Source organism: Gorillibacterium sp. CAU 1737 (assembly GCF_039888655.1).
Taxonomy (GTDB): Bacteria; Bacillota; Bacilli; order Paenibacillales; family NBRC-103111; genus Gorillibacterium.
On record NZ_JBDQQO010000007.1, the window covers coordinates 171121 to 228791 of the forward strand.

Consider the following 57671-nt stretch of genomic DNA (forward strand, 5'->3'; position numbering starts at 1 on the left):
TCGAAGGGGCAGGAGCTTTTTGCCTATATGCTGCATCATCGGGAGCGCTTCGTATCCAAGGAGGGGCTCATTGAACTGCTGTGGCCCGAATCCGATCTGAAGCGCGCATCCGCTCAACTGTACACGACCATTTATCAGGTTCGGCAAAGTTTGCGGCAAGCGCACCTCCCGTTGGAAATTCGCAACGTCAGCCGGGAAGAAGGGTATTGCCTCGCCTTGAACGGGATGGCAGTCGATGCTGAGGGCTGGGAGCGAGACATTGAGCAGTTGGATGAACCCAAGGAGAGCAACTGGCGAGAGATGCTGCGCTTGATTCATGCTTACGAAGGGGACTACTTGAGCAGTGCCGGGTACCTTTGGGCGGCGAGCGAACGCGAGCGGTTAAGCCTGTTATGGAAGGAAAAGGCGCTGCAGATCGGTGATTATTTGCGGAAGCAGGGACAAGAGGCCCAGGCGGTCATGGTCTACGGAAGATTGCTGGAGCTGCAGCCCTATTCCGAGGAAGCGGAGCTCGGGCTCCTGCGGGCTTATGCCGAGATGGGCGAGCGGGCGCTGGTCACCGCTCATTATACCGATTTCGGTAAACGAATCCGGGATGAGCTCGGTTTGGAGGTCAAGGGCAAGCTTTCCGAGTGGTATGAAAGCTGGATTCATAGTAAAGTGTAGGCAAGAATGGAGAAGCAGGCTCTTCAGCCTCGCTCTGGTTATAGGATCGAAGCTCCGGCAAGAGGAGGGAAGGCGGATGTGGAAAAAGGCGGCGTATGTGCTTATCTTTGCGGGAATCCTCTTACTCCTTTGGCCGCAGGCGAGGGAATGGGTGGACGATTACCGGCAGGAACAGCTGCTCAAGGAGGCGAGAGCAGCTTTAAGCAGCCCGGTCTCGGGTGATGCTTTGCGGGAGTACGAGGACCTGACCCATCTGTTTCAACAAGAAGCGGACGCCTCTGACCATGAGCCTGCCGCGAGCGGCGGAGCGGTGTCACCCTCCCCATCTCCTGCCGCAATGGCCGAAGGGGTTATCGCCATCCTGCGGATTGCTAAGATTGACCTGGAGCTCCCGGTGCTGGAAGGAGCAAGTCAGGCGAACATGAAGGTAGGCGCTGCCCACATGGCGGAGACTTCCTCGTTTGGCGAGGTGGGAAATGCAGCGATTGCTGCTCATCGGGCTCGTACCTACGGCAGGCTGTTCAATCGTCTCAATGAAATCGAGGTGGGGGACGACTTGGAAATGGACTACAAGGGAGCCCACGAGCGGTATACGGTGTTCCGGGTTGTGCGCGTGCTTCCGACGGACCTTTCGGTACTGGACGGTAACGGAAAGGACGAGATCATTACGTTGATCACCTGCGATCCGATCGACACCGCCACCCATCGCATCATTGTACAAGCGAAGAAAGAACCTGCAACACCCTCATGAAGCTCGAATAGCAGACCTCCTTCGAAACCGTAACCGATCGGTTTCGAAGGAGGTCTTTTTTCGTTTGTTCAGTTTTTGTTTAGTTAGAATGATTATTATGTTCGATATAATGTTCATCCACTATCCATTTCTAAAGCTATTGGAGGAAGCAAGAACATGTCGAGCCTAAAAAAGAAAACCAGCTACCTGCTGGCGTTTGTCGTCCTGTTCATGCAGTGCATAGCGGGCGGAGGATGGCTGAACGTCGCATCTGCGACGGAGATTTCACCCAGCCTGAATCTGATCACGAGCGTGAATCTAGCCGTCTATGACGGCAAGGGGAATGCCGTAACTGACGTTGTGTATGAACAAGGTGCCAAAGTCACCGTCGATTACAACTGGTCTCTACCCGATGGGCATGGCTATGAAGGGGGAGATACCTTTACCTTCCACCTGCCGAATGAATTCAAGCTGTTTAGTGATGTTCGGGGCGATCTTATCAGTCCTGAGGGAGAGCCCATGGGGTCATTCCATGCCAGCAAAGATACGCACGATGTCGTGATGACCTTCAACGAATACATCAATTCGGGAGAAGTCGGGATCCACGGAACGATTCGCTTCGAGACGCAGTTTGACAAGGAAATCATCAAAGGCGATACCACGCAGTACATTTCCATTCCGGTTCAGGGCGGCACTCAGACCGTGGTTCTCACATTCAAGCCGAATGTCAGCCAATCGGTGAGCAAGTCGGGACAGGCCTATCCGGCTTACAACACGAGGGATATTACATGGGCGGTCGACGTTAACAAGGATTTGCGGACCCTCTCCAACGCCGTGTTGACGGATGATCTTCCGGCTGGGCTTAACGCTCCGCTTACAGCAACCGTCTATGAGCTCCGTGTACAGCTGGACGGAAGCGTGATTCAAGGGGCGCCTCTTCAGGCTAGCCAGTATACCGTGGACACTACGGGGCAACAGGTAAAAGTTACGTTTACCGAAAACCCGATCAAGGGAGCTTATCGCGTCGTCTACACGACTCCGCTGACGGCAGCCTCTCTTGACAAGAGCAGTGCGAGCTTTACCAATAAAGCTGCGCTTACGGGGGAAGAGAACGGAACCGCTGTTGTGCTGTCGGCACAAGCGACCGTTCAGACCAAGCAGGGGGAAGCGCTGAACAAGACTTCAACCAGCTACGACAGCAAGACCCAAACGATCGGCTGGGCCGTTCAGTACAATTACAACGGCAAGTTAATTCCACAAGGCGATGCTGTGCTGGATGATTATTACGATCTTTCGCAGGACTTAGTAGCTGGCTCGGTTCATGTCTACACGGTCAGCCTGGACGCGAATGGCAACGAGACAAAAGGAGCGGAGCTCCCTGGCTCTGCTTATACGGTCACCTCCAATCCTAAAAAGGATGGGAATGATGTTGTCATCCAAAACGGCTTCAAACTGCAATTTGCATCGGATGTGAATGCGCCGCTTCGCATCGAGTACAAGACGCAAGCCAACAAGCAAGTGATCACGGATTCGACAGTTACCAACACCGTCAACTGGAAGGCCGAGTCCAAAACGGCCACAAAAGATATTGAGCAAATGGTTGTCCATAAAGCCGTTTACGGTGCGAATTACCAAAGCAAGACCGTCAACTGGAAAATCTCCTTAAATGAAGATAGCCAAACGATGAAGAACGTCACGGTCACGGATACTTTTCCAAGAAAGGGCTTGAAGCTGGTTCCTGGCTCCTGGAGTGTCCTGTATGCGGACGGCAGCGCGGTTCCGACGGGCTCTTATTCCTTTACGCCTGATGCAGCAGACAATGGGTTTGTCCTGACCTTCCCGGGCACCATTCAAGAGCCGATCTATGTAACCTATCAAACGCAGTTTAACAATGATTGGCTCTCGGAGGACTGGGTAACAAATGCGGTCAACTTCCCCAACAAAGCGAAGGTGACCTGGACAGACGAGGACGACCAACCCCGAACCCAAGAGGGGAGTGCAACGTTTACTCCCGTGAAGGCTTCGCAGGATAACGGGTTTAAATCGGGGAGCTACAACGCCGTAACCAAGGAAATCACTTGGACGGTCGGGCTGAATTTCAACAGCAAGCCGCTGACCCAGGCCACCCTCGTGGATGAGCTCAAGCAAGAGCAGGAACTGGTTGCGGGCTCACTCAAGGTGTATAACCTGACGGTGAAAACGGATGGAACCTATGCGAACGGAACCGAGCTGGGAAGCGGCGCTTACACCGTGTCCTATGTAAATGACAAGCTTACGGTTACGTTTGCCAATCCGATCACGACTCCTTATTCCGTTGTCTTTAAGACAACCCTGAAGGATAAGCTGATCGGCTCGACGACGATCAACAACACGGCTAATCTGCTGGATGGAGCGACGAAGGTCTCCAAGGATTTGAAGGGGACGGCTTCTGTTCTACAGGGCGGTGAATATGTGGCCAAGGTAGGAACCCAGAACGGGGAAATCCTGAATTGGACCGTCTATATCAACCGCGGACAATCGACGGTTGATAAAGCCAAGATCGTCGATACGCCTACCTCCAATCAGCTGCTGATGCCGGATTCCTTCAAGCTTTATGCCACCACGGTTCAAACCAACGGGACCGTGTCCAAAACCGGATCGCCGCTTGAGCCGGGAAAAGACTACACCCTGACGATCAACACCGATGCGAGCGGACAGCAAACGTTTGAGCTTGGCTTCCTCCAGCTCATTACGAAGCCTTACATCCTGGAGTACCAATCGGCGATTCTTGCCGGCAACGGTGAGAAAGTCGGTAATACCGTTTCCTTCTCCGGTGAAAACACGGTGCAGGTGACCAAGAGCAACACGCAGGAGGTGATCGTTGCGTTCTCGAGCGGATCCGGCACCATCACGGGATTGCGTGGAGACTTGACGGTCAAAAAGGTAGACTTGGCTGACTCAACCTCGCTCCTGCCTGGAGCGAAGTATGAACTGTCTCGTGTAGTCGGTGCCACCCGCGTAGTGGTCAATACGCTCACCACCGATGCAAGCGGAGTTCTGAAATTCGAAAATCTTCGCAGCGGGAACTATGAATTGAAGGAAGTGGAGGCCCCAGCTGGATACGTTCTGGATTCCACGGTGCGTTCGTTCCAGGTGAACTCGGCCCAAGCGACTTGGAGCTGGACCTTGACCAACGCGAAGGTCATTGTTCCGACGCCTACGCCGAAGGCAACACCGACCGCAACGCCAACGGCAACCGTAGCCCCAACGGCCACGCCAACGGTAACGCCGACGGCAACGCCGACCGCGACACCAACGGCTACCGTAACGCCGACCGCGACGCCTACCGTGACTCCTACGGTAACGCCGACGGCTACTCCTACCGGAACTCCGACAGCTACGCCTGCTGTAACGCCGAGTGAAACGCCGTCGGAAAGCCCGACGGCAACACCGACAACGCCTGTTGTGATTGTGCCGACCGCGACACCTACACCTAGCTCAACCGTCACACCTAGCACGGAACCTACGACGACGCCAAGCCCGTCGCCAAGTGCTTCGCCGTCTACAACGCCAACGGCGACACCTACGGCGGCACCGACCTCTACGCCTACCCCTGCGCCTACCAAGCAGCAGGAAGAGACGGACAAAGACAAACCGGTGAGCGGTGAAGTCTCCGTTCCACCGGGGGGTTCGACTACAGTTGGCAAAGACCCGAGCAATGGGACGGTAACGGTTGACGAGAATGGGAAATGGACCTACACTCCGAAGCCTGGCTACACCGGCAAAGATGATTTTGTCATCATAATACGCGATCAGGATGGCAACGAGACCGAAGTGATCGTGGAGATCGACGTGGATGAGATTCCGTTCGGCGGAACGGATCCCAGCGGCTCGGGCTCCGGTTCGGGATCGGGAAGCACCCCGCCTGCCACCCTTCCGCAAACGGGAGAGGCCAGCAGCCGCGGTTTGCAGGTCATCGGTCTTGGGCTCATCCTATTGGGTGCAGGACTTCGCCTCCGTTTGAAAAAGAACTAATCTGACTGTTTATGGACGCCTGCTGAAAGGTTCACCTTCGGCAGGCGTTTTCCTATTCACCACCCTTGTTTCGGGTGCCCGGCCTCTCTTTGCGGAGAATCAAAGAAGATTGTTGTTGCATCCTGTTGCTGATCGTGATATGATGTAAAAGTTGACGCGGGGTGGAGCAGCCCGGTAGCTCGTCGGGCTCATAACCCGAAGGCCGCAGGTTCAAATCCTGCCCCCGCAATTAGAATGATACCCCTTCCGTTTCGGCGGAAGGGGTGTTTTGTTGCCCAGGGTTGCCAGATGCGGAGATCAAGGGTACAATAATTGGTAGCGCTTAATTTCCGGACCATTCGTCCGGAGAGCGGGGGAACCAAGTCTTTGGGGCGAATCGCCGCATTTGTTGCGGCATAGGGAACCATCCTTCCCGAGCCCGTCAGCTAACCTCGTCGGCAGAAGATGGGTCCGTCTTTTTCCTCATGAGCAGAACGCGACAAGACCCTTTCCGGGTCTTTTTTTGCATCCATCGACCCTTCTGTCTGAACGTCTGCTGGCTGTTTCTTGTTCCTGACAGCCCATTCCAGCAAGGAGAGGAGGTCCGACCCGGCGGATGGCACTTTTTCCGCCCTGCGGGTGCAGCAAGCGCATATCTGCCCATAAGGATAAGGAGGAACGATCCATGATGACACCGGCAAGCTTCGCCACTATGGCCAGACTGGATACGTATCTGAATGAAGAGGAGCGAAAGAAGATTCGCTCCGTTGCCGAGCGATATGCTTTGCGCGTGAATGACTATTACTTAAACTTGATCGACTGGAACGACCCGCACGATCCCATTCGCAGGCTGGTCATTCCGGGGGAAGGTGAGTTGGCTGAATACGGCCGCTTGGACGCCTCGGATGAAGAAGCCAATTACGTTGTTCCCGGCTGCCAGCACAAGTATGGCGCAACCGCCTTGCTCGTCGTATCGGAGGTGTGCGCCTCCTATTGCCGATATTGCTTCCGCAAGCGACTCTTCCAACAGGAAGTCCAAGAGGCAACCGCGAATCCGGAACCGGGAATTGCCTACATAGCCCAGCATCCCGAGATCAGCAACGTCTTGCTTACCGGAGGAGACAGCCTCATGCTCTCGACCGGGAAGCTCACGGCCATCCTCAGCAAGCTTCGAGAGATTCCGCATGTCCAAATCATCCGACTTGGGACGAAGATGCCTGCCTTCCAGCCGATGCGAATCTATGAGGATGAAGCCTTACTGGAGGCCGTTCGGCAATACTCCACACCGGAGAAGAGAATCTACATCATGGCGCACATGGACCATCCAAGGGAGCTGACACCCGAGGCCTGCCGCGCTTTCCGCGCCTTGCAGGATGCGGGAGCCATCGTCATGAACCAGACGCCGATCCTGAAGGGCATTAATGATGATGCGGGTGTCCTCGGGGAGCTTCTGGACCGCCTGTCTTGGATGGGGGTCGCGCCTTATTACTTTTTTGTTAACCGCCCGGTAGCCGGGAACATCAGGTTCGTCCTTCCGCTGGAGAGGGTCTACCGGCTTGTAGAGGAAGCGAAGGCACGGACCTCCGGCCTTGGAAAACGGGTTCGTCTCGTGATGAGCCACTCCTCCGGCAAAATCGAGATTCTGGGCATTGAGAAAGGAAAAGCCTATTTGAAATATCACCAGTCCCGGGAGGGACGCTACGGCAAGCTGATGCTGCTGGACTGCCCGCCTCACGCGGCTTGGTTTGACGATCTTCCGGGACACGAACGCTATTGGAGCGCTCCCGGAAGCAAGCAGCGGTTCGTCATGACCGTCCCGGCCTCTCCCAAAGCTTCCAGCACAAGCTGTCACCCCTAATTGCCACCCTGGTTTGGAAAGGAGTCGCCATGGCCTTTCGACGTCTGTTGGAGCATGCACTCTACCCTCACACTTCGCTGAATTTCGATAAGCTTGCTCTTGCGCTGAAAGGCAAGACCATTCTGCTGACCGGGGCTACCTCCGGCATAGGCGAGCAGTTGGCAAGGCAGCTTGCGGAGGTTCCCGTCCGACTTCTGCTCACGGGCCGCCGAGAGGAGAAGCTTTATGCCCTCCAGCAGGAGCTGGCGGCGAAGCCCGCATCGGTCGAGGTGCTGGCCGCCGATCTCCGGCAAGAAAATGACCGCAAGAGGTTGATCGAGCTCATGCAGCGCGAGCCGCGGGGCATCGATCTTCTCCTGAGCAACGCCGGGCACTCCATCCGCCGGCCGATCCTGGAGTCACTCGGAAGGCTCCATGATTTCGAAAGAACGATGGCGATTCACTATACGGCACCCGTGGCTCTCATTCTGGCTGCTTTGCCTTATCTGCAGGCGAACGGCGGCCACATCGTCAATGTCTCCACGATCAATGTGCTTCTGCCGCCTTTTCCCCATTGGGCGGCGTACCAGGCCTCCAAAGCCGCCATGGATACGTGGCTGCGATCCGCAGCACCTGAGTTTAAGGCGGCGGGGGTTCGGACGTCTACCATCTATTTGCCGCTCGTTCGAACCCCGATGATCGAGCCAACGGCGGCTTATCGGAATGCTCCGACGATGGCTGCCGACCAGGCGGCCCGGCGCATCCTGCGCATGCTGTATACGCACAGGAAGCGAGTTCATCCGTGGTGGTTCCGCATTGTTTGCCCGATGGCTTGGCTCTTCCATCCCGCATGGGCAAGGTCGGCGGTGCGAAAGCAGAAGAGGTTCGGGGAGGAGCGGTCATGATCCCGAACCCGCGTACAAGGTCGGTTCGCCGCTACCCGCTCGCCCGCCTTCTCGGGACTTCATCCATGGCCGCGCTGGTTCGCTCGATTCATCGCCACGGCATCAACCTGCTGGCCCTTGTCGAGTATGCCGCCCGGTTGTATCCAGACCGTCCGGCGGTTGCCGATGAGCGGGAAGCATTAACCTATCGCGAGCTTGCGGCTTCCTCCGAACAACTGGCGAAACGGCTTCGCGATTCGAATGGGTTGACCCGCGGACAGCGGGTGGGGACGCTGTGTCGCAACAGCGCCGCGTTCATTCGGCTCATCATCGCCGTCTCCCGCACCGGAGCCGACCTCGTTCTGCTGAACCCGGAGCTATCCAACGAGCAGGTGGCCAGTCGCCTGCAGGAGCAGAGGCTGGATTGGCTCGTCCATGACGAGGATGCCGCTGAACGGCTGGAAGCGCGAGAGCGGCGGACCCGCCCGGAACAAGCTTATTCGTCAGGGGAGACCCTTGGTGTTCCTTTACCCCAAGGGTTGAAGCGGCTTCCGCTTTCCCTCTTGGCTGGCGAAGCTCTGGACGAAAGAGCCCCAGGCTCGCCTTTGGCACGCTCTGCATCCGGCGGGCTTGTTCTCTTGACGAGCGGCACGACCGGCAAGGCCAAGGAAGCGGAGCATAAGCCGTCTCTCTTTGCTTACTTGGGGCCTTTCTTCGCCTTGACGAATCGGCTGAAGCTCACCCAGGCGAACGCCGCCTACCTGGCAACTCCTCTATCTCACGGGTATGGGCTCGCGGTGCTGTTTGTCTTCCTTGCCCTCGGCCGGAAGACCGTGGTGCGCCCCCGCTTCGAGGCAGCAGAAGCCTGCCGAGCGGTACGCGAGCATCAGGTGGAGGTCATGACGGCGGTGCCGCTCATGGTTGAGAAGATGCTCGCCCAGGACCCCGAGGCGATGACAAGCCTTCGGTGCATCGCCGCCGGCGGCGCCGTGCTGAGCCCGCGTCTAGTCGAGGAGGTGACACGTACGCTCGGGCCTGTGCTGCACAACCTGTACGGCACGTCGGAAGCCGGCCTCACGTTGATCGCCGCCCCTGGGGACTTGTGCCAATCGGCCGTGACGATTGGCCGGCGCATCCCCGGGGTGCGCGTTCGTATCGAGGACGCCAGCGGACGAGAGGCTCCGCCGGACACCCTTGGCGTTCTCTCGGTGCGGAGCCGGAGCGCGATGGCCAGCCGCCGCCGAAAATGGACCGCCACCGGAGATATCGGGTATCGGGATCGGAACGGTCTTTACTACCTGGGAGGCCGCACGGATGATTTGGTCGTCTCTGCGGGAGAGAATGTCTACCCGCTGGAGGTCGAGCAGGTGCTGCGGCGGCATCCCCTCGTCGCGGATGCCGCCGTCATTGGCGTTCCCGACGAAGCCTTCGGTCAGCGGCTGAAGGGCTTCATCGTTCCGCTCCCAGGAGCTTCCCTTACCGCTGACGAGCTGCTCGCTTGGCTTCGGGCCGGTCGCCTGGCCCGTTACCAGATGCCGAGGGAGCTGGTGTTTCGCGAGGAGCTGCCCTACACGCCTCTGGGCAAGCCCGATAAGGCGAGCCTGAAGGCGGAAGGAGAGGCAGCTGCGGCCAAAGGCCGTCTCAACATTTGACGCCAAACGGAACCGCTCGCCAATAAAACAGCCCGCCAATTCGTCCCCGTGAGGACGGTTTGGCGGGCTGTTTGAGTTACAGCGGGACGTGCTGCATGATCTTTTGACGGAAGAAGACCCATTTGGTAAATCCGATCTCCCGCAGCTTCTGCTGCACCTGGTCGAATTCATCGCCCACCCGATCCGGGATGTGCGCATCGGACCCGAAGGTGATCGGGATTTGGTAATAGCAGGCGCGCTCGAGAATGTCGTCGGAGGGGTACCAGCCGCCGCTCAGCTTGGTCTTGCCGGAGGTGTTGACCTCGATGGCCACTCCGGTCTCCGCGATGGCGGCGAGGGTGCGGTCAACGGCCTTGGTCACGATGCCGGAGAAGGGCGGGTAGTTGCCTTTCATGGCATCGATGTGTCCGAGGATCTGGAACATGCCGCTCTCGGCAGACTTTCGGATGAGCTGGTAGTAGTCATCCTTGACCTGGACCTTATCGAAATCCGACAAATCTCTCCAGCGCGACTTGTTGAAGATGCTCACCCGATTCGTCGTCTGGTGGACCGAACCGATGATGTAATCGAACGGATAAGGAGCGAAGGCTTCCCGGTAGACATCGGCGTGCCACGGATAGTAATCGGATTCGATGCCGAGCAGCACCTCGATCCGGTCCTTGTACTCTTCTCTCAGCTTCAAAACTTCCGAGATATAAGCGGTGAACTGGCTCTTCGCCATCACGATATGAGGCTCGGGATGATCCTCCTCCCGGCCAAAATAAGGGGAGTGGTCCGAGATGCCGATGACGGAAAACCCTTTTTCGATGGCGGCTTCGATATAGTCGCGAATGGTGCCGTCTGCGTGTCCGCAGCGTTCGTGGTGGGTGTGCAAATCGAATTTCAAACGGGTTAACCCTCCTTATTCACTGCCGAGAAACTTCGTCTGGGGCATTCCCTTCAAGTCATTCAGGAATTGCAGCATCGCTGAGCTCAGGTAACGGCCCGTCTTGTACATGACGACGACCGGCTGACTCGTCTCGATCTCGTCGAGGTTGACGAGGCGGAGCGTGCCGAGCCGCAGCTCGTTCGCCACGCAGTTCTTGGGGATGATGGCGGCGCCGAGGTTCAATTCGACCACGCGCTTCACTTCTTCACTGCTCGACAGCTCCATCACCACCTGCGGGTTGATCTCCAGCTCTCGGAACAGCTTGTCGGTGAAGCGGCGGACGGCCGTTCCCGGCGTCATCAGGATGAGCGGCAGATGATGCAGATCGTTTGCGGTCGCATGGCCGACGGCGGCGAGCGGGTGATTCGGGGAAACGATCAGCTCAAAGGTGTCGTAATAGAGTACGGAGCTCTCGACGGTGGAGTTCTTGTCAAACAGGTAAGAGATGCCGATGTCCACGCTGCCGTTCTCCACCGAGCTCAGGATTTGCGAGGACGTCATCGAGTGAATGGACGGCTTGATGAGCGGATACTGGTTTTGAAAATACGACAGCACGCGCGGCAGAATTTGTACCGCGATCGAGGCGGTGGTGCCGACGCTAATGTTGCCCTGCGGGATGCTCTCCATGTCGGCGAGGCGCTGCTTCAGATCCTCGACGGTGTGCAGGATGCGATACGCATGCTCCAGAAACACGCGGCCGCTGTCTGTCAGCGTCACCGGCTGGTTGCGGTCGACCAGCACCGTTCCGAATTCGTCCTCCAGGCTCTTGATCTGGGCAGATACGGCGGGCTGGGTCAGATTAAGCAGCTCCCCTGCCTTGCGAAAGCTCATGGTTTTGGAGATGGTGATCAAGGTTTCCAACTGGTTGATGTTCAAAGGGGCGCCTCCTTTTGCCAATAATTATTGATTATTATGTTTTTGTCTTTCATAAATAATTCTTTTCGTACTACGTATTATAGGCGAGAAGCGGTCGGAGGGCAATGAGCGGAATTACAAATCGGGCCAGTCGAGCAAATGGCGCAAAATTCGCTCGGGCCGAATGCCGCTTGCGGCCATTTCGGCCTCGGGATCGACGCCGGAAGCGATCCCCGTGAGCACCCACGCGGTACGGCATCCCGCTGCCAATCCGCCGGCGATGTCCGTCCGCAGGTTGTCGCCGACCACCCAGATCTCGTCGGCGGGGAGTCCCAGCTTCTCCACCGCATAGGTCATGATGATGGGCGACGGCTTGCCGATCCAGACCGGTTCCTGCCCGGAAGCGGCGCGTATCGCGGCGGTGAGGGAGCCGGACCCCGGTGTAAGTCCGCGCTCGGTCGGGAGCTGAAGGTCGGGATTCGTGGCGATGAAGGCGGCTCCTGCCCGAATGGCCCGGCTGGCGGCAAAGAGCTTCTCATAGGTAAAGGAGCGGTCGATTCCCTGAACGACGGCATCCGGCTTTTCATCCGCATCATCGCAAAGGACGAGCCCTGCATCGACAAGCGCCTGCCGCAGTCCCTCCTCTCCGATGGCGTAGACGCGGCTTCCGGGAGCCGCTTCCGCTTGATAACGGGCGGCCGCCTGCGCGGAGGTGAGCACTTCTTCGGCTTCGGCGGGAATGCCTAGAATCTCGCGCAGATGGCGAGCGACTGCCTCAGGCGTGCGCGAGGAATTGTTGGTGACGAAGAGGCGGGGCGCGCCTTGCTCGCGCAAGTGGTTCAGGAAAGCCGCCGCCTCTGGAATCGGGTTCGTACCGGCGTACAAAGTACCGTCCAGATCAAGGATATAGCCGGGCATGGGGTTCACCTCTTTTTGGAAATCGGTTATCGTAAGGCTTAGGAGCTTATCCTACCTATATTATCAGAAGCGATACGGAGAAGCACCCTCGGAAGCAGGAGTCATTTTCGGGAATAAGGGTAAAAGAGAAGAGAAGGCATTTCAACAATCAAGCGTGTCTATAAAGGAGGCAGCGAAGATGGAAAAACGCCCTTTTGGCAAAACGGATATGAACGTGAGCGTGCTGGGCTTTGGAGGGGCCGAAATCGGATCGCTTGATCCTCGCCGTTCGGAGGATGTCCACACCGTGGAGAATCTGCTCCACAGCGCTTTGGATGCTGGCTTGAATGTCATTGATACGGCGGAATGCTACGGGAACAGCGAAGAATGGATCGGCCTCGTCGCCTCCAAGCGAAGGGACGACTTCTACCTGTTTTCAAAATGCGGACACGCCTCCGGGCTCGAAGGAGAGGATTGGGACCCGGTTCTCCTGGCCGAGTCCATCGACCGCAGCCTGAAACGGCTGAAGACGGATTACCTGGATCTGATCCAGCTCCACAGCTGCTCGGAGGAAACCCTCCGCCAAGGCGAGGTCATCGAGGTGCTGAAGCGGGCGAAGGAGGCCGGCAAGGTTCGGTACATCGGCTACAGCGGGGAGAACGAAGCGGCACTCTATGCCATTCGCACCGGAGCATTCGATTCGCTGCAAACCTCCGTCAACCTTGCCGACCAGCATGGCATCGATCGGATTCTGCCGGAGGCACGCGACCGGGAGATGGGGGTCATCGCCAAGCGGCCGATTGCGAACGTAGCATGGGCATCAGGCGACAAGCCGCCTGCGAATGAGTATGCCACGGAATACTGGCGCAGGCTGCGAGAGCTGAACTATGCCTTCCTGGAGGAGCATCCGCAAGATGCGGTGGCGACGGCGCTGCGGTTTACGCTCTCCATGAACGGCGTATCAACTGCCATCGTCGGAACGAGGAACCCGGAACGCTGGGTGCAGAATGCCCGCCTGCTAGAGAAAGGGGAGCTGTCCCCCGGCATCATCCGCGAGATTCGCGAGCGCTGGGCAACGGTTGCCTCGAATGATTGGGTCGGGCAAATCTGACCCCCGACCCCTCGCTGAAGCATAGGGTTCCATCCGCAAGCCTGTCCAAACCGTCCGTTTCTTGAGCCGCCTTATCGTGCAGAGGGCGCCCAAACGGGCGGTTTCTTCTCTGCACGCGCGGTTCATGCTATGATAGACCGAGAATCCCAGTACGATGAAACGACAAAAGGAGTTTTTACACGCAATGACAACGACCTTCGATCAATGGCCGCTTCCCGGGCGGTTTGTGCAAAACCTGCGCGAGGCAGGCATTGAGGAGCCTACTCCCGTTCAACAGGAGGCGATTCCGGTTATTCTCTCGGGCAAGGATGTCATCGCCCAATCGCAGACCGGAACGGGGAAGACGCTCGCTTACCTCTTGCCTGTGATGGCTCGCCTCGAGGAAGAGAAGCGCGCCGTTCAGGCCGTCATTCTCGTACCGACGCGTGAGCTCGGCATGCAGATCGTCCAGGAGGCCGAGAAGCTGGCGGCCGGATCCCAGCTGCGCGTGCAGCAGCTGATTGGCGGAGCTTCCGTGTCGCGCCAGGTGGAGAAGCTCAAGCTTCATCCTCAGCTCGTCGTAGGCACGCCAGGCCGGGTGCTGGAGCTGATCACCAAGCGCAAGCTTAGCCTGCATAACGTGAAGACGATCGTGGTGGACGAGGTGGATCAGGTCTTCGACCTCGGCTCGAAGAACGAGGTGGACAAAATTTTGAGCGGAGCGCTGCGCGACCGTCAAATCCTGTTCCTCTCGGCGACGATCACAGCAGGCATTCGCAGTCTGGCCAAAAAGTGGATGCAGGAGCCGGCGGAGCTTGCCATCAAGCCGGAGGAGAAGACGGCTTCCACTCTGGAGCATCTGTACCTGGTCGGCGAGGAACGGAATAAGATCGATTTGCTGCGCCGCATCGTGCGCCACTATAACCCGAAGATGGCCATCGTCTTCATTGGCGATACCGAAGACATCGCCGAAGTCGCCGCCAAGATTCGCTATACCGGCCTTTCCATCGAAGCGCTGTACGGCGATTCCTCCAAACAGGAGCGCGCGCGGGTGATGAGCGGATTCCGCGACGGCAAATTCCAGCTGCTGCTGGCGACGGATGTCGCAGCGCGCGGGCTGGATTTCCCCGGCGTCACGCACGTGATCAACTTCAACCTGCCGATCGATGCCGAGCACTACGTGCATCGCGCCGGGCGCACCGGCCGAATGGGCCGCTCCGGCACCGTGCTGAGCCTGCTTACCTCCCGCGAGCGCTTCATTCTGGACAAATACGCCAAGGCACTTGGCGTGACCTTCGAGGAGCGCAAGCTGTACGGAGGCGAGTCGCTCGCGCTGGACGAGCAGGGACGGTTCAAGGGCGGCCCGCGCTCGGGCGGCGGCCGTTCGGCTGCCCCGAGGACGGCAGCGGCAGGAGCGACGACAAGCGGAAGCAAGCAGCCGACGAAGCGCAACGGCGCACAGCCGGAGGCCTCTCAGCCGAAGCCCGGAGCAAGCGCGGCGGTTCCCGCGAAGCCGAAGCCGAAGGCCGGGGCGGACACGTCCCGCGCGCGTTCCAATCGCGAGCGGGATCGCAAGGCCAAGGGAGCGCCGAAGTGGCTGAAGGAAAAGCGGGAGCAGGACAAGGATAAGGGCAATCGTCCCTGACGAAGGCTCCACTCCCACGCTGAACAAACGCTAGAATACATGCTGAACAAGAGGGGGACCCCCATTCATGGATATGCCCGATTTGCGGGAAAAGCAGTTGGACCTTGCGCTCGTGCAGTTCATCTTCCCCTTTTCCATCGTCCCCCGGTCTCAAGCCGACTTCAAGAAGAAGCTGAGGGAGGATGGGTACGAGCCGTTCAGCCTGAAAAACCTGGAGCTGGAGGATCGATACTACGGTTCCTTTCGCGTTTCGCATCGGAGAATGGAGCGGTATTTTCTACCGTTTACGAACAACGTGCTTTTTCCCCATAAAGAGAATGAGGATGCCTTTCAGAGGTATTCCCGCGAGCTGGAGCTGGATTGCGTTCTGAAGAGTCAGCACAACCAGACGCCGTTCCGCATCCTGTCAGCGGACGTGATCCTCTGTCCGTTTTCGATCGGGTTTATCACGATTCGCACTCAGATTTCCCGGGAAAACGTAAGCTTTACCGAAGCGCTCGATTTCGTGAATCGCTTCCGCGTCCTGCAGGACATTACCGAATCCGATGATCTCACCTATGTGGAATGCGAGGGGCGGGATTATCGGGAGGTGGAGGATTTCATCTTCAAAAAGGTCGCGGACAGCATCCTTCCGTTCCTCGATAACTCTGAGCAGGCGGGGGAATATTTCGAAACGATGCCCTTTTTCGTTGATGAGCGAATGTACGTGCAGGCGTTCTACAATTTCCCGGAAGGGACCGAGATCCATCGCGAGGATTTGTATCGGGCCTCCCGGATCGACGGACTGACTCTCGACGGAAAGCCGCACATCAGCTCCAGCAACCTCGACTATATTGAGGCTTATCTCGACAAGCATGCCTACGCGCGTTGGGCGCCGCATACTCATTATGTCATGGACGAGAACTCCTTCTGCTGTCTGACGAGCCGGAGCGGGGAGATTCGGCGGATGCTCGCCAACCAGATCTATGGCGAGTATTATTATGGGCTTATCCTCAACCTGTTTCACAAGATCGTCCTGCTGAAGCTGAGCAATAGCTACTCGACGGTAAGGTATGACCGCAATCCCGATGACATCGAGGAGCTGATCGGGCAGATCACGAAGTTCTCGTCGAGGTACTTTTTCCTCGAGCTGGTCACCCAGTCGCAGGGGCGGGAGCTCTTCATCCAGCTTCGCCAGTTGTTTGGCAACATCGGCTTGTATGAGGAAGTGAAGCAGACGCTGAACGACCTGTACAAATTCCAGGCGGACACCACCGATCGCAAGACCAATCAGCTCATCATGATCTTTACGATTTATACCGTCATCAGCGGAATCTATGGCATGAACCAGGTCATCGAGGACCTGAAAGGCCCGACGATCGATTGGTCGGTCCTGAGGACGTATTCGTTGTTCCAGTACATCGCGCTCGGCGTGACGATCACGGGGATCGTCACCGGGCTGACCCTCGCTTTCCGCATGCTGCTGCTACGCATGCGAAGCTGGTTAAAGAAGCGAAGATCGAGCTCCTTCTGATTTAGCCGTCCGGAGCCCTCAAATGGAAAAGGCTCTCCACCCTTGCTGCAAGGGGGAGAGCCTTTTTGCTCGTCTTATAAGAAGGAACAGGCCGGAATCAGGTCGCGGCGTTCGCTGCTGCCAGCTCAAGCGCTCCTTGGTGGATCAAATCGTACAGTTCCTCCACCGCTTCCTCTTCAATGCACGAGAAAGCGACGCGCAGGTCGGTCTCGCCGAGGGCGATGGTGCCGACTCCGTACTTGGTGAGAAGGTGCTGCCGCAGCGCCTCAGCGGTGACGTGCTTCAGCTTCAAGCACATGAAATACCCGGAGTTGAACGGGTAGTAGCCCCAGGTTTCGTCATACTTGCCGCTGTCGAGAACCGCTTTGACGCGATTCGCCCGCTTCTTCATGATCTCGTACTTCTCGCGGCGCTGCTCATCGAAGCCGGGCGCAGTAAGGCCGCGCAGCACGAAGGTCTGCGACGGGTGCGGGCCGCTTGAGATCGTGGCGCGAATAATCCCCATCGTCTTCTGCTCCAGCGCGCCGAGCACGGCGGGGTCATCGCCGCCGTAGGTGATGAAGCCGACGCGGAAGCCCCAGACGTATTCCTCCTTGGTGGCTCCGTCTACCTTAACCGGAAGAATGCGGGGATGCAGGCTGCACAGCTGGCCGAAGATGGATTCGTGGAGCGAATCCTCGAAGAAGAGTCCGAAGTAGGCGTCGTCGGCTACCACCACGACGTTGATGCCAGCTTCGGCTCCGGCCTTCACCGCTTCGACGATGGCTTTGCCTTCCTCGGCTCCCGGTGTGTACCCGGTCGGGTTGTTCGGGAAGTTCAACACGACAACAGCCTTGCCTTCCGGCTTCGAGGCGAGAATAGCGGCCTTCAAGCCCTCAGCGTTAAAGCGGTTGTCATCATTGTACAGCGGGTATTCGACGATCTTTGCTCCTCGGCGCACACCGAAGGTAAGCTCGTAATTTTCCCAGTTTTTGTCGGGGATGATCACCGGGTCGCCGGGGCCGGCGAAGAGATCCGCCACGATGCTGAGCCCATGGGTCAATGCATTGGTCACGATCGGATGGCTGAATGACTTTCCTTCCATGGAGGGATTGTCGATGAGCATCTTTGCTTTCCAGGCACTTCGCAGCTCGGGCTTGCCGGGAGCCGGTGCATAATCGTACAGGTCCTTCGGCTCGTAGGCGGACAGGGTGTCTTGAATGACCCCCAGGTGCATGGCTTGGCCGCCTTCTAGGGCGGTTCCGATCGTAGCATTGTACCGGGTTGCCTTCGTCTTTGCTTCTGCGGATTGGCTCAAGATCCCCAGCTTGGGAAAATAAATCGCTCGACCCAGATCGGACAGCATGTCATAGACATGAGGATTGCCGTCGCGGATCGTCTCGTTCAACTGTGCGGCCTGCGGATTCATGGGAGGGCGTTCCTTCCTTCCAGATGGATTGAATACTCTCGGGTGATGAGTGTTGGGATTCATTATAGCATCTTCGAGGTAAAGCGTCACTTGAGGACATGGCGAAAAAGTGGACATTCCATCCGCAAACTTGCGCGTCATGCCTTGCGGAAATGGGCCATCAGCCGGGCTGCTTCTTCATCACCCGGGAGACCGCGCTCCTGCAGCTTTTGCCGAATGTGCTCGTGCTTCGCTTGATCGAGGTTTTGGCCGAATTTGAACTTGGCTGTCAGCTCGTGAACCGCGATCTCCACGACCGCCACCGCTTTGATGCGGGAGACATAGCCGGGATCCTCCAGGGAGAACGGGTCATAGCCGCCCTCCGGCTGCAGCTTCTTCATGAAGGCGCTGAGGACCTGGGCCTTGCGCTCCGGGTCTTCGAGCACGCGGGCTTCGCCCTTGATCAGCACCGATTTGAAGAAGGCGGTCGCCGGGCAAGCGAAGTGCGGGTCGGTAAAGTAGGAGGGAATGAGTGCAACCTCTTCGGCTACCGCAAAGCTCACGCGTTTCTCAGACCGGAGATTGGCCATCTTTTGCCCGACTTTGCTTCCATGGAAATAGAGATGGTCTTCGACATACACATAATTCAGAGGAGTGATCTCGGGAGCGCCGTCTTCCCCGACCGTACCCAGATAGCCGAAGCTTTGCTGTTCCAGAAAAGAGCGGATCTCCTCTTGTTCTTCGATCGAAAATTCATTCCTTCGCATGGACTGATTCCTCCTGAAGAGTAGTGAGAAACGTCCGTATGGCAAGGACGCATCATTTTTGTCCACTATAGCAAAAAAAGAACCGTCCGGGAACCGTTTCTTGTTCCGGGACGATCCAAATTGGGGAGAGGTTGCACGTTGCGGCGAACTTCCGACTTTGCTAAGCTTAATAACCGGGAAAGCGGCTTTTCATCGCCGGCCACCTGCCTTGCGCTTGTCGAACGGTGCCTGCATCAATTGGCCTGATGCCAATCCCATTGCTTGCAGGCGGGTGATGTATGGTAAGAACGCAGAGAGAGGGTGGCGGAATCTGCCTTGCTCCTTGCATTCTGCCTGGCATGGACGAGTTCATTGTACTGATTCAGGGCGGCCCTGTCCTCCGGATGAACACCCAGGTGAAGGGTAAGTTGCAGCATGGAGCAATCGGCGTTCTGCATGTCCTTGAGCAGCATGAGCGGCTTGGAATGAGTAGGCTTCATATCTCAGAACTCCTTTATCGATTGAGATGGGGTCCCCAGCCTTCGCTTGGGGCGGCTTGGCCGACTGCTGCCTGTGCGCCTTGCCTCGGGTCGCCTCCGTTTCATAGGGAGCTCGTTCGCGACGAATCGGGAACGGCGAAAGACCTGGGATCACGCTCTAGGCCCTATTCCTTTTCATACCCGGCGGTAGAAGGCTTGAAACGGTTTCTTTTCAAATTCTTTGTAAAGGCTGGAATCGAATCGATCTTCCCTCCGTAGGGTATGAAGAAGCAGAGGAGTAATTCGGCCCTATCATAGTTTCTGTACGGATATTAGGTAAGAAAGGGGGGCCACGCATGCGGCTCAAGGTTGCCACGTTTAACATCCAGCATGGAAGAGGAATGGACGGCAGAATCGTGCTCGACCGCATCGCGGCGGAGATTGCCCGCATGAAGGCGGATGTGGTGGCCCTTCAGGAAGTGGACCGCTTCCATCCTCGAAGCTACCTGCATGACCAGCTTCGTCGTTTGGGAAGAAGACTGGGGAGAAGAACAGCATTCGCGCCGAGCATCAATTTTGGGCTGGTTCAATACGGCAATGGCCTGCTCACTCGGTACCCGATCCTCTCCAAGCAGGTGATTTACCTGCAAGGAATTAACGAACGGCGCAGCATTCTGTCGGTGAAGGTGCAGACCCCGAGCGGCCCCTGTACGTTTGTGAATGTCCATCTGGGCCTTCTGGAGCGGGAGCGGGAGCTGCAGTTTCCCTACGTCCTGCAAGCGTTGGATTCCATCGACGGCAAGGGAGTGCTGCTCGGCGATTTCAATATGGAGGCCGATCATCCGCTGCTTGACAAGCTCAGCCCGAAGTGGGTGAAAGTCGCTGCGAACCCGCTGATGCCGACGGTTCGATCGGGGCGGGAAATCGATCATATCTACGTCAATGACTTGCCGAAGCACTCGAAGGTCTATGTCCAAACGACCGATGCCTCGGATCATCATGCCGTAGTCGCAGCCCTGGATTGGTAACAGCCGATTGAGGCTGTTACGGGAGGGGCGAGGGGCATCCGCTCGTTGACGGAACGGGCAGGAAGTGATATATTGTTAATACCAAGTAATCCAATAAGAATTATAATATAGAGGAATGAAATCTACTCACGAAGGGAGCGGATGGCGATGGAGACCACTTTTCGAATTCGTCAAGGGGAATGGGAGCTTGCGGCAACTCTGCATCGACCGGAAGGGGAGGGGCTTCCTCCCGCTCCTTTGGTGGTGATCTGCCATGGCTTTGTCGGGAGCCGGATCGGCGTCGATCGGCTGTTTGTGAAGACGAGCCGGCAACTGGCTGACGCCGGCCTAAACGTGCTGCGCTTCGATTATGCCGGCTGCGGGGAGAGCGAAGGGGACTATGGAGCCGGAGGGCTTGATTCCATGGTTCAGCAGACCCGGGCTGTGCTCGATCATGCCTTGGCCTTGCCGGGAGTGGCTGCAGAGGATGTAACCCTGCTTGGTCACAGCCTTGGCGGAGCGGTGGCCATCCTGACGGCAACCCTCGACAAGCGGGTTAAGAAGCTGGTGCTGTGGTCTCCGGTGGCCAACCCGTTCGGCGATATCGTCCGCATTGTCGGTCGGGAAGTCTACGAGCAGGCTCTGCAGGAAGGACATGCCGATTACCTCGGTTACCGCTTAAGCTCCGGGTACTTCCAATCATTAAGCGATCACCATCCTTTTCAGGAAGCACGCCGCTTTGCCGGTCCGATTCTGCTCGTTCACGGGACAGGGGACGATGTCATTCCCGTGGACTACAGCTTTCTCTACCATAAAATCTTTCGGATCCGCCGCGAGGGCTGCTGCGAGAAGGAACTGGTTCCGGGAGGGAATCATACCTTTTCCTCCGAAGACAGCGTGGCACGAGCCATCAATCGGACTCGCAGCTGGCTGATCGGTCAGAGCGGTTTGCAGAGCGGGATTATTTAAGGGTGTACAGGAGGGGGAAGGGCTATCGTGGCTAAATCGCTGGAAATCGACGACGAATGGAAGGAGCGAATCGCAGCAAGCTTGAACGGAATGGAGTACGGAACCGTTCAGGTCATTGTTCACGACGGACGAATCGTTCAAATCGAACGAACCGAGAGAAAGCGATTCGATCTTCCCCAAGAGAAGAAGCTCGACTCCGAGCCGAAGGGAAAATCCCGCGAACGAAAATAACGTCAACGTGAAAAGAAGCCCGTTTCGCTGGACTCCCCTCATCGGGGGTCAGGCGAAACGGGCTTTTCGATTGGCCAGTTCGGGTAGGAGAGCTTAGCGTCTCCAAAGGGTATTGCACGAAAGCGTGTTTGCAAACATGCTCTTAGTGGCTCACGGCCTTATGCAAAGTGCCCAACCGTTCGCCCATCTTGACGACCTTGCCGTTCATCAGATCGGAACGGGGCTCGAACATGCCGTTTTCCAGCAGCAGGACGACGGTGGAACCGAATTTGAAGGTAGCCAGTTCATCCCCTGCGTTCAATTGCTCCGCCAACGGACTGGCGTAGTGAATTCCGCTTACGTTCATGGCACCGACCTTGACGACCGCAACCTCACCGTAAACGGTATGGAGGTACGTGACGAGCCGCTCATTGCGGCTGAGCACGCGGGTCATGTAGCGCAGACCGAATTCATTGACCGGATAGACCTTGCCGGAGATCCGTTCCTTCTCGAGAATGCGTCCGGCAACCGGAGTGTGGATGCGATGGTAATCCGTAGGGCTCAAATAGAGCACCAGGTAGTACCCGTTCTTGTAGCTGACGGTACGCGGAGAGCCGTTCAAGAGCTCATCTACTGTGTAATCCTGCCCCTTGATCTGCAGCAGCTGACCTTCGGTAATCGGGCCCATCCCGGTTATCTTGGCATCCACCGGACTGACGAGGCTATCGAGCGTTGCATCGATCGGACGCAGGCCCGGCTTTAGCCTTCTCGTGAAAAAGTCGTTCAAGGACATGTATTCGGTCCAGTCCTTCTCCGCATCCTCCAAGGGAATGCGGTAGGTTCGGCTGAACCAGGGAATCAGCCGACGGCTTACCCCGGATTCGGCGAAGGCACCGGTTAAGCGGGAAATGCTCTTGCGCGAGGACAGCTCCGTTAAGAGTCGAAAAAAGCGTTTTGCCACCAGTCTCACCTGTTTTCTCGAATCAATCGTTAGTCGTTCCTGCTTATCTTGCCACAGTTCGCCTATCTTTCGCAACGCCTCGTTAACAAGAAAGGAACCCGTCAGCAACGGGCCGCGGGTTAAAGAGAAAGCTCTATCATGAAAAAGGGGGGTCAAGGTTTAGTATAGGGCCTCTACATTAAAGGGGCATTAAAGCGAGATTACGAAAGCATTACAAATTTCATAGCGGGATTTAGGGGCATTCCCCCCGGCATCTGCATAGGGTACAGGAGACTATCGATGCGGAAGGGGAACCAGCATGGACAAAGGCAAGCCGGTGCGTGGAAAAAGGAAGGAGAAAAAGGTTCGCGGGTATCGCTACGACTCCCGCATTCAGGAATTGGAATGGCTCGACAACGGCTCTAGCAACGTTTCCCGAGGGAAACCGCTTGAGGATGACACGGTGCAGGTACAGGTTTCAAGTGCAGTTCCGGTGGAGGAGGTCGTGCTCGAACGGCCGCAAGAGCCGGCAGAGGTAGAGGTCATTCGCGAACAGGAAGAGCCCGAACCGCCCCCGGAGCCGCCCAAGGCCAAGGAGAGGAAAGTGGCAGCGGCGCGAACCGGGAAAAACAATGCGCTCTTCACGGAACGCAAGACCGAGTTTGAACAAGAGCCTTTTGTGTATACAGACGATCTTGTCGACGGAAGCATTACGCGGGATAAGCTGGCTTACGGAGCGGTGGATGGTACGCGCCTGGCAGACGGAACGATTCGCGAATCCCATTTGTCGGACAGCTGTGTGACCAGCCGCAGCTTGCATGCGGAAGCCGTTACCTCCGCCAAGCTGGCGAAGGAAGCCGTACAAGAGAAGCATATCAGCGATGGAACCATCAGCGGGAGCAAGCTGCGCAATCGTTCCATCGGCAGCGAGAAGCTGGCGGACAACTCGGTGACGAGCGATAAACTGGCGGACGGCGTCATTGGAGCCGACAAGCTCGCTCCTCGCTCCATCGGCTCCCGTCACCTTCAGGAGGGCAGCATCACGAGTGATCTGCTTCAGGATCAGACGGTCACGTCCGACAAAATCCACAGCGGTTCGGTCAAGGCCGCTCATCTGAGCAATGGCTCCGTCAACTCCGCCAAGCTGTCCGCCGGCTCGATCACGACGGATAAGATTCGAGCCGGCGCCGTTACGGAAGAAAAGCTGGCAGAAGGCAGTGTAGGCTTTGATAAGCTGAAGCCTTCCTCGGTATACACCGAGCACATCGCTCCCGGATCGGTTGGACCGGATCAGTTGGCAAGCGGGTCGATTACGTCCGACAAGCTGATGAAGGGATCAATCGAAGGCCATCACCTGGTAGAGGAAGCCATCACTCGCTATCATCTGGCTGAATCCTCCGTGCAAGAAAGGCACTTGTCGGAGGGCAGCGTCACGGCTTCAAGGCTTGCTCCGCAATCCGTACAAGAACCTCATCTCGCCAGCGATTCGATCGCAAGCCGCCATCTCCGGCAGGAGATCGTGAGCGAGCGACATCTGGCTCCGAACAGCGTCAGCGGAGAAAAGCTCGCTTACGGGGCTGTCGATTCCCATCACCTGGCGCAGGGGGCCATCACTTCCTCCCATATTCGTCCCGGAGAAATTCACGGTGAGCTTTTGGCGGCGGAAGCGGTGGACGCCTCCAAGCTGGTGAACGGGGCGATCGGCTCCGACCACCTCCAGGAGAGCAGCGTGGACAGCCGTCATCTGGCAATGGAGGCGGTGAGGGGGCATCATCTGCCGACGGGCGTCATCAAATCGCTTCATCTCGCGGAGGGCTCCATCACGAGCGACAAGCTGGTGGATCGCGTCGTGGATCGAAGCAAGCTGGCACTCTCCTCGGTGACGAGTCATCATCTGGCGGAAGGCGCTATTACCGACAAGGCCATTCTGCCGGGTACCATCGGTCCCCATCATCTGGCAGCGGCGAGCATTGGATCGAATCAGCTTGCTCCGAATGCCATCGGAGCGGTTCATGTTCAAAATGGAAGCATCGGCACCGAAAAGCTGAGGGATTCCGCGATCACGACCGCCAAGCTTGCAACCGGTGCCGTTACAGGCGAAAAGCTGGAGCTGGAATCCGTCAGCTCCATCCATCTGAAGGCGGGCGTCGTCCAATCCCGCCATGTGAACCCCGGCAGCATCCATGCGGAGCATCTCGGGGAAGGGATCATTGAAGCCCGCCACTTCCGCGCAGACAGCGTGGGGAGTGAGCAGCTGCAGGCGAGTGCGGTGGAAACGCGTCACCTGGGTGCGGAAAGCGTCGGGAGCGAGCAGCTGCAGGCAAGTGCGGTGGAGACGCGTCACCTGAGCGCGGAAAGCGTAGGGGGCGAGCAGTTGCAAGCGAGTGCGGTGGAGGCACGGCACTTGAGTGCGGAAAGCGTCGGGAGCGAGCAGCTGCAGGCGAGTGCAGTGGAGACACGGCACCTGAGCGCGGGAAGCGTGGGCGGAGAACAGCTGCAAGCAAGCGCGGTGGAAGCGCACCATCTGGGCGCAGACAGCGTGGGGAGCGAGCAACTCCAAGCGAGCGCGGTAGAAGCGCGGCATCTGGGCGCAGACAGTGTGGGGAGCGAGCAATTGCAAGCGAGCGCGGTAGAAGCGCGACATCTGGGCGCAGGCAGCGTGGGAAGCGAGCAACTGCAAGTGAGCGCGGTGGAATCCCGCCATCTGGGCGCGAGCAGTGTGGGGAGCGAGCAACTGCAAGCGAGCGCGGTGGAAGCCGGCCATCTAAGCGCAGGCAGTGTAGGCAGCGAGCAACTGCAAGCGAGCGCCGTAGAAGCACGGCACCTGAGCGCGGGAAGCGTAGGGCGTGAGCAGCTGCAAGGGGATGCGGTGGATACGCGTCACCTGAGAGCGGGGAGCGTCGGCAGCGAGCACCTCCAGATGAGCGCGGTGGAGACCCGCCACCTGGGTGCGGAAAGCATCGGGAGTGAGCAACTGCAAGCGAGTGCCGTAGAAACGCGCCACCTGGGCGCGGAGAGCGTCGGGAGCGAACAACTGCAAGCGAGCGCGGTGGAAGCACGGCACCTGAGCGCGGAAAGCGTAGGGAGCGAGCAACTGCAAACGGGCGCGGTGGATACACACCACCTGAGCGAAGACAGCGTGGGGAGCGAACAACTGCAAGCGAGTGCCGTAGAAGCGAAGCACCTAAGCCCCGGAAGCGTCGGGAGTGCCCAACTGCAAGCGAGCGCGGTGGAAGCGCGCCACCTGAGCGTGAACAGCGTAGGGGGATGGCAGCTGCAAACGGGTGCGGTGGAAACACGGCACCTGAGCGCAGACAGCGTGGGCAGCGAGCAGCTGCAAGCAGGCGCGGTGGAAGGCCGCCACTTGAGCGCCAAAAGCGTCGGGAAGGAACAGCTGCAAGTGAGCGTGGTGGAAGCGCGGCACCTGAGCGCCAAAAGCGTAGGCAAGGAGCATCTGCAAGCCAATGCCGTCAAAACCCGCCATTTGAGTGCAGGGAGTGTCGGAGGCGAGCAACTGCAAGCAGGCGCGGTGGACCTCGGCCACCTATCCGCCCGTGTAACTGAAATGATCGACACGGTGATTCGGTCGGTGTTGGAATCGGTCGTGAGTCAACCGACGAAGACGAAGCAGGCGGCGACGCTGGCTGGAACGGTTGAGGTTGAGCTGGAGCGCAGCACGGCGCAGGCCCTCGTTACCATCACCTTTCCCCAAGCTCTCGAATCCGAGCAGGTTACGGTGGTGGGAACCGGAAGCCATCCTTCCTTCTTGGTATCGCTGCGGGAAGCTCATTCGAGCGGAGCTGTCTTTGAAGTGACACGGCTTGAGGATTCCGAGGAGCTTGACGTCCGCATTCATTGGATCGCTTACGCGGGCCTTGCTACGGAAGCATCGGTTCAAACGACCGTTCTGAAGGAGCAACAACCCCTTCCCGACTTAGCGGAAAATCCGCTGGCCGCGATCCTGGAACAGATGGCCCCCTTGTTGGGTCAGCTTCCGTTTGAGTTTGAGAGCAGCGGCTTGCTGGAGGAGGAAGCCTTGGAGCTCGAGGAGTCCGATGCGCTCTCCCTTCTGGATGAGCCGGAGGAGCTTCTGCCGAGCGAGCCATCCCCGTTTGCGGAATCCGAACGCGCCAAGATTGCCGGACTGTTGGAAAGCCAATGGAAGGCGCTGGCGGGTCGCGGGGAGCTCGAGGACGACCAAGAGGGAGCGGATTTTAAGGAAGGAAGTCTGCCATCCTCACTCGTTTCGGACCATGAGGTGCCTGAGGATTCCGCACTCGATGAGGAATCGGCATTCGCAGAGGATTCGGCACTCACAGAGGATTCAGATACCGGTGAGAATCAATAAGCATGAATAGCGGCACATCTGCATAATCCGATCAAAAAAGCCTCCGACCGGGGGCTTTTTTCTATGGACAGGAGCGGTGATTTGAGGCATTCCCCCCTGTGTGGAAGCCGTGTCCGCATTCAACCCGAGACATAGTATGGCAAAAAAGCCCCAAAGGATGGCAAAAGGGGGATTCCCATGGTGGTCGCAGGACGATCCGGTTCGGATACGGGCATGGGCCAGGCGGCCCCGATCGTCTCCGTTATCATACCCGTGATGAATGAAGCACGAACATTGGCGCGGGTGTTGAAAGAAGCGAAGCGGGTTCATCCCCGCACGGAAGTGATCGTCGTCTTAAATGGTTCAAACGACGGCTCTGAGCGCATCGCAAGGGGAGCGGGAGTCCGTGTCCTGCATTTTCCCGAAGCGCTCGGCCACGATGTAGGCCGTGCCGTCGGAGCGGAGGCTGCGCGCGGAGACATCCTGCTCTTTCTGGATGGAGACATTCCGGTCGCCGCTCCTCAACTGAAGCCGTTCATCCGCGCCATTCAGCGCGGAACGGATGTTGCGCTCAATGCGTACAGCGGCCCTCGGGTGAAGCATCGTCCGCATCCGGTTAATGTGGCCAAGAAGGCGCTCAATGCCTTCCTGGGCGCCCCTCACCTGCTCGGGGCATCCATGACCGCGATTCCTCATGCCATAAGCCGCCGCGCATTGGAGCAGATTGGGGCGAGGAGCCTCTCGGTTCCGCCGGCCGCCCAGGCGGCCGCTGTGCGGAAGGGGCTGCGTGTGTATACCGTCCGCTATGTGGAGGTAGGGCGGACCAATCCTTCCAAGCCGCGACCCAGTGGAGCGTTGACCTCTCTGATCATGGGTGATCATCTGGAGGCGCTCCATGCCCTCATGAAGGAGAAGGGGAGTCGCTGCGGATTCTCGGACGGCGGCCGAAGGCGGGAGAAATTAACATGAATCGTTCCCCGTTCATCGCTATCGAACAAGGAGGCACGGCCATGGGCGATTTAAGCACGTATCTCTTGATCGGAGCGCCTGGCAAGGTTCGTCTTCGGGCTGTTGCACCGTCCCGCACGACAAAACGGAAGAGGTCAATGGGGGCTCGGCGTTCCCGTTTTTCGGTTAGGTTGGCTGTCCATGTTTCCCCTCATAAAAGCACCCGGAGAAATCCGCGTGCTGCTCGTCGGCTTAGCAAATCTCGGCCTCGAAAGCGACCTTTTCTTCGGCGTGCTGCCTCGCTTAACCTGCACCCGCTTTCGCTGCCGATGGGAGCTCGAACGAGTGTCATTTTGACGATTCAGGGTCCCGCCGGGAATCTGGAGAGCGTGCTGAAGCAGCTCCAGCGATTGCTCGTCAAGGAGATTCTTGTGGTGGTGGATGACCCGTTTCACCCTGCCCTCCCGTTATTGCTTGCTCATCCGCTTGAGCCCTTGGTCCTGTGCTACCCGGAACCGCTCGGGCCGGGGGTGGCCAGGGCGCTCGGTGCTCAGGCTGCGGCTGGGGATATCTTGCTGTATGCGGATGCCCATGTACTCTTGCCCGCAGAGCAGCTTATTCCGTACCTCTACGCAGTAGCCTCGGGCATCGATCTGGCTCTGCTGGACTCGACGAGCGTGCTGCCGCCGTTTGCCGGCTGGGACTCCGCGACAACGGCTCAGTCGTTTCTCAACCGGCTGCTCGGTCGAGGCGATCTACGGACCAATTCGCTGCGGTCTCTGCCTCATGCGATCAGCCGCCGCGTGCCAGAGACCGTTGGGTACCCGGCTCTTGCCATCCCTCCTCTCGCACAGGCGCTTGCCCTTGAGGCAGGATTGTCAGCGAGTCTCGTCGGCACGGGCCGAATGGGCGCGATAGCCGGCGAGGGGAGCCCCTTCCCGCTGGAGGTTACATTAGGCGATCATCTCGAAGCGCTGCATGAGCTGATGGCTCGAAAAGGGCCGCGGTTTTCCTATTTTGATCACCTGCGCAAACGCGATGCCAAGGGGGATGAAGCATGACGCAGCCTTCCGTATCGATTCTCGTCCCGGTGCAAAACAACCGCCATGAGGCCGGTCTTTTTCTCGAACAGCTCAAGGCCCGGACCCCTGAACCGCATGATGTGCTTGTGCTTGACCTCGGCTCCGTGGACGGAACAGCCGAGGAGGCTCGAACACGAGGGGTCCCCTTCCTGCGATTCCCGGCTGGAGCTTTCACAGAAGAAGCCGTCGGCCGAGGACTTCGGCTTGCTGCCGGAGACCTGGTAGCTGTGCTCGATGTAAGGCACCGGTTGCGCTCAAACTGGGTACCGACGGCACGCGCGTTGTTTGAAGCGGAGGAGCGACTTGCCGCTGTGGAGTTGGAGCGGGATCAGGAGGAGCCTGGCAGGGAGTCGGACCAAGCCCCTGCCGCTCTCTGGCTGCTTCCCGTTGTCTATCGCCGGGAAGCGCTGCGAGCGATCGGATGCCTTCGGCACCGAATGGCCGAAGCAGAAGCCCTGCCGCTCTCACAAGCTCTGGTTCGATGGAAGGAAGCCGGCTACCGCGTGAGGGGAATGGGAGCCAAATCATGAATGCTTGAGGAGGGAGAACGATGCTTACGAATTGGGCTGACGGAACGGACGAGGATTGGGAGATTGAAGAGCTGACCCGTTCCCAGGCCGTCAACGAGGTTCTGCTATCCAAGCAGACGGAGTCTCCACGCCGATATCCGCTTCATTTGGCGGTGTGGACCAAACCGGCGCATTCAGAAGGAGGAGCGGTTTCTGCGCTCCGCTCACTCGTGAATCGATGCTCGGTTTGGACGATGGAGGATGCCGAGGAAGAGATGCTGCGGGCAAAGCCCGACCTCGTGCTCCTCATCGACCGGGAGTGGAAGGACTCTGAAATTGCTCAACGGTTTAAGAAGGAAGGAACGCGCCTCGCGTTCTGGGCAACCGTTCCCGCCGAAGTTCCTCTCGAGGGAACGGACGGAGAGACACTTGTCGATGCGTACTTTTCAACCCCTACTCAGGGTCAGCTCCCTCATGAGGATAGGAAAGGGATTCCCGTGTACGATCTGCCGCCCTTCGCCCGAACGGATCGCTTCTATCCTCACGATGGGCCGGAGACACCGCCCGCAGACCTGCTCGTCCTGGGGCTGGAGGAGCTGCCTTCGGAAGAGCGGAAGGCTTTGACTGCGAAGCTGAAGGAGCTTGCCCTTACGAAACAGATAGTCGTTGTTACGGACGATCAAGCGGATATCTCTTACCGGCCCGCAGGCATTTCCTCCATCCCTGGGGATGAGCTGGGCAAGTGGGTGAGCGAGGCAACCGTCATCCTTCATCTGCTTTCTGCGGATGAAGAAGACAACGAACGGACGCGAGATCGTTGCAGACAACGCCTCGTTGATGTGGCGGCCTGCGGTGCGGCCCAAGTTGTCCCGCTTCACCCGTCCTTTACCACGCTGTTGATTCCTGAGGTGGAGGCGGCCGTATATCGATCGGCAGAAGAGCGGGATGAACACGTACAGCGTCTCCTGGACGAGGAAACCTATCGCCGCCAAATGGCGTTGAGCAGCCTTCGCCGAACATGGGCCTCCCACACCGCCGTAGAGCGGATGGAAACCCTCTTGCTCACCGCCTTGCCCCGATTGGCAGAACGTCAGCCGCTTGTGCGGGATCGGCGTGTGGCTTCTCGTTTTGGGTTTCCCCGCTTTGCGAAGTCGGCTGTGAAAGCCCAAGGAGAGGCGGGGGTGTCCCGTACAAAGGGAAAGTCTCGTCTCGAGCCGACCCCATCCAAAAAGAAGAGAACGGCGAAGCAAGTCTCTTCATCGACAGGAAGCTCCAGGCCGGCTCTGCCGTCCGCCGGCAAGCCGTTATCGCTGACCAAGCGCGTGTCCGGGTCAACCTCCAAGCGGATGCCGCCTCGTTCCCAAGCTTGAACGGGAATCCTCTCTTTGCTCATTCAGCAGCCGCCCGTCGGACGGGCGGTTGCCTTTTTCCATGGCTCCCCACCACTCGACCATACCTATGTCGGATACCCCGCATCCAATAACGGGAGATAACTCCCCGCCGTCCTTGAAGGGACTTTTGGCGGCAACCGTTGAACGGAGGGATCCCCCATGAAAGTCGTGACCGTGCTCGGAACAAGGCCGGAGGTTATTCGCCTGAGCCGGATCATCCCCAAGCTCGACCTCCTCGCGGAGGAGCATACGCTCGTTCATACCGGCCAAAACTTTGATCCCCGTTTGCGCGACATTTTTTTTCGCGAATTGGAGGTAAGGGACCCGGATTACAGCTGGTCGCATACCCGTCACACACTGGGCAGTCAGTTGTCCTCGCTGTTTCGGAGACTCGAAGAGGTTCTGGCGAGCAAGCGCCCGGATGTGCTACTCACGCTGGGAGACACCAACAGCGCGCTCAGCGCGGTTCTCGCCGAGCGAATGGGAATTCCCGTCGTGCACATGGAGGCGGGCAATCGCTGCTATGATCCCGCTGTGCCCGAAGAGAAGAACCGCCGGGTGATCGATGCCATCTCCACCTTCAATCTGCCCTACACGCCGGGAAGCCGGGAGAATCTGCTGAGGGAAGGAATCGCCCCGTCCCGGATTCTGCTGTCCGGGAACCCGATCTATGAGGTGCTGGAGCATTATCGGGATCGGATCGAGAACAGCACCGTTCTCGCCCGTCTTGCCCTCACGCCGGGCGAATACTTCATTGCGACGATTCATCGAGCCGAGAATGTGGACCATCTCCCGCATCTGAAAGAACTGATTGATGGGCTGAATCGGATTGCAGAAGGGTTCGGCAAGCGCATCATTTGCAGCCTTCACCCCCGGACGAGGGTTCGGCTCGCGGCTTCACCGGAGCTTGCCATTCATCCGCTTGTTGAGCTTCATGAGCCGTTTGGCTTTTTCGACTTTGCTTCACTGGAGCAGCACGCATTCTGCGCTTTGACAGACAGCGGAACCGTTCAGGAGGAATGCTGCCTGTTCCAGGTTCCTACCGTGACGCTGAGGCGTACGACGGAGCGGCCGGAGACGGTCGATTGCGGGAGCAATGTGGTGGCGGGGCTGAATGCAGCCCGAATGTACGATGCGGCCAAAGCCATGACGGCGCTGTCCCGCACCTGGACGACACCGGCCGGGTATCAGGAGTCTGACGTCTCGGGGAAGGTTGTTAAATTCATCAGCACATGCTGGCAAGGAGGCCTGCCTAATGTTTACCGGTAAGACCATCTTCATCACCGGGGGAACCGGTTCTTGGGGCCGCGAGCTCGTCAAGCAGATGCTTCAGCGGAATCCCAAGGAGATCATCATCTTCTCCCGCAACGAAAGCAGCCAGGTTGAGATGAAACGAGAGTTTGAGGACCCGCGGCTGCGTTTCTGCATCGGGGACATCCGCGATCGGGATGCGCTGATCGCAGCGAGCGCGGGGACGGATTACCTCTTTCATCTAGCGGCTCTCAAGCATGTTCCCGTCTGCGAAGAACAGCCCTTGGAAGCGGTGAAGACCAACATCTTCGGCACGCAGAATGTCATCGAGGCCGCCATCCACAACAAGGTGAAGAAGGTCATGTACATCTCCACAGATAAAGCCTCCAACCCTTCAAACCTGTATGGGATGACGAAAGCCGTCGGGGAGAGGCTCATCATTCAAGCCAATCTGCTTCCTACCGAGACACGTTTTGTCTGTGTGCGCGGTGGCAATGTGCTTGGAACGAACGGAAGTGTCATCCACCTGTTTCTGAAGCAGATCAAGCAGGAACGGCGCGTGGGCATTACCGACCTGAACATGACCCGGTTTTTCCTGACGCTGGAGGATGCCATCGGTCTTCTGTTTAAGGCCTCCGAGGACAGCTTGGGAGGAGAAATCTTCGTGCTGCTCATGCCGACCTGCCGGATCCTTGATCTCGCGGAGGTGCTGATCGATACGCTAGGCGTCCCAAATGTCCAGGTTGAGGAAACAGGCATTCGTCCGGGAGAGAAAATCCACGAAATTCTTTACTCCGAATTTGAGAGCCGAACCACGGTCATTTATGACGAGCACTATCTCGTTGTTCTTCCCACGATGGAGATACCGGGGCTCAAGGAACACTATCAAGCCTCCCCGCCGGTATCGGAGGGCAGCTACAGCTCCTCGGAGCTGCTTATGACCAAGGATGAAATCAAGCAGCTCCTCGTCAAAGGAAGGTTTTTTCCATGAAGGTGCTGATTCTCGGGGCAAAGGGGATGGCCGGTCATGTGATGGTAGAGCATTTCCATTCTTTGCCTGGCGTAAGCGTCTATAGCACGACGCGGGATCGGACCGATTCCGATTCGCTGTACCTGGATGCCTGCGACGAGGAGCACCTGACCAAGCTGATGGAGGTCGTTCGCCCGGATGTTACGATCAATTGCATCGGTTTGCTGAATGAAGAGGCAGCGAAGCGAGAGCAAGAGGCGATTCAGGTGAACGCCCTTCTCCCCCACCGCCTTCGCAGACTGGCTGACAAGACGGGAGGTCGACTCATCCACATTAGCACGGACTGTGTCTTCAAAGGCACGAAGGGGGGCTACGTGGAGGAGGACTTCCCCGACGGCGATTCCGTGTATGCCAAGACGAAAGCGATGGGAGAGGTGCGGAGTACGCCGCATCTCACCATCCGCACGTCCATCATCGGACCGGAATTGAAAAACGGGATCGGGTTGTTTCATTGGTTTATGAAGCAGCAGGGAAGGGTGTCCGGCTATCGGGGAGTGGAGTGGAATGGGGTCACGACCGTACAGCTGGCAAAATCGGTCGAACGTTTGCTCGCAGAGGGGACGAGCGGGCTCGTCCACTTGACGGCCCCGGTAACAATCAGCAAGTATGAGCTTCTCCAGCAGCTGCAGCTCCTCTTCGACAAGGAGGAGGTCCAGATCGTACCGGTGGATGCTCCTGTGCTGGATCGAACGCTGCGGAACACGCGGGCAGACATGAGCCTGGACATTCCCGATTACCCTGCCATGTTGCTGGAGCTGAAGGCCTGGATGGAGGAGCATCAGCATGGCGACCACTAAAGGGACTCTGCTCGTTACGGGCGCCGCTGGCTTTGTGGGAGGGCATGCGGTTCCTCTTTTGCGAGAGGCAGGCTACCAGGTGGTGTCCGTTGTCCGCAAGGAATCACGAACCAGCCCCTCGTCAGCGGGCCGCCCATCTGATCGCTACAGCTGCGATTTGACTGTCTCCTCCGAGGTTCGCCGGATGGTTCGCGAGCTTCGCCCGAACGCCGTGCTTCACCTCGCGGGCCGGAACCATGCCGGCGATTCCTGGGCGGACCCTGCCGGTTACCTGGAGAGCAATCTGATGGCGACCGTCTATTTGCTGGAGGCCCTTCGGCAGGAAAGCCCGGACACCCGCATCATCGTAGCGGGCTCCATGCTGAGCGTACCGCTTGGAGAGCGGCCGCAGCCTCCGCATCCGTACAGCTTAAGCAAATCCTTGCAGACGCTCATCACCCAATCCTGGGCGCATCTGTACCGAAGCGATGCCCTTGTCGTTCGTCCGTCCAATCTCGTCGGTCCCGGTCCTTCCGGCGGCATCTGCACCCGCCTTGGGGCCTGGATCGCAGATCGAGAGCAGGGTGCGGATACGTCGTTCCGGCTAGCTTCGCTTGCGGAGCCCCGCGATTACCTGGATGTACGAGATGCCGCCGCAGCGATTCGCATTCTGTTTGAGAAGGGGAAGCCGGGCCATGTCTACCCCGTAGCATCGGGGGTCTATCGATCTCTCGGAGAGGTACTGAACGCTTTCCAAGCGCAGAGCACGGAAGCTTTCGCGGTGGAGACTCCCCAGGAGCTGGTCGGAACGGGCTCCTCTGCAATCCCGGCCGACACGCCGGTTGCAGCGCTTCATGCCCGTGCGCTACGAGTCTTCGGCTGGCAGCCGCAAATTTCGTTTGCCCAGTCGGTCGCGGATATCCTGTTCGAACAACGTTCCGGTAAGGGGGTGCGCGTATGGGAGATCTCGTGACGATCGTGATTCCCTTTTATAACGATCCGTATGTGCCGCATGCCATTCAGAGCGCCTTAAGCCAGACCTATCCGAATGTCGAGGTGGTGCTGGTGAACGATGGGTCTACGGCATACACCCATCTGCTCGACCCTTACCGTTCTCTGATTCGGGTAATCGACAAAGCCAATGGAGGCACGGCGAGCGCCCTCAACGAAGGCATTCGGCAAGCGAAAGGGCGCTACATCGCCTGGCTCAGCTCGGATGATCGGTTTCACCCGAGGAAGCTGGAGCGGCAAATGGCCTTCATGAAGACCAATCGAGCCCGCATTTCCTTCACCAATTTTCACCGGATCGATTCCACGGGACGGGTGATTCGCACGAGAGCCGGGAGAAGGTTTCGCTCGGTGATCCCGTTCTACGAGTTTTTTCGAAAAGGCAACCCCATCAACGGCTGTACGATCGTTGCCGAGCGCGATCTGCTGTTCGAGCTTGGACTCTTCGATGAAGAGATGCTCTATACCCACGACAATGACATGTGGTTCAAGGTTCTCGTCAATCGGATCGACTTCTATTACCTGGATGAGGCACTAACGGAATACCGGATGCACGGAAGCATGGGGTCGGTTCGGTTTCGGCCCGTCGTCAAGCAGGAGCTGGTCAAACTCAGAGCCAAATACGTCCCGCCTCTGAATCGTGTCATCGCAGCGCTCAAACGGGAGGAGGCCCGGCGCCGTAAGTGATTCCGACGCCGGCCTGGCGGGTTACTTCGCTCCAAGCGCCGCCGCCATGGCGGCGAACTGAGCAGCATACCCCTCCGGGGAGAATCGGCTCGCGACGAAGTCGCGGGCCTGACTGCGGATGGACTCCCTCTTCACCGCATCCTCGATCAACTCCGCTGCCTGTACGGCGGCGGTCTCATAGTCATCGGCAGGGTAATACTTGCCCGTTACGTCGTGAACGACGAAATGGCGCACCCCGTCGGAATCGGAGGTGAGCACCGGGCAGCGGCAGCTCATCGCCTCCAGCACCGCAAAGCCGAAGCCTTCCAAGCGGGAGGTTGAGACCAGCAGCCCTCCCGAATCACCGATCTGGGACAAGTAGTCCGCCATGGAGGCGTGAGGAACATTGGGGATCAAGTGCAGGTGAGGCGTCAGGTTTAACCGGTTGACGGTTCGGTAAAACCGGCTGTTTTCCTTCGGGTTTGCAAGATTGGTATCGAGGAACATATACAGCTGAAAGGCCGGGTTTCGGGCGATTAATCGGCTTCCGATCTCCAGAAAGCCCTCCCAGTTCTTGTTCGCCTCAATCCGTCCGATCCAGGCAGCCACCGGCGCTCCGAGCGGGGGGAGCGGCCGGTAGGTGAATTCACCGGCAGGAAAAGGGTTCGAAAAGCTGAAGTGGCGTTTCTTCGGGTAAATCTGCTGAAACAGCTCGGCGAGATGAGAGGTGGGGGGGTAGAGTAAGCCGTTCGCATAGGTCTTCACGTTGCGAGCAGCCAAATTGAGCACACGCACGGCTTGCGGCCGTGTGCCGAAGCCTTGGCCCTCGAAGACGAGCGGTCCGCGATACCCGAGCCTTCGAAGCCGCCTCAGCATGGACGAGTCCGAGGTGACGACGATGAGGGAGAATTTCTCACGAACGAGCAGCCGTTTCAGGAAGAGATCCTTGTTCCCGACATGAACCGGGGAAGGAGACGGATTTTGCAGGCCGGCCCCTTTTTTCAGGTAGAGCAGGTGACAGTGGATGCCGTTCTTTTGCAAGGCGGCCGAGCGAATTCGATTCAGCGTCTCCATTCCGCCGCTGGGTACATAAAACACAAACAAAACCTTCATGGCACACTCCCCGCCTTCTGTTTCCAATCACCCTGCAGTATATGGAGAAATGCCCGGAAGGTTGAAGGATTGTCGAGACCTTCTTTTTTTGAGGCAAAGGGGAGCAGGAGGGGCTTCAGGATAGACCGAATGAGGGGCGGCTGCATACCGTAAAAGGAAGCGATGGCCCTTAGCGGATAAGAAGGAGAGCGGATCGGCATGGAACGACAACTGAGTGAAATGCTTCGGCATGTGGCCCAAACCCAATGGAAGGTGGCGGATCTTCTTGCGGCGGAGCAGCCGCTTGCCGATCAGGCAGCGACTTTCCTTGGAGCGCTCTCGGGGCTGCCGGGGGAAAGCCAGGAGGAGCGAAGGGAGAGGGGAACGGCGGTTTCCCGCAGCCTGACGGGGTACCTCTCGCAACTGGCCGAGCTGGAGATGGCGCTTGCGGATCAGATGGAAGTGATCCTTCGCGAGTGGAAGCGGCAGGAAGAGTAGGAAGGAGCGAAGCGGGATGAAAAAGGAGCAGGCCTGCGAGCGGATTATGGAATCCGCTGCGCTCATTCAAGCGTCAATTGCCAAGCTGCTGACGGCGAAGGCCGGCGAGGCGAAGCTCGCTCAAGGCTGGATCGCGGCGCAAATCCGCCCGGAGAATTGCGAGGGTCCGGAGGAGGTCCATCAGACGGCGATGGAGATGCACGATCAGATGATCGAGATTCTGGAGGGCATCACGAAGATGGAGATCGCGATCGCCCGCCAGCTTCGACTGCTCCTGGAGCCGGAGGAAGAGGGGACGTCTTCTTACGACGGCCTGCTCGGCTCGGACCGGGAGACTTCGACCCGATGAATCTTCGCGGCCGGGAGAACCGAATCAGGCTTCACCTGCTGGAATCCTTCGCGATCAGCGAGCGCGCTCTGGCCGACCTGCTCATGCGTGTGGCCAAGGAAGAATCGACTCTCCCGTTAAGTGCCTCAGACCAGAGGGCGGTTCAACGAAGACTGGCTGCAATTGCCCGCTGTCAGGAAGCGCTTCTCGGGACGATTGGCGGGATTCGCGTCCGTTCCCTTCGCCACAGCCCGCCGGGACCGATCTGGTACCCAGAGCGGAAGTATGGGGGCAAGCGGAAGCGTCTTCGTTAAAGCCGTTGCCATCCCCAAAGTGTCGCAAAACCGCATCCAGCCTATTTTTTTCGGATACCGCACCAAGGGTTTCCCGCACTCATAAGATGGTTTGACTGTATCCCTATCCCTTGTAACCATCCCAAATCCCGAGCAAGGAGGGGTGACATAATTGAAAGGCGATCACAACAGCAAGTTCTTATTGACGCATCGCGAGCGCGAAGTGTTCGAGCTTCTTGTCCAGGATAAAACCACCAAGGATATCGCTCAACAGCTGTTTATCAGCGAAAAAACCGTTCGCAACCACATTTCGAACGCAATGGTGTTTGAAATGCAAACAATCAAACCCATTACTCATTTTTGTAAACTTGAACAACCTTTAGCAATATCGTGCGCATACTCTCGTACTTCCTATATTCATGCTGGAAATCACGGTATTTGCTCAAGTCAAAAAACTGAAGGAATCGATATTTAGGATACCAGTCATAGAATGATTTGGTTAACCAGTGTTGGACCTTTCGAAGTTCGTGTGAATCCTTTAATCGGTTTCTGATCTCCCCTGATGCCAATCCAGCAATAAACATCCAATAATAATTTAAGTCGGGACCGAGAGAGAAATCTCCACGGGCAAATCGAATGAACCCTCTTTCAAAATCTTGTTGAATCGCTCGCACGTCTGCATACGGAAAAGGCGTCGTATCTTCCAACCACATCTTATATAACGTATCCACCAAAGTGTTCAACTCTGGATCTCGACTCATGGAAGCTCACCTATAAGTAGGACATTTTAGTCCGTTATTTGATTTGGTTACAGAAGCAAGGCACTTGGTTGTAGGATTCAGAAAATCATTCGACAGAGACGGATGAATACCTGTTTTCGATTCTTTTGAAAATGAAAGAAACGGCCAGAGTTGCGAGATGATCTTCACGGAGAACCTTGGGAATAGGAAACCCATGATGTATTGGACAAATTCTGACATGAATAGGCATAAGGCAGAGGTGATTCCGATGCCAAGGAAAAGAGGCTTTCATGTACGGTACCACAGGGTTGAGGGAGACGTTCGAGAAGTCATCTCCGAAATCATAAAGGAGAAAATAAGAATGATCTCACCGAAATATGGACTCATGCCATATGATTTTGACGAGATAATAAGCTGCTACATCACAGGGGAGGGCTGTAATGACAAGAGCGGCGATTTACGTAAGGGTATCGACCGAAAAGGATGAGCAAAAGGACAGCCCCGAACACCAGTTAGCGGCGTGTAAGGAGCTTTGCGATCAGTATGGTTTTGATGTCGTGCAGGTCTATGAGGACAGGGCGTCAGGAATGTCGTATATAGAACGACCTGATGTGCAACGTTTAGTGTTTGACGCAAGGGACGATAAGTTTGATGTTGTCCTATTCACTCAGTTATCCCGATTGGCAAGGAGAGGCCATCATTTCGATGTTCTTATGGGACGACTTGTTGACATATGTAAGAAGCGGGTTATCGGGGTGGAAGACGGGGTGGATTCCCAAAAGGAAGGTAATGAATTTGTGACACGTATCCTTAGCGTGGTTGCCGAGCAAGTGAGTAAACAGATCAGCATTTCCTCAAAAAGGGGAAAAAAGCAATCAGCGCTAAAAGGTAACTTCACCGGCGCGTTCGCTCCGTATGGATACAAGAAGACGGTAAGGGAAGGCAAAAAGATGCTTATCGTAGACGAGGAAGCCGCTGAGGTTGTTCGAAAGATCTTCGATCTTTACGTGAACCATAAGATGGGGGAAAAAGCGATTGTAAACCATCTCAATTCGCCTGATCTCTCCATCCCCTCCCCCAGGCAAAAAGGACTTTGGGGGCTGACAACCGTTCAGCGCATATTGCAGAACGAGGCCTATTCTGGACGAAACGTGTTCTGCAAATTTACAACCGAGGAGTTTTACAATAAAAACACGATGGATTTATTGGATTTAAGAAAGAAGCTCGTACGAAGAAAAAAGAGTGAGTGGCTAATGACAGAAACCAAAACCCATGAACCGCTTATTGGCGATGACCTGTTCCAGAGGGCACAAGAGATCCGTCAGATCAGGGGCGGCGGCAGTCGAGGCGGACGGAAAAGGTATGTCAACGTATTCGCCAAGATGATCTTCTGCAAGCATTGCGGCTCAGCTATGGTCACGATGGCGGCAAAAGGGCAGTATCGTTACCTGATGTGCTCCCGTCGGCGTAGAATGGGAGAGAACGGCTGCGAAAACGACAAGTGGGTTCCCTACTATCACGTGCGAGACCAAATCATGGGATGGATCAGCAAAGGCCTCAGAGAGCAGATTGACATTGATACGGGGACGGACGCAGTGATTGAATACTTGAGGGTAAGGGAGAAATCGACAAAAAGCGGCGAAAAGGAGGCAGCGATCCTCCAGAGAGAAATCAAGCAGAACCGCGATTTGTTGTTCGGGCTGCGAAAGCAGAAGATGCTTGGAGAAATCGACGATGCACAATATCGCTACGAGAAAGAAAGGTACGAACAGGCTATAGTCGATCTGGAAGGCAGAGTAGGTAAGATACAGGAGGAAATGGAGCAGGAGAAGGATTTCTCAGCTGAACGAATGAAGATTAGAGCCGCTGTGGAGGGAATAATGAACTTCGACAGCGACGATGAAGTAGAAAAGGTGAGAATCACGCTGACCAAGTTGATCAAGGAAATTACGGTGGATCGCGACGGGAACGTCGATGTGTACACTTTACTCAGCAAACAGGGATAATGCTATCCTTTTACGTGTTTGATCCCACATCTCGAACGTCATGCAAAAGCTGAACGTCAAAGGCCGTTCGCAAGCGGTTGTCGAGCTGATCAAGCTTGGGGAGCTGAAGATTTAGTTCGGTTCCCGGCGCGATGCCGATCTGCCTCCTCGCCCCCGATTCCCCCGTGAGGGGCCTCTCGCCGCCCGGCAAGAGGCCCCTCACGGGGGATTTTCGTTCGTTTAATCGGCGTCGGAGCTTATACGCCGGAGTACGCCTGGAAGCCGCCGTCGACGGGGATGACGGCGCCGGTGACGAAGGCGGAGCTGCGCTCGTCGACGAGCCAGAGCATCGTACCGAGCAGGTCCGCGGGCACCCCGAAGCGGCGCATCGGGGTATGAGCGAGGATTTTCTTGGAGCGCTCGGTGAAGGTGCCGTCCGCCTTCGTGAGCAGCTCGCGGTTCTGCTCCGTGAGGAAGAAGCCGGGCGCGATGGCGTTGACGCGAATGCCGGCTTCCGCCAGGTGAACCGCTAGCCACTGTGTGAAGTTGTGGATGGCGGCCTTGGCGGCGCTGTAAGCGGGAACCTTCGTCATCGGCGCGAACGCGCTCATGGAAGACAGGTTGAGGACGACAGCGCCGGGGCGTCCGGTCATCGCTTCGGCAAACACCTGTGTCGGAATCAGCGTGCCGATGAAATTGAGGTCGAGCACGCTTCGGAAGCCGGGGATGCTGAGGTTGAAGAAGGTCGTTTCGCCTCCGTCTCCGTTTGGCCGGTAAATCTCCTGCGTGGTAGTCGCATCCTTGCGATTGCCTCCGGCCCCGTTGATGAGGATGTCGCAGGTGCCGAAGGCTTCCCGGACCGCGGCCTCGGCGGCGCGGACGCTCGCGGCGTCTGTGACGTCGCAGGGAACCGCGATCGCGCAGCCCCCCGCAGCCTGGATTTCATCGGCGACGCGGTTGCCCTTCTCCCCGGTCCGGTTCAGGACGGCGACGCGCACGCCCTGCCTTGCCAGCTCCAGCGCCATCGCCCGACAGAGGACACCCGCGCCTCCGGTGATGACGGCCGTCTTGCCCTGGAGACCGGGATGGAAGGGCAGCTCCTGCGAGGAGGCATTCGGTTGATCCGTCATCGAACTGCCTCCTTTCTCTCAGAGGCAGCAGCGTCGGCGGCTACTCTCTGATAGGCATCCCACAGCCCCCACAGGTACATAATGCCCAGCGCCCGGTCATAGAGCCCGTAGCCGGGCCGGCACACCTCATCCCAGATGTGACGGCCGTGGTCCGGTCGGCAGTACCCGTTGAATCCCAGTTCCTGATAGGCCTTTACGACACCCGCGATATCGACCGTCCCATCCTCGGTGCGGTGCGAGGTTTCGATGAAGTCCCCGTTCTCGTAGACGTTCACGTTGCGAATGTGCGTGAACGGGATGCGGTCATGGAATTCGTGAATCATGGCGATCAAGTCGTTGTCCGGATTTGCCCCGAGGGAGCCGGTGCAAAGGGTAATCCCGTTCGAAGGCGAATCCACCAGCTGGAGGAAGCGTCGCAGGTTGTTTTGTCCGGTGAGGATGCGGGGGAGGCCGAAGATGGACCAGGGCGGATCGTCGGGGTGAATGGCCATCTGGATGCCGTTCCGTTCGGCGACCGGAATGACGGCCTGAAGGAAATAAGCGAGATGGGTCCACAGCGCTTCCTCGTCCACCGTACGATAGGCCTCGAACAGCTCAGTCAGCCGAGACAGGCGCTCCGGCTCCCAGCCGGGCATCGTGAGCGAGCTGTTCTCATTGATCGTGCGGACAAGCTCGAACGGGTCAATTCCGTGAATGCGCGCTTTTTCAAAGAAGAGGGCGGTTGATCCATCGGGTCTCTTGCGAAATAAATCGGTGCGTGCCCAATCAAAGACCGGCATAAAGTTATAGCAGATGACTTTGACACCGGCATGGGCAAGCTGCTCGATTGTTCGGATGTATCGCTCGATGTAGAGGTCTCGGGTCGGCAGGCCCAGTTTGATGTCCTCATGCACATTGACGCTCTCCACAACCTCCGTATGCAGGCCGAACTCCTCCGCTTGCCTCTTCACCTCAAGAATGCGCGCAAGCGGCCATTCCTCTCCCGCCGGGAGGTCATGCAGAGCCCAGACGATGCCCTCGACACCGGGAATGTGCCGGATATGCCGAAGGGACACCGTATCGTTGCCTTCCCCAAACCAACGAAAAACCATGCGCATGCAGTTGTCCACCGCCTTTTCCCATGATTTCTTCCTTCAGACAAAATAGCTCGGATGGGCCTCCTTCAGCATCGCTACATCCAGAATCGCCAGACGGAGGTGCTCCTTCATGAGCAGCTCGGCGTGATCGGCATCGCCGGCTCGAATCGCCGCTAGCATCGCGCGATGATGCTCGAACAGCTTGCTCCAGTCCGGGTCGTTCGCAAGCCATAGGATACGGCTTCGATTGAGATGAGCGTTCATCTGTTGGATGACCGTCCATGTCCCAAGCTTGCGGCAGCCGGCGAAGAGCAGCCGGTGGAACTCCTCATCCAGCTTGAACATCTGCTTGCTGTTATGATCGCGGATGCACACCCGCTGCGCCTCCAGGTTCTCTTCCAACGGGGGGAGGAGCTCCGGCGGGAACTGCTTGCAGGCAAGGCGAATGACGGCGCGCTCCAGCTGCTCGCGCATGAAGCGGGCTTCCTCCACCAGCTCGGGATCGATGAGCGACACGCGTGTCCCGCGCTGAGGCAGAACGACAACCAGCCCTTCCTGAGCCAGACGGACGAAGCTCTCCCGAACTGGTGTACGGCTCACTTGAAAGAGCAAGGCCGTTTCTTTCTCCGAGAGAGATGTTCCCGGCGGAAGGGCGAGGCTGACGATCTGCTCCTTGAGCGTGGAGTAGACGAGCGCTCCGGCGGCAAGCGGGGGATACCTCGAATCAGTTGCCAATGAAAGCGCCTCCTTTCCTATTCCATGCTACCATACAAGTATGGTAGCATGGAATAGGAATAACAAAATTTTCCTTCTATGGAACTATCCGAGGAAAGGGCTGATTCGCTTGTATCGTGCCATTCTCGTTGACGACGAAGGATTCACTCGCAAAGGACTGATGAAGCTGATCGATTGGGAAGCCTCCGGCTTCCAGGTGGTGGGAGAGGCGGATAACGGGGAGGATGCGCTCGAACTTATTGAACAGCTCCGGCCGGATGTGGTCGTGACGGATATCCGCATGCCGGAGCTGGACGGACTGGAGCTCATCGGGCAGGTCAAGGAGAGGCTCACCTGCTCGCCTCATTTCATCATCGTAAGCGGCTATGACGAATTCCAATATGCCCGACAGGCTCTCCGCTATGGAGTGGAGGATTTCCTCTTGAAGCCGATCCACGAGCAGGAGCTTTTGGACGCGCTTGATCGAATCCGCGAGCTCCTGCAGAAACAGAAGCGAGAGGAAGAGCGGGAGGAGCGGATGCTGCCCGGTGCTCTTATGGAGGCCCTAATTTTGGGTGACGCGGAGGACCGTACCCTAATGGGATGGGCGGAGCGCCTGCAATGGAACGTGGAAGAGCCGCTCTATTACCTGTTTGCCGAGCGAAACGATACGGAAGCCCTCTTCCACCGGGAGGAAACGGAAGCGATCCATCCGCAGGAGGAGCCGCACGCTTTCAAACAGCGGGTGGAAGCCGCCTTGTCTCGAATGGCGGACGCATGTCGAGCGTTCTTTCTCCATGAGCATCGCAACCGGATCGGAATCCTGCTGCCATCCAGCTCCCTGCGTTGGTATGGGGGCAAGGTGCGCACCTTTGCGGAGGAGCTGCGAAGGCTTCTGCAGGCGGAAGCGGGGAGCGAGCGGATCTTCATTTATGCGGGGACCCCGGCTCCCGGCCTTCGGCGCCTCGCCGATTCCTACCAGAGCGCCAAGCAGGCTCTGCTCTACAAGTATCAGGAGGAGAGAAGCGGGCTGGTCATTGCGGGGGAGATACCGCTCCCGCCTTTGCGATACGCTCCGATTGGAGAAGAGCGGTACCGCGAGTTTCTGGAGAGCGTGGAGGAACGCCAGGCGGCGCGGCTTCAGCAGACCATCGGTGACATGTTCACCTCCTTTCAGGAGGAGCATTATGCCCCAGAAGCGGTTAAGATGGCGATTCATCATTGCGTGCTCGGGATCATTCGCGTCATAGAGGACATGGAGGGAGACAAGAACGAGCTTCCTGCGCTCCACCTGATTCTCAATTGGCAGGATCAGAACCTGACGCTCGGCGGACTCCAGCGGTTATTCGAGCAGTTTGCTGAGGAAAGCAGTCTCTATTTGGCGGAGCTGAGAAGCGAGCAGGGCAAGGGCAGCATTCATAAAATTCGTGCCTATATCGATGCCCATTACCGGGAAAACATCAGCCTGAAGAGCATTTCCGCGGCCTTTTACCTCAATTCGGTCTATCTCGGTCAGCTGTTCAAGAAGACCTACGGCCTCTACTTCAACGATTACCTGCTGAAGCTGCGCATAACGGAGGCCAAGCGACTTCTCCGCCAGACAGACCGCCGCATCTACGAAATTGCCGAGCTGGTCGGCTTTAGCCATGCAGATTACTTCGTCACCCAGTTCGAGAAGCTGGAGAAGCAGACTCCGAGTGAATACCGAAACCGGCTTACCCCCTACTCCGGGAACCGAGCGAGGAAGAATCATGGGGCCTAGCATCAACCATGTCCGGCTGCGTGGAAAAATGCTGCTCATGTACGCGCTGTCCGTCTTCCTGCCGATTGTGCTCACCAATCTGTTCTTCTATAAAGTTACCACGGACAGCGTGAAGGAGCAGCGGGAGCAGGATGTACGCATCGCTCTCACCCAGATGAGAAACGAATTTGAGCGAGAGATTGCCGATGCGATCGACATCTCGTCCAGCTTTTACACCGATCTCCCGCTGAATGAAATCATCGATAAGGACTATCCGAAGCCCGTAGCCTACATTGAAGCGTACGATTCCTACCTGCGAAGGGTGCTGAATGCGGGAAGTCCGATCTACAACTCCGTGGAAGGCATCTCGATCTACGTCAACAACCCGACCCTGCTCTATTCCGGTGGGATCATTTTTTTGGACGATGAGGTAAAAAAAGAGCCCTGGTACCGGATGGTAGGGGCGGAGAACCGGCTTCAACCGATTATTTTGGCCGTTGAAGAGGGTGGACGGAAGGACCGGCTTCGCCTCTATCGGCGATTGAATTATTACGAGCCGGAGAGCAACTACGAGAAATACCTCCAGATCGACCTCCGCATGTCCACCATCCGCAAGATTCTGAGGAACCTGAACGTCCAGGGGAACGTTTTTTTGCTGAACGGAAAAGACGAAGTGATCTGGACCACAGACCCCAAAACCACTATTGGCGTGGAGCCCCTGCTCTATTCAGATGCCATTCGCGAGGACAAGCGGCTGGAGTTTCGAACGGAGCGCTTCTACACGAACAGCATGAACAGCTGGAGCATTGCCGCACGTGTACCGGCGGATGTCGTATGGAAGGATGTCGCCCACTCGCAGCGATTCATCTTCCTCCTCAGCTGCCTGAATTTCGTGCTGCCTACCCTGGTGATCCTCTGGATCAGCCGTTCCATGAACGTGCGGCTAGTACGCATTTTGAAGCATATGAAGAAGGTAAAGAACCAGCATTACGAGACGATCGGCGGCCCCCTCTACCGCGACGAGATCGGGCAATTGACGGCCGAATTCAACCGGATGACTCTTGAGCTGCGCAGCCTGATCCACGATGTGTATATTGCCGATATTCAAAAAGCCCATCTCCAGTTGGAGCACCGCAACGCCCAACTGAATGCCCTCCAAAGCCAGATCAACCCCCATTTTCTGTTCAATGCCCTGGAGACGATTCGCATGCGCAGCCTGATCAAGGACGAGACCGAAACGGCGCACATCATCCACAACATGGCGAAGCTGTTTCGCAACTCCCTCGTGTGGAAGAAGGACATGGTCACGCTGCGGGAGGAGCTGGAATTCGTGCATTGCTTCCTTGAAATCCAGAGGTATCGCTTTGGCGAGAAGATCGAGTACGAGATCCACGTGCGGGAGGAAGACCTGGAGAGGCTGCTTCCGAAGATGGCCATCGTCACCTTTGTGGAAAATGCCAGCATTCACGGCATCGAGAAGCGCAAGAACGGCGGGCGCATCGAGGTGACAGCAGAGGAGCGGGAAGGCTGTCTGGTCTGCTCGATTGAGGACAATGGCGCAGGAATGGAAGAGGAGCAGGTCGAACGGATTCGCGGATTTCGGAACAGCGAGACGGAGATGGGGGAACGGATCGGCATTCAGAATGTCATCTACCGCCTCAAGCTGTTTTACGGAGATCGGTTCCGATTTGAAGTGTGGAGTCGAAAAGGGGAAGGGACCCGGGTGGAGCTGCGGATCCCGAAGCAAGACCTGTAATTTTCTAAGTATCGCCTTTAGATTGCCGGGTAAAAAACGCAAGGCCCCTCTTTTATACTGAAAGTGCTTCCAAAAATAGGTGGGATGAAAGGGGAAGGTCGTTCGCATGAAGAGAAAGGTATGGCTCAGCTGCCTGAGCGCAGTTCTCGTGGTCTCCCTTCTGGCGGGCTGCTCGAAGAGCGCGGACAAAGAGTCACCCAGCGCCTCTGCAACGGATGGCGGCACGAAGAAGGAAGAAAAGGTCACCTTCACGTACTTTAACGCGGCGGCAGGCAAAGACAAGAACACGAATGAAACGACGATCGGTAAAATTCTGGAGGAGCAGACCGGTGTCAATTTCAAGCTGGAGCACCTGGTGGGAGACGAGAACACGAAGGTCGGTACGTTCATTGCGAGCAATGCCTACCCGGATGTCATTGTTCCCGGCAACTCCATCGACAAGCTGGTGGGAGCGGGCGCCTTCATTCCGCTGAATGACCTGATCGACAAGTACGGTCCCAATATCAAGCGCGTCTATGAGCCTTATTACAACCTGATGAAGGCAGCCGACGGCAACATTTACTTCCTGCCGATGAGCGCCATCGTGGGCGACTACCTGCCCGCTCCGAACGTCGATCAAGGCGCTTTCTGGATTCAGCGCCGCGTGCTGAAGGAAGCCGGCTATCCGAAGATTAAAACCCTTGATGAATACTTGAACCTCATTCGAGACTATACGAAGAAACACGCCGAGGAAAAGCTCACTGGATACCTGGCCCTTACGACACAGGACAAATTCTTCGCCTTCACCAACGCGCCGATGCACCTGGCCGGCTACCCGAATGACGGCGGCGTCATCGTCGACATGAAGACCCACAAGGCGAACGATTACGGCGACGACGACATCACGAAGCGGTACCTGCAGGAGCTGAACAAGCTGAATGCCGAAGGGCTGTTCGACAAGTCCTCCTTCGTGGACAACTACGACCAATACCTGGCGAAGATCGCCTCCGGCAAGGTGCTCGGCTTCTTCGATTACCGCTGGCAGGCCGGTCAAGCGCTGTCTAACCTGCATGAAGCGGCGGTAAAATCGGGTAATGACGACCTGGAGTATATCGGTCTTCCGATCGTGTATGACAAGGACACCAAGGATCAATACCTTGACCCGCCTTCCTTCGTCAACAACCGGGGAATCGGGATCTCGATCAGCGCCAAGGATCCGGAACGAATCGTCAGATTCTTCGACAACTTGCTGACGGACGAGAACCAAATCCTCTCCAACTGGGGGATCAAGGATCAAACGTACAAGGTGGACGACAAGGGCCGCTTCTATCGCCCGGCTGAGATGGTGACCGAGACGAATGCAGAAGCGTTCCGCGAAAGCTTCGGCTTCAAGTACTTTGAATACAATTGGCCTCGCTACGGCAATGGCTCGACGCTTCCCGACGGTAACTCGGCAGGCGCCGGACGTCAGCCGGAGGTTGCCCAAATGTCCTATACGGAAGGAGACAAGAAGCTGCTGCAGGAGTATGACATCAAGTCCTTCTCCGGCCTGTTCGCCGCCCCGGATGATCGCCCCTGGTATCCCGCCTGGAGCATTCCAGTCGAGCAGGGCTCGCCGGCGCAAATCTTCACCCAGAAGAAGGGCGATCTGCAGCGCAAATACTTCCCCAAGCTGGTGCTCGCGGGTGCAAACGAGTTTGATGGGCTGTGGGAGGAGTATTTCAAGGAATTCAACAAGCTGGACGTCAAGGTCTATGAGGATCTGATCACGGCGGAGGTCGCCAAGAAGATCGAGAACGCTGAGGGCAAAAAATAACGCAGAACGAAGGAGGCCGGATGCTCGGATCAAGGGCTTCCGGCCTTCTTTGCTCCCTTACGACAAGGGCTCGCGATAGGAGGAGATGTGACCATGCGCGACATCGAACCGCTGTCCCCCGCGCAGGTTGACGCACTGCCGCTGCCACCCGGCAGAAAAAGCTTTTTCAAGAAATTGGTGCAGCAGAAAACCCTGGTCTTCATGTCTGTTCCCTTCCTGATCTGGCTGTTCATCTTCAAATACATGCCCCTCTGGGGCTGGACCATCGCCTTCCAGGATTTCCGCGCCAACCGCAAAGTCTTCGACCAGCATTGGGTCGGATGGAAGCATTTCAAATTCCTGTTCCAGGATGAGCATTTCTTCCTCGTGCTGCGCAACACGCTTGCCATGAGCTTCATCAATCTCGTGCTCGGCTTCTTCACCGCCATCACGCTTGCCATTCTTCTGAATGAGCTGCGCAACATCGCCTTCAAGCGAGTGGTGCAGACGATCAGCTACCTGCCGCACTTCATCTCCTGGGTCGTAGCCGCAAGCATCATCTCCACCGTCCTGTCAGCGGACGGAGGGATCATCAATGAGCTCTTGATGGCGGTCGGCCTGATCAAGGAGCCGATCCTGTGGCTTGGAGTGGGCAAGTACTTTTGGGGAATCCTCGGTGCTTCTGAGGTCTGGAAGAATGTCGGCTGGAACACGATTATTTACTTGGCTGCAATCACGACCATCGATCCCGCCCAATACGAGGCAGCGGAGATTGACGGAGCCGGACGCTTCCAGCGCATCTGGCATGTCACGGTGCCGGGGCTGAAGCCCGTTTTCATCATCCTGCTCATCATGAATATCGGCAGCCTGCTCGAATCCGGCTTCGAGCCGCAGTACCTGCTCGGAAACGGAATGAATGTGGACTATTCCGAAAATCTCGATATTTTCGTGCTGAAATACGGCATTCAGATGGGGAACTTCTCGCTCTCCATCGCGGCGGGGATGTTCAAGACGGTGGTCAGCTTCATCCTCTTGTTCTCTGCCAACCACATCGCGAAACGGCTCGGCGAAGATCGGCTGTTTTAGGAGGAGGATCCCCCATGTCCAAAACCCGTTCTGCACCCGTCAAGCAGTACGCCCGGTTCAAATCCCCCTCGGATCGCCTCTTCGATGCGGGGAACATCACCTTCATGCTGCTGCTCGTCATCGTCACCCTGTATCCGTTCCTGAACACCCTGGCCGTGTCTTTCAATGAAGCGGTCGATTCCGTGAAGGGCGGTATCTACCTCTGGCCCCGTGCGTTTACTTGGGAGAATTACCATTATGTATTTAACGAAGCGACCATCTTCCACGCGACCTTGATCTCGGTCCTGCGGACGGTGATCGGCACCGTCGCCTCCGTCTTCTGCTGTGCGATGGTCGCGTACACCATCAGCCGCCCGGAGTATGTGCTGCGCAAATTCGTCTCCCTCGCCTTCATCCTCACGATGTATTTCAGCGGCGGGCTCATTCCGAATTTCCTCCTCATCCGGGAGCTTGGGATGATCGGTACCTTCGCGGTGTATATCATCCCCGGGTTAATCGGGGTGTTTAACATCATCGTCATCCGCTCCTTCATCGAAGCCCTTCCGGAGGGGATTCTGGAGTCTGCGCGCATCGATGGAGCAGGTGAGTTTGCAACCTTCCTCAAAGTCGTTCTGCCGCTCTGCATCCCCGTGCTCGCCACGGTATCGCTCTTCTCTGCGGTAGGGCAATGGAACTCGTGGTTTGACGTATTCCTGTACAATTCGTCCTACAAAGAGCTGAGCACCCTGCAATACGAGCTGATGAAGATCCTGCAAAACTCCAATACGTCTCTGAACACCGGGCAGGACTTCGCGAGCCAATTCGCGAATTCTGAAAGCGGAGCCAATCGGGTGACGCCCACCTCGATCCGGGCGACCATGACCATCGTGGCCAGCGTCCCGATCATCCTCGTCTACCCGTTCCTTCAAAAATATTTCGTCAAAGGTATGACACTTGGAGGAGTAAAAGGATGAAAATTGAAGCACCCATCAACAAATTGTTCAATGCCCATCATTCCCCTATCGGAGCTTATGCAAGCTTGACCCTCGGGTTTCCCGGAGCGGGCGGCGGGCTCGATCTCGAGCTGGGTCGTTCCCCCGAGCGCAGCGTGTACATCGGGGTGGAGACCCCGGAAGGAGGCCGCTACGAAGCGCTGCCCTTCTTCGAATCGCAGGAGGATGAAGCGAGCCGTTACGATGTCGAGAATCCCGATCCGAACCCTAACAAACCGACGATTTTGACAGCGTTTGCAACAGACGGGATCGAGCGGGATTTCCGGCTCTCCACGGATACGTGGACGGCGGGAGACCTGACCTTTACGCTCTATTCGCCTGTGCAAGGCGTTCCCGATCCCGATCGTGCTACCGCCGACGAGTTGAAGGCCGTCCTCGTGCCGGCCGTCCTCGCGGAGCTGACCGTGGACAACCGCAAGGGCACTCGCTCGCGCCGCGCTTTCTTCGGCTTTGAAGGAAGCGATCCCTACAGCTCGATGCGGCGGATGGATGACACGAGCCGACTCTCCGGTATCGGGCAGGGACGACTGACCTCCCTCGTGTCCGGTGATGCGGATGTGCGCTCCGCGCTTCATTTTACTTTGGAGGATATCCTTCTGAGCGAGCGAGAGGAGAACTGGACCTTCGGGCTGGGGAGGATCGGTGCGCTTATCATGGACGTGCCGCCCGGCGAGAGGAAGACGTACCGGTTCGCCGTCTGTTTCTACCGAGGCGGACTCGTCACGGCTGGCGCAGATGCTTCCTATTGGTACACCCGCTACTTCCGAAGCCTGGAGGAGGTAGGCGAGTATGCCGTGGCCGAGAGCGACCGGCTGATTCGGCTCGCGGAGGAGAGCAATCGGATGGTCGAGGAGGCGGCACTGTCCGCCGACCAGAAGTTTCAACTGGCGCATGCGATTCGCAGCTACTACGGCTCAACCCAATTCCTCGAGCTGGACGGCCAGCCGTTCTGGGTCGTGAATGAGGGCGAATACCGCATGATGAATACATTCGATCTGACCGTGGATCAATTATTCTATGAGCTGCGGATGAATCCTTGGACAGTGCGCAACGAGCTGGATGGCTTCGCAAGCCGCTTCTTCTACGAGGATCAGGTGCGATTTCCCGGAGAGGAAAAGGAATACCCCGGCGGTATCAGCTTCACGCACGACATGGGCATTGCGAACACGATCTCCCGCCCCGGTTATTCGTCCTATGAGCTGTACGGCTTGACGGGCTGCTTCTCTCATATGACGCACGAGCAGCTCGTGAACTGGGTGCTGTGTGCCGCCGTTTACGCAGAGCATACCGGAGACGCCGATTGGCTGAAGGAGAAGCTTCCTCTATTGGAAGCTTGCCTGACCAGCATGCTCAATCGGGATCATCCGGAAGCTGACAAACGAAACGGGGTCATGGGGCTGGACAGCACCCGCACGATGGGCGGGGCCGAGATCACGACCTACGACAGCCTGGACGTCTCGCTCGGGCAGGCTCGCAACAACCTCTACCTGGCCGGAAAATGCTGGGCCTCGTATGTAGCGATGGAGAAGCTCTTCCGTGCGAACGGCAGGGAGGAGTCCGCGCGCATCGCCGGACAGCAGGCGGATCGTTGCGCTGCGACCATATTGTCCCATCAGACGGAGGAAGGGTATTTCCCCGCCGTGATGGGCGAGAACAACGATTCCAAGATCATTCCGGCTATCGAAGGCCTGATCTTCCCTTATTACACCGGCTGCCGGGAAGCGCTCGATCCAGAGGGCCGCTTCGGGGCGTACCTTCAAGGGTTGAAAAAGCACCTTCATTACGTGCTTCAAGAAGGCGTCTGCCTGTTCCCTGACGGGGGCTGGAAGATTTCCTCGACGAGCAGCAACTCCTGGCTGAGCAAAATCTACCTCTGCCAATTTATCGCCCGCAAGCTGCTCGGCCTGCCCTGGGAAGAGGAAGGGGCGAAGGCGGATCGGGCGCATGTCGGGTGGCTAACGCACAAGACGCTGTCCGTCTGGAGCTGGAGCGATCAGATCATTGCTGGAGAGATCACCGGAAGCAAATATTACCCGCGCGGGGTGACGTCGATCCTGTGGCTGGAAGAAGCGGAGGCGTAAGCGATGAACGCAAGCGAAGGACCTGCATTGAAGGAGCTGTTTCAGGATGACTTTTGGATCGGGGCGGCCGTCAATCCTCTGACCATCCTTACTCAGGGCAGGCTTCTGGCCCGCCATTTCAATAGCATTACCGCGGAAAACGAAATGAAATTCGGGTCTCTTCATCCAAAGGAAGATCGCTACGAATTCGTGGAAGCGGATCGGCTGGCAGGCTTCGCCCGCAAGAACGGCATGAAGATGCGCGGTCATGCACTCGTCTGGCATAACCAATCCTCGGATTGGCTGTTTCAAAACGCGGACGGCAGCCTCACGGATAAAGAGACCCTGTATGCCCGGCTGAAAGAGCACATCGATACGGTCGTAGGCCGGTACAAGGGAACGATCTACGCGTGGGATGTCGTCAATGAAGCAGTGGCGGATGAAGGGGAAGCCCTGCTGCGGAACTCCCGCTGGACTGAGATTGCCGGGGGTGAGTTTATCGCGCAGGCGTTTCGATATGCCCATGATGCCGACCCGGAGGCGCAGCTGTTCTACAACGATTATAACGAGACGAACCCGACCAAGCGGGATAAGATCTATACGCTCGTTCGCAGCCTTCTTGAGCAAGGAGTTCCGATTCATGGCATTGGCCTCCAAGCGCATTGGAGCCTCTATCATCCCGAGCTTGATGAGCTTCGCGCCGCTATCGAGAAGTACGCCTCGCTCGGCCTTCGGCTGCAGCTCACCGAGTTGGATCTGTCGGTGTTTCGCTTTGACGATCGAAGAACCGACCTCATGAAGCCGGACCCGGCCCTGCTTGAGCTGCAGGCGGTTCGGTATGAGTCCATCTTCCGCCTGCTTCGCGAATACCGCAGCTCCATCGACTCGGTCACGTTTTGGGGAGCGGCGGACGATTATACGTGGCTGGATGACTTTCCGGTCAAGGGCCGCAAAAACTGGCCCTTCCTCTTTGATGAGCAGCATCAGCCGAAGCCGGCTTATGCCCGGCTGGTGGAAGCGGTGAAGGGATGAAGCCCGCCGGCAGCGTTGTAGAGCCGAATCTTTCCTATCGCGCCTGGCTGCAGGCCGTCCCCTTGGAGCAGGAGGAGCTCCGCTCCTCCTGGGCAAGGGTTCTGCAAACCGCTGAGGTGCCGGACTTTCATTCCCCCACAGGGGCAGCGGTGCTTACAGAGTGGGCGACGCTCTGTCGAGAGCTGCTTGAGACGGAGGGGAGAGTGGTTTCTTCAGCCGACACTTCCCCAGCCCCTCGTTTGCGACTGGTGGTGAGAGAGGGGATTTTGCACGAAGAAGGCTTTCGAATCCGCCATCTTCGAGAGGGGGCCGGGGATGTTCTCGAGCTAGCGGCTCGATCGGAGGTCGGGCTGCTCTATGGGGTGTTTCACCTGCGGCGCCTGATGACAGACGGCGTTCGTCCGGAAGGAATCGACCTTATGGAGGAGCCTCGCAATCGCCTCCGCATGATCAACCATTGGGACAATGCGGACGGTTCTGTGGAGCGGGGATATGCCGGCCCGTCCATCTTCTACGAAAATGGCAATTTCGCGCACCGGTTCGAGCGGCTTCGCGACTATGCCCGTCTGCTCGCCTCGGTCGGCATCAACGCTGTCTCGATCAACAACGTGAACGTTCACGAGAACGAGACGCAATTCGTCACGGAGGAGAAGCTGCCGGAGGTCGCTCGTGTGGCGGAGCTCTTCCGGGTATACGGCATTCGGCTGTTTCTCGCCGTAAACTTCGCTGCACCGCTCCAGATCGGTGGCCTTTCGACCGCAGACCCTCTGGATGAGGGAGTACGTCGTTGGTGGCAGGAGACGGCCGAAGTGGTCTACCGGCGGATTCCCGATTTCGGCGGGTTTTTGGTGAAGGCCGATTCAGAGCACCGGCCTGGCCCTTTCGCCTACGGACGAAACCATGCGGATGGCGCCAACATGCTGGCCGATGCCCTCGCTCCTTACGGCGGGCTCGTCATCTGGCGCTGCTTCGTCTACAACTGCATGCAGGATTGGCGAGACCGCTCGACGGATCGGGCGAAGGCGGCGTTCGACCACTTCATGCCGCTGGACGGCAGCTTTCGGGAGAACGTGCTGCTCCAGATCAAGAACGGCCCGATGGACTTCCAGGTTCGCGAGCCGGCGTCGCCCCTCTTCGGGGGCATGAAGAGGACCAACCAGGTGCTGGAATTCCAGATCGCGCAGGAATACACAGGACAGCAGCGGCATGTCTGCTACCTCGTGCCGCAGTGGAAGGAAGTGCTCGACTTCGATACACAGGTCGAGGGGGTTGGTTCACCGGTCAAGGCAATCATTAGCGGCTTCGTGTACTCGATGAAGATGAGCGGAATCTCTGCGGTATCAAACATTGGCATGGACGATACCTGGACCGGGCATGTGCTCGCTCAGGCGAACCTGTACGGGTACGGAAGGCTGATCTGGAATCCCGAATTGACCGCCCGCGCCATCGCAGAAGAATGGGTCCAGCTCACCTTCGGCAGCCATCCGAAGACGCTCGACACCCTCTGTCGCATCCTGCTGGACTCGTGGCCCATCTACGAGAGCTACACCGCCCCGCTCGGCGTCGGCTGGATGGTCACCCCGCACACGCATTACGGCCCGGATGTGGACGGCTACGAATACTCGCGGTGGGGGACCTATCATTTCGCCGACCGGGACGGCATCGGCGTGGATCGCACGCAAGCAACCGGCTCCGGCTTTACGACCCAATACGGGTCGGACAATGCCAGCCGGTACGAGTCGCTTGCGACCTGCCCCGACGAGCTGCTTCTGTTCTTCCATCATGTTCCGTACGGGCATGTGCTTCATTCCGGCAAAACCGTCATTCAGCACATCTATGACAGTCACTTCGAGGGAGCTACAGAAGCACACCGCCTTCTGGAAGAGTGGAAGACACTTGAGGGACTGGTGGAGAAGGAGCGCTATCGCCTCGTGCTCGATCGACTGATGGAGCAGGCGGAGCATGCCGACCACTGGCGGGATGTCATCAATACGTACTTTTACCGCAAATCCGGTGTACTGGATGAGCAAGGACGGCCTCTTTATTCGTAATCCATGTAACCTCTTTTTTAAAAGCTTCCGCATCACGTCAACCCGGTTGAGGGAGACGGGACGGAAGCTTTTTCTAGGTACGGTGGAGAGCTCCGGCAGAGGAAAGTTTGCGCAAAGGCCTATGAAAAGCGGAGGATTCTCTAGCATTTGCGAGGAAACCACAAACAAATCTCGCAATTCCAGCAGAATCTCTCGCCTATTGCCTGTCTTTTCGCGAAAGATCGCGTTTTTCAAGGTGAATTCGTTGCTATTGCGATTCATAATGGGTATAATCAATTTTGTTTGTTGGAATGGTTCCATTTCAACCGCTATTCAAGGCACGAACAGCCTTATTGTACTGGAGGAATGCTATTTTGGGAAAAGCGTTGATTATTGGCGCTGGCGGTGTAGCGAGTGTCGTTGTACACAAGTGCTGCCAGAATCCGGACGTATTTGAGGAAATTTGCATCGCGAGCAGAACGAAGGAGAAGTGTGACGCCCTGAAGGCCAAGCTGGACGGCGGACGTACGAAGATCCAAACTGCTCAACTGGACGCCGATAACACGGATGAGGTCATCGCCCTGATCCGCAGCTTTCAGCCGGACGTGGTCATCAATGTTGCTCTCCCTTATCAGGATTTGAGCATCATGGACGCCTGCCTGGCAACCAAGGTCCACTATGTGGACACGGCCAATTATGAGCCGCTCGATACGCCCAAGTTTGAGTACAAGTGGCAGTGGGCTTACCGGGAAAAGTTCGAGCAAGCCGGCATCACCGCGCTTCTCGGAAGCGGCTTTGACCCGGGGGTAACCGGTGTATTCACCGCTTATGCCCAAAAGCATCATTTTGACGAAATCCATACGATCGACATTCTGGACGCCAACGGCGGCGACCACGGCTATCCTTTCGCCACCAACTTTAACCCCGAGATCAACATCCGCGAGATTACCGCGAACGGGCGTTATTACGAGAACGGGGAATGGATCGAGACGCCTCCCTTGTCCATCAAGCAGTCGTATGACTTCGATCAGATCGGTCCCAAAAACATTTACCTCTTGTATCACGAAGAACTGGAATCTCTCGCCGTTAACATAAAAGGCCTGAAGCGCATTCGCTTCTGGATGACGTTCTCCGACAACTACCTGACCCACCTGAAGGTTCTGGAGAACGTTGGCATGACCTCCATCGAGCCCATTGAGTTCGAGGGCAAGGAGGTCATTCCGCTGCACTTCCTGAAGGCGATCTTGCCGGACCCGGCTTCCCTCGGGCCTCTCACGAAGGGGAAGACGAACATCGGCTGCATCATCCGCGGCGTGAAGGACGGCAAGGAAAAGACCTATTACGTCTACAACGTGTGCGACCATCAGGAAGCCTACGCCGAAGTCGGCTCCCAGGCCATTTCCTACACGACGGGCGTACCGGCGATGATCGGCGCAATGCTGATTCTCCAAGGCGTATGGAAGAAGCCCGGCGTCTACAACGTAGAAGAATTCGATCCGGATCCATTCATGGATGCCCTGAACAAGCACGGTTTGCCTTGGCAAGAAGACCTCTCGCCCGTCCTGCTTGACGAGGTGAAGTAATGGACATCGACATCCGTTCGCTGCCTTCGCCCAGCTACCTCGTTGACGAACGGCTGATCCGACGCAACCTGGAGATTTTGAAGTCCGTACAGGATCGCACCGGAGCGAGCATTCTGCTTGCCCAAAAGGGCTTCTCGATGTTCGAGCTCTACCCGCTCATCGGGGAATACCTGAAGGGCGTCACGTCGAGTTCCTTGTTTGAAGCCCGCCTCGGGTACGAGGAGATGGGCAAGGAGGTTCACGTCTATGCTCCAGCTTACGTGGACAGCGAATTCGACGAGATGCTCACCTACGCCGATCACATCGTGTTCAACTCGTTCGATCAGTGGAACCGGTACAAGGACA

The 57671-nt window shown here is 57.4% G+C and carries 48 protein-coding genes, 1 tRNA gene, 2 pseudogenes and 1 riboswitch (2 of these 52 only partly in view); of the genes and pseudogenes, 39 read left to right on the forward strand and 12 right to left on the reverse strand.

What is annotated here, in order from left to right; translation table 11 throughout:
• The 7 genes from AAFN83_RS15940 to AAFN83_RS15970 all read left to right on the forward strand — a co-directional run.
• Positions 1-666 carry the 3' portion of a response regulator gene (locus AAFN83_RS15940; RefSeq protein ID WP_347771079.1) on the forward strand. It extends 477 nt beyond the left edge of the window, so 666 of the gene's 1143 nt are visible here — the last part of the coding sequence; its start codon lies off the left edge, out of view; the stop codon is at positions 664-666.
• A 76-nt stretch (positions 667-742) separates the two neighbouring features.
• Positions 743-1417, forward strand: coding sequence for a class D sortase (locus AAFN83_RS15945; RefSeq protein ID WP_347771081.1), 675 nt, complete (start codon positions 743-745; stop codon positions 1415-1417).
• A 156-nt stretch (positions 1418-1573) separates the two neighbouring features.
• The gene (locus AAFN83_RS15950) at positions 1574-5410 is read left to right on the forward strand and encodes a collagen binding domain-containing protein (protein ID WP_347771083.1); all 3837 of its coding nucleotides are present in this window, start codon (positions 1574-1576) and stop codon (positions 5408-5410) included.
• A 155-nt stretch (positions 5411-5565) separates the two neighbouring features.
• Positions 5566-5639, forward strand: a tRNA-Met gene (locus AAFN83_RS15955).
• Between the two features lie 80 nt (positions 5640-5719).
• A riboswitch (cyclic di-AMP (ydaO/yuaA leader) is annotated at positions 5720-5863 on the forward strand.
• A gap of 211 nt (positions 5864-6074) precedes the next feature.
• The gene (locus AAFN83_RS15960; protein WP_481810515.1) at positions 6075-7247 is read left to right on the forward strand and encodes a KamA family radical SAM protein; all 1173 of its coding nucleotides are present in this window, start codon (positions 6075-6077) and stop codon (positions 7245-7247) included.
• Between the two features lie 29 nt (positions 7248-7276).
• A complete protein-coding gene (locus AAFN83_RS15965; RefSeq protein ID WP_347771085.1) occupies positions 7277-8131 on the forward strand; it encodes an SDR family NAD(P)-dependent oxidoreductase in 855 nt (284 codons plus the stop codon).
• Positions 8128-9762: an AMP-binding protein gene (locus AAFN83_RS15970; protein WP_347771087.1), complete on the forward strand. Its 1635-nt coding sequence runs from the start codon at positions 8128-8130 to the stop codon at positions 9760-9762. Before AAFN83_RS15965 ends, AAFN83_RS15970 begins: the two co-directional genes overlap by 4 nt.
• Positions 9763-9838: 76 nt before the next feature.
• Here AAFN83_RS15970 and AAFN83_RS15975 read toward each other — a convergent pair whose 3' ends face one another.
• The 3 genes from AAFN83_RS15975 to AAFN83_RS15985 form a co-directional block, all read right to left on the reverse strand.
• Positions 9839-10648 carry a histidinol-phosphatase gene (locus tag AAFN83_RS15975; protein ID WP_347771089.1) on the reverse strand — a complete coding sequence of 270 codons (810 nt, stop codon included), beginning with the start codon at positions 10646-10648 and terminating at the stop codon, positions 9839-9841.
• A gap of 15 nt (positions 10649-10663) precedes the next feature.
• Positions 10664-11566, reverse strand: coding sequence for a LysR family transcriptional regulator (locus AAFN83_RS15980; protein WP_347771091.1), 903 nt, complete (start codon positions 11564-11566; stop codon positions 10664-10666).
• 114 nt (positions 11567-11680) lie between these two features.
• A complete protein-coding gene (locus AAFN83_RS15985) occupies positions 11681-12463 on the reverse strand; it encodes a TIGR01457 family HAD-type hydrolase (protein ID WP_347771093.1) in 783 nt (260 codons plus the stop codon).
• Positions 12464-12641: 178 nt separating this feature from the next.
• Between AAFN83_RS15985 and AAFN83_RS15990 the strand changes: the two genes are divergently transcribed.
• The 3 genes from AAFN83_RS15990 (at position 12642) to AAFN83_RS16000 (ending at position 16690) form a co-directional block, all read left to right on the forward strand.
• On the forward strand, positions 12642-13553 hold the full coding sequence (locus AAFN83_RS15990) for an aldo/keto reductase (protein WP_347771095.1): 912 nt from the start codon (positions 12642-12644) through the stop codon (positions 13551-13553).
• Between the two features lie 184 nt (positions 13554-13737).
• A complete protein-coding gene (locus tag AAFN83_RS15995) occupies positions 13738-15177 on the forward strand; it encodes a DEAD/DEAH box helicase (protein WP_347771097.1) in 1440 nt (479 codons plus the stop codon).
• Positions 15178-15244: 67 nt separating this feature from the next.
• Positions 15245-16690, forward strand: a complete 1446-nt coding sequence (locus AAFN83_RS16000) for a magnesium transporter CorA family protein (protein ID WP_347771099.1) — start codon at positions 15245-15247, stop codon at positions 16688-16690.
• 97 nt (positions 16691-16787) lie between these two features.
• On the opposite strand, the gene AAFN83_RS16005 is transcribed toward AAFN83_RS16000, so the two are convergent.
• From AAFN83_RS16005 to AAFN83_RS16015, 3 genes are all read right to left on the reverse strand, one after another.
• Positions 16788-18098 (reverse strand): aminotransferase class I/II-fold pyridoxal phosphate-dependent enzyme, encoded by a 1311-nt coding sequence (locus AAFN83_RS16005; protein ID WP_347771101.1) that lies wholly within the window; start codon positions 18096-18098, stop codon positions 16788-16790.
• A gap of 137 nt (positions 18099-18235) precedes the next feature.
• Positions 18236-18844 (reverse strand): pyridoxamine 5'-phosphate oxidase family protein, encoded by a 609-nt coding sequence (locus tag AAFN83_RS16010; protein ID WP_347771103.1) that lies wholly within the window; start codon positions 18842-18844, stop codon positions 18236-18238.
• 233 nt (positions 18845-19077) lie between these two features.
• Positions 19078-19323 (reverse strand): spore coat protein CotJB, encoded by a 246-nt coding sequence (locus AAFN83_RS16015; RefSeq protein WP_347771105.1) that lies wholly within the window; start codon positions 19321-19323, stop codon positions 19078-19080.
• 335 nt (positions 19324-19658) lie between these two features.
• On the opposite strand from AAFN83_RS16015, the gene AAFN83_RS16020 reads away from it, so the two are divergent.
• The 3 genes from AAFN83_RS16020 to AAFN83_RS16030 all read left to right on the forward strand — a co-directional run bounded on the left by AAFN83_RS16020 (position 19659) and on the right by AAFN83_RS16030 (position 21509).
• Positions 19659-20330, forward strand: a complete 672-nt coding sequence (locus tag AAFN83_RS16020; RefSeq protein WP_347771107.1) for an endonuclease/exonuclease/phosphatase family protein — start codon at positions 19659-19661, stop codon at positions 20328-20330.
• Between the two features lie 147 nt (positions 20331-20477).
• Entirely contained in the window at positions 20478-21278 is an 801-nt protein-coding gene (locus AAFN83_RS16025) for an alpha/beta hydrolase (protein ID WP_347771109.1), read from the forward strand.
• A 27-nt stretch (positions 21279-21305) separates the two neighbouring features.
• Entirely contained in the window at positions 21306-21509 is a 204-nt protein-coding gene (locus AAFN83_RS16030; protein WP_347771112.1) for a YezD family protein, read from the forward strand.
• Positions 21510-21651: 142 nt separating this feature from the next.
• Here the strand turns inward: AAFN83_RS16030 and asd are convergent, their stop codons facing one another.
• Positions 21652-22449: an archaetidylserine decarboxylase gene (asd, locus tag AAFN83_RS16035; RefSeq protein WP_347771114.1), complete on the reverse strand. Its 798-nt coding sequence runs from the start codon at positions 22447-22449 to the stop codon at positions 21652-21654.
• A gap of 298 nt (positions 22450-22747) precedes the next feature.
• Here asd and AAFN83_RS16040 point away from each other — a divergent pair, with 298 nt between their 5' ends.
• From AAFN83_RS16040 to AAFN83_RS16085, 10 genes are all read left to right on the forward strand, one after another.
• Positions 22748-26776: a WIAG-tail domain gene (locus tag AAFN83_RS16040; protein ID WP_347771116.1), complete on the forward strand. Its 4029-nt coding sequence runs from the start codon at positions 22748-22750 to the stop codon at positions 26774-26776.
• A 177-nt stretch (positions 26777-26953) separates the two neighbouring features.
• Complete coding sequence (locus AAFN83_RS16045; protein ID WP_347771117.1) at positions 26954-27724, forward strand: glycosyltransferase family 2 protein; 771 nt, start codon at positions 26954-26956, stop codon at positions 27722-27724.
• On the forward strand, positions 27721-28764 hold the full coding sequence (locus AAFN83_RS16050) for a hypothetical protein (protein ID WP_347771119.1): 1044 nt from the start codon (positions 27721-27723) through the stop codon (positions 28762-28764). Before AAFN83_RS16045 ends, AAFN83_RS16050 begins: the two co-directional genes overlap by 4 nt.
• Positions 28761-29315, forward strand: coding sequence for a glycosyltransferase family 2 protein (locus AAFN83_RS16055; protein ID WP_347771120.1), 555 nt, complete (start codon positions 28761-28763; stop codon positions 29313-29315). Before AAFN83_RS16050 ends, AAFN83_RS16055 begins: the two co-directional genes overlap by 4 nt.
• A gap of 20 nt (positions 29316-29335) precedes the next feature.
• On the forward strand, positions 29336-30664 hold the full coding sequence (locus tag AAFN83_RS16060) for a glycosyltransferase family protein (protein WP_347771122.1): 1329 nt from the start codon (positions 29336-29338) through the stop codon (positions 30662-30664).
• Between the two features lie 180 nt (positions 30665-30844).
• Positions 30845-31954: a non-hydrolyzing UDP-N-acetylglucosamine 2-epimerase gene (gene wecB, locus AAFN83_RS16065; RefSeq protein ID WP_347771124.1), complete on the forward strand. Its 1110-nt coding sequence runs from the start codon at positions 30845-30847 to the stop codon at positions 31952-31954.
• Positions 31941-32927, forward strand: a complete 987-nt coding sequence (locus AAFN83_RS16070; protein ID WP_347771126.1) for a polysaccharide biosynthesis protein — start codon at positions 31941-31943, stop codon at positions 32925-32927. The genes wecB and AAFN83_RS16070 overlap by 14 nt, the downstream gene beginning before the upstream one ends.
• A complete protein-coding gene (locus AAFN83_RS16075) occupies positions 32924-33763 on the forward strand; it encodes a dTDP-4-dehydrorhamnose reductase family protein (RefSeq protein WP_347771128.1) in 840 nt (279 codons plus the stop codon). The genes AAFN83_RS16070 and AAFN83_RS16075 overlap by 4 nt, the downstream gene beginning before the upstream one ends.
• Positions 33750-34715, forward strand: coding sequence for an NAD-dependent epimerase/dehydratase family protein (locus AAFN83_RS16080; RefSeq protein ID WP_347771130.1), 966 nt, complete (start codon positions 33750-33752; stop codon positions 34713-34715). Before AAFN83_RS16075 ends, AAFN83_RS16080 begins: the two co-directional genes overlap by 14 nt.
• The gene (locus AAFN83_RS16085; RefSeq protein WP_347771132.1) at positions 34700-35437 is read left to right on the forward strand and encodes a glycosyltransferase family 2 protein; all 738 of its coding nucleotides are present in this window, start codon (positions 34700-34702) and stop codon (positions 35435-35437) included. The genes AAFN83_RS16080 and AAFN83_RS16085 overlap by 16 nt, the downstream gene beginning before the upstream one ends.
• 21 nt (positions 35438-35458) lie before the next feature.
• Here the strand turns inward: AAFN83_RS16085 and AAFN83_RS16090 are convergent, their stop codons facing one another.
• Positions 35459-36529, reverse strand: a complete 1071-nt coding sequence (locus AAFN83_RS16090; RefSeq protein WP_347771134.1) for a glycosyltransferase family 4 protein — start codon at positions 36527-36529, stop codon at positions 35459-35461.
• Positions 36530-36727: 198 nt separating this feature from the next.
• Here AAFN83_RS16090 and AAFN83_RS16095 point away from each other — a divergent pair, with 198 nt between their 5' ends.
• The 4 genes and pseudogenes from AAFN83_RS16095 to AAFN83_RS16110 form a co-directional block, all read left to right on the forward strand.
• Positions 36728-37006: a hypothetical protein gene (locus AAFN83_RS16095; RefSeq protein ID WP_347771136.1), complete on the forward strand. Its 279-nt coding sequence runs from the start codon at positions 36728-36730 to the stop codon at positions 37004-37006.
• Between the two features lie 16 nt (positions 37007-37022).
• The gene (locus AAFN83_RS16100; protein ID WP_347771138.1) at positions 37023-37355 is read left to right on the forward strand and encodes an alpha-helical endospore appendage domain-containing protein; all 333 of its coding nucleotides are present in this window, start codon (positions 37023-37025) and stop codon (positions 37353-37355) included.
• The gene (locus AAFN83_RS16105; protein WP_347771140.1) at positions 37352-37648 is read left to right on the forward strand and encodes a hypothetical protein; all 297 of its coding nucleotides are present in this window, start codon (positions 37352-37354) and stop codon (positions 37646-37648) included. The genes AAFN83_RS16100 and AAFN83_RS16105 overlap by 4 nt, the downstream gene beginning before the upstream one ends.
• A 151-nt stretch (positions 37649-37799) precedes the next feature.
• Positions 37800-37949: pseudogene (locus tag AAFN83_RS16110) on the forward strand (LuxR C-terminal-related transcriptional regulator); the annotation flags it as partial.
• Positions 37950-37977: 28 nt separating this feature from the next.
• Here the strand turns inward: AAFN83_RS16110 and AAFN83_RS22130 are convergent.
• On the reverse strand, positions 37978-38388 hold the full coding sequence (locus AAFN83_RS22130) for a YxiJ family protein (protein WP_481810516.1): 411 nt from the start codon (positions 38386-38388) through the stop codon (positions 37978-37980).
• A 419-nt stretch (positions 38389-38807) separates the two neighbouring features.
• Between AAFN83_RS22130 and AAFN83_RS16115 the strand changes: the two genes are divergently transcribed.
• Positions 38808-40373 carry a recombinase family protein gene (locus tag AAFN83_RS16115; protein ID WP_347771142.1) on the forward strand — a complete coding sequence of 522 codons (1566 nt, stop codon included), beginning with the start codon at positions 38808-38810 and terminating at the stop codon, positions 40371-40373.
• A 22-nt stretch (positions 40374-40395) separates the two neighbouring features.
• A pseudogene (locus AAFN83_RS16120) lies at positions 40396-40488 on the forward strand (LuxR C-terminal-related transcriptional regulator); the annotation flags it as partial.
• Positions 40489-40609: 121 nt separating this feature from the next.
• Here AAFN83_RS16120 and AAFN83_RS16125 read toward each other — a convergent pair.
• The 3 genes from AAFN83_RS16125 to AAFN83_RS16135 are packed head-to-tail and all read right to left on the reverse strand — an operon-like array spanning position 40610 to position 43293.
• Entirely contained in the window at positions 40610-41482 is an 873-nt protein-coding gene (locus tag AAFN83_RS16125; protein WP_347771143.1) for an SDR family oxidoreductase, read from the reverse strand.
• Positions 41479-42579 (reverse strand): mannonate dehydratase, encoded by a 1101-nt coding sequence (gene uxuA / locus AAFN83_RS16130; protein ID WP_347771145.1) that lies wholly within the window; start codon positions 42577-42579, stop codon positions 41479-41481. The genes AAFN83_RS16125 and uxuA overlap by 4 nt, the downstream gene beginning before the upstream one ends.
• A 36-nt stretch (positions 42580-42615) precedes the next feature.
• A complete protein-coding gene (locus AAFN83_RS16135; RefSeq protein WP_347771147.1) occupies positions 42616-43293 on the reverse strand; it encodes a GntR family transcriptional regulator in 678 nt (225 codons plus the stop codon).
• Between the two features lie 109 nt (positions 43294-43402).
• Between AAFN83_RS16135 and AAFN83_RS16140 the strand changes: the two genes are divergently transcribed.
• The 10 genes from AAFN83_RS16140 to nspC form a co-directional block, all read left to right on the forward strand.
• On the forward strand, positions 43403-45034 hold the full coding sequence (locus AAFN83_RS16140; RefSeq protein ID WP_347771149.1) for a response regulator: 1632 nt from the start codon (positions 43403-43405) through the stop codon (positions 45032-45034).
• Positions 45024-46769, forward strand: a complete 1746-nt coding sequence (locus AAFN83_RS16145; RefSeq protein ID WP_347771151.1) for a sensor histidine kinase — start codon at positions 45024-45026, stop codon at positions 46767-46769. Before AAFN83_RS16140 ends, AAFN83_RS16145 begins: the two co-directional genes overlap by 11 nt.
• A gap of 106 nt (positions 46770-46875) precedes the next feature.
• Positions 46876-48564 carry an ABC transporter substrate-binding protein gene (locus AAFN83_RS16150; RefSeq protein WP_347771153.1) on the forward strand — a complete coding sequence of 563 codons (1689 nt, stop codon included), beginning with the start codon at positions 46876-46878 and terminating at the stop codon, positions 48562-48564.
• 201 nt (positions 48565-48765) lie between these two features.
• Positions 48766-49629, forward strand: a complete 864-nt coding sequence (locus AAFN83_RS16155; protein ID WP_347771253.1) for an ABC transporter permease — start codon at positions 48766-48768, stop codon at positions 49627-49629.
• Positions 49630-49643: 14 nt separating this feature from the next.
• Positions 49644-50582 carry a carbohydrate ABC transporter permease gene (locus AAFN83_RS16160; protein ID WP_347771155.1) on the forward strand — a complete coding sequence of 313 codons (939 nt, stop codon included), beginning with the start codon at positions 49644-49646 and terminating at the stop codon, positions 50580-50582.
• The gene (locus tag AAFN83_RS16165; RefSeq protein WP_347771157.1) at positions 50579-52702 is read left to right on the forward strand and encodes a glycoside hydrolase family 52 protein; all 2124 of its coding nucleotides are present in this window, start codon (positions 50579-50581) and stop codon (positions 52700-52702) included. The genes AAFN83_RS16160 and AAFN83_RS16165 overlap by 4 nt, the downstream gene beginning before the upstream one ends.
• A 3-nt stretch (positions 52703-52705) precedes the next feature.
• A complete protein-coding gene (locus AAFN83_RS16170; RefSeq protein WP_347771159.1) occupies positions 52706-53713 on the forward strand; it encodes an endo-1,4-beta-xylanase in 1008 nt (335 codons plus the stop codon).
• Positions 53710-55764 carry an alpha-glucuronidase family glycosyl hydrolase gene (locus AAFN83_RS16175; protein ID WP_347771161.1) on the forward strand — a complete coding sequence of 685 codons (2055 nt, stop codon included), beginning with the start codon at positions 53710-53712 and terminating at the stop codon, positions 55762-55764. Before AAFN83_RS16170 ends, AAFN83_RS16175 begins: the two co-directional genes overlap by 4 nt.
• Positions 55765-56117: 353 nt before the next feature.
• Positions 56118-57326: a saccharopine dehydrogenase family protein gene (locus tag AAFN83_RS16180; protein WP_347771163.1), complete on the forward strand. Its 1209-nt coding sequence runs from the start codon at positions 56118-56120 to the stop codon at positions 57324-57326.
• Positions 57326-57671 carry the 5' end (the start) of a carboxynorspermidine decarboxylase gene (nspC, locus tag AAFN83_RS16185; protein WP_347771165.1) on the forward strand. 791 nt of this gene lie beyond the right edge of the window, so the window shows 346 of its 1137 coding nt (coding positions 1-346); its start codon is at positions 57326-57328; its stop codon lies off the right edge, out of view. Before AAFN83_RS16180 ends, nspC begins: the two co-directional genes overlap by 1 nt.

Coding starts and splice junctions, on each gene's coding strand:
- AAFN83_RS16050 (WP_347771119.1), top strand. CDS start 27,721: ATGAATCGTTCCCCGTTCATCGCTATCGAACAAGGAGGCACGGCCATG.
- AAFN83_RS16000 (WP_347771099.1), top strand. CDS start 15,245: ATGGATATGCCCGATTTGCGGGAAAAGCAGTTGGACCTTGCGCTCGTG.
- AAFN83_RS15990 (WP_347771095.1), top strand. CDS start 12,642: ATGGAAAAACGCCCTTTTGGCAAAACGGATATGAACGTGAGCGTGCTG.
- AAFN83_RS16070 (WP_347771126.1), top strand. CDS start 31,941: ATGTTTACCGGTAAGACCATCTTCATCACCGGGGGAACCGGTTCTTGG.
- AAFN83_RS15950 (WP_347771083.1), top strand. CDS start 1,574: ATGTCGAGCCTAAAAAAGAAAACCAGCTACCTGCTGGCGTTTGTCGTC.
- AAFN83_RS16090 (WP_347771134.1), bottom strand. CDS start 36,529: ATGAAGGTTTTGTTTGTGTTTTATGTACCCAGCGGCGGAATGGAGACG.
- uxuA (WP_347771145.1), bottom strand. CDS start 42,579: ATGCGCATGGTTTTTCGTTGGTTTGGGGAAGGCAACGATACGGTGTCC.
- AAFN83_RS16160 (WP_347771155.1), top strand. CDS start 49,644: ATGTCCAAAACCCGTTCTGCACCCGTCAAGCAGTACGCCCGGTTCAAA.
- AAFN83_RS16015 (WP_347771105.1), bottom strand. CDS start 19,323: ATGAAGCCTACTCATTCCAAGCCGCTCATGCTGCTCAAGGACATGCAG.
- AAFN83_RS16100 (WP_347771138.1), top strand. CDS start 37,023: ATGAAAAAGGAGCAGGCCTGCGAGCGGATTATGGAATCCGCTGCGCTC.
- wecB (WP_347771124.1), top strand. CDS start 30,845: ATGAAAGTCGTGACCGTGCTCGGAACAAGGCCGGAGGTTATTCGCCTG.
- AAFN83_RS16085 (WP_347771132.1), top strand. CDS start 34,700: ATGGGAGATCTCGTGACGATCGTGATTCCCTTTTATAACGATCCGTAT.
- AAFN83_RS16095 (WP_347771136.1), top strand. CDS start 36,728: ATGGAACGACAACTGAGTGAAATGCTTCGGCATGTGGCCCAAACCCAA.
- AAFN83_RS15965 (WP_347771085.1), top strand. CDS start 7,277: ATGGCCTTTCGACGTCTGTTGGAGCATGCACTCTACCCTCACACTTCG.
- AAFN83_RS16145 (WP_347771151.1), top strand. CDS start 45,024: ATGGGGCCTAGCATCAACCATGTCCGGCTGCGTGGAAAAATGCTGCTC.
- AAFN83_RS15985 (WP_347771093.1), bottom strand. CDS start 12,463: ATGCCCGGCTATATCCTTGATCTGGACGGTACTTTGTACGCCGGTACG.
- AAFN83_RS15995 (WP_347771097.1), top strand. CDS start 13,738: ATGACAACGACCTTCGATCAATGGCCGCTTCCCGGGCGGTTTGTGCAA.
- AAFN83_RS16165 (WP_347771157.1), top strand. CDS start 50,579: ATGAAAATTGAAGCACCCATCAACAAATTGTTCAATGCCCATCATTCC.
- AAFN83_RS22130 (WP_481810516.1), bottom strand. CDS start 38,388: ATGAGTCGAGATCCAGAGTTGAACACTTTGGTGGATACGTTATATAAG.
- AAFN83_RS16060 (WP_347771122.1), top strand. CDS start 29,336: ATGCTTACGAATTGGGCTGACGGAACGGACGAGGATTGGGAGATTGAA.
- AAFN83_RS16115 (WP_347771142.1), top strand. CDS start 38,808: ATGACAAGAGCGGCGATTTACGTAAGGGTATCGACCGAAAAGGATGAG.
- AAFN83_RS16020 (WP_347771107.1), top strand. CDS start 19,659: ATGCGGCTCAAGGTTGCCACGTTTAACATCCAGCATGGAAGAGGAATG.
- AAFN83_RS15970 (WP_347771087.1), top strand. CDS start 8,128: ATGATCCCGAACCCGCGTACAAGGTCGGTTCGCCGCTACCCGCTCGCC.
- AAFN83_RS16040 (WP_347771116.1), top strand. CDS start 22,748: ATGGACAAAGGCAAGCCGGTGCGTGGAAAAAGGAAGGAGAAAAAGGTT.
- AAFN83_RS16080 (WP_347771130.1), top strand. CDS start 33,750: ATGGCGACCACTAAAGGGACTCTGCTCGTTACGGGCGCCGCTGGCTTT.
- AAFN83_RS16010 (WP_347771103.1), bottom strand. CDS start 18,844: ATGCGAAGGAATGAATTTTCGATCGAAGAACAAGAGGAGATCCGCTCT.
- AAFN83_RS16155 (WP_347771253.1), top strand. CDS start 48,766: ATGTCTGTTCCCTTCCTGATCTGGCTGTTCATCTTCAAATACATGCCC.
- AAFN83_RS16005 (WP_347771101.1), bottom strand. CDS start 18,098: ATGAATCCGCAGGCCGCACAGTTGAACGAGACGATCCGCGACGGCAAT.
- AAFN83_RS16150 (WP_347771153.1), top strand. CDS start 46,876: ATGAAGAGAAAGGTATGGCTCAGCTGCCTGAGCGCAGTTCTCGTGGTC.
- AAFN83_RS16170 (WP_347771159.1), top strand. CDS start 52,706: ATGAACGCAAGCGAAGGACCTGCATTGAAGGAGCTGTTTCAGGATGAC.
- AAFN83_RS16055 (WP_347771120.1), top strand. CDS start 28,761: ATGACGCAGCCTTCCGTATCGATTCTCGTCCCGGTGCAAAACAACCGC.
- AAFN83_RS16045 (WP_347771117.1), top strand. CDS start 26,954: ATGGTGGTCGCAGGACGATCCGGTTCGGATACGGGCATGGGCCAGGCG.
- AAFN83_RS15945 (WP_347771081.1), top strand. CDS start 743: ATGTGGAAAAAGGCGGCGTATGTGCTTATCTTTGCGGGAATCCTCTTA.
- AAFN83_RS16025 (WP_347771109.1), top strand. CDS start 20,478: ATGGAGACCACTTTTCGAATTCGTCAAGGGGAATGGGAGCTTGCGGCA.
- AAFN83_RS16105 (WP_347771140.1), top strand. CDS start 37,352: ATGAATCTTCGCGGCCGGGAGAACCGAATCAGGCTTCACCTGCTGGAA.
- AAFN83_RS16175 (WP_347771161.1), top strand. CDS start 53,710: ATGAAGCCCGCCGGCAGCGTTGTAGAGCCGAATCTTTCCTATCGCGCC.
- AAFN83_RS15960 (WP_481810515.1), top strand. CDS start 6,075: ATGATGACACCGGCAAGCTTCGCCACTATGGCCAGACTGGATACGTAT.
- AAFN83_RS16125 (WP_347771143.1), bottom strand. CDS start 41,482: ATGACGGATCAACCGAATGCCTCCTCGCAGGAGCTGCCCTTCCATCCC.
- AAFN83_RS16075 (WP_347771128.1), top strand. CDS start 32,924: ATGAAGGTGCTGATTCTCGGGGCAAAGGGGATGGCCGGTCATGTGATG.